Origin of the sequence: Thalassobius vesicularis (assembly GCF_004799325.1) — a bacterium.
Taxonomy (GTDB): domain Bacteria; phylum Pseudomonadota; class Alphaproteobacteria; order Rhodobacterales; family Rhodobacteraceae; genus Thalassobius; species Thalassobius vesicularis.
Map to the genome: position 1 here is coordinate 338,010 of NZ_SSMD01000003.1, position 57,671 is coordinate 395,680.

General features: G+C 63.6%; 50 protein-coding genes (1 of these 50 only partly in view). 19 read left to right on the plus strand and 31 right to left on the minus strand.

Going from position 1 to position 57,671, the window contains the following annotated elements; all coding sequences use genetic code 11:
- The 6 genes from E7681_RS08130 to E7681_RS08155 form a co-directional block, all read left to right on the plus strand.
- Positions 1 to 2,470, plus strand: the 3' portion of a protein-coding gene (locus tag E7681_RS08130) for a calcium-binding protein (protein ID WP_136338771.1). It extends 413 nt beyond the left edge of the window; the window shows 2,470 of its 2,883 coding nt (coding positions 414-2,883); the start codon falls outside the window, past its left edge; the stop codon is at positions 2,468 to 2,470.
- Positions 2,471 to 2,724: 254 nt separating this feature from the next.
- Complete coding sequence (locus tag E7681_RS08135) at positions 2,725 to 4,854, plus strand: calcium-binding protein (protein ID WP_136338772.1); 2,130 nt, start codon at positions 2,725 to 2,727, stop codon at positions 4,852 to 4,854.
- Positions 4,855 to 5,072: 218 nt separating this feature from the next.
- Positions 5,073 to 6,554 carry a calcium-binding protein gene (locus E7681_RS08140; RefSeq protein WP_168733177.1) on the plus strand — a complete coding sequence of 494 codons (1,482 nt, stop codon included), beginning with the start codon at positions 5,073 to 5,075 and terminating at the stop codon, positions 6,552 to 6,554.
- Positions 6,555 to 6,770: 216 nt separating this feature from the next.
- The gene (locus E7681_RS08145) at positions 6,771 to 9,515 is read left to right on the plus strand and encodes a calcium-binding protein (RefSeq protein ID WP_136338774.1); all 2,745 of its coding nucleotides are present in this window, start codon (positions 6,771 to 6,773) and stop codon (positions 9,513 to 9,515) included.
- A 195-nt stretch (positions 9,516 to 9,710) separates the two neighbouring features.
- Positions 9,711 to 12,443 carry a DNA gyrase subunit A gene (gene gyrA / locus E7681_RS08150; RefSeq protein ID WP_136338775.1) on the plus strand — a complete coding sequence of 911 codons (2,733 nt, stop codon included), beginning with the start codon at positions 9,711 to 9,713 and terminating at the stop codon, positions 12,441 to 12,443.
- Between the two features lie 80 nt (positions 12,444 to 12,523).
- Complete coding sequence (locus tag E7681_RS08155; protein ID WP_136338776.1) at positions 12,524 to 13,219, plus strand: hypothetical protein; 696 nt, start codon at positions 12,524 to 12,526, stop codon at positions 13,217 to 13,219.
- An 81-nt stretch (positions 13,220 to 13,300) separates the two neighbouring features.
- Here E7681_RS08155 and E7681_RS08160 read toward each other — a convergent pair whose 3' ends face one another.
- From E7681_RS08160 to E7681_RS08170, 3 genes are all read right to left on the minus strand, one after another.
- Positions 13,301 to 14,776 (minus strand): carboxypeptidase M32, encoded by a 1,476-nt coding sequence (locus E7681_RS08160; protein ID WP_136338777.1) that lies wholly within the window; start codon positions 14,774 to 14,776, stop codon positions 13,301 to 13,303.
- Between the two features lies 1 nt (position 14,777).
- On the minus strand, positions 14,778 to 15,923 hold the full coding sequence (ctaA, locus tag E7681_RS08165; RefSeq protein WP_136338778.1) for a heme A synthase: 1,146 nt from the start codon (positions 15,921 to 15,923) through the stop codon (positions 14,778 to 14,780).
- A 90-nt stretch (positions 15,924 to 16,013) separates the two neighbouring features.
- Positions 16,014 to 16,757 (minus strand): RNA methyltransferase, encoded by a 744-nt coding sequence (locus E7681_RS08170; protein WP_136338779.1) that lies wholly within the window; start codon positions 16,755 to 16,757, stop codon positions 16,014 to 16,016.
- A gap of 180 nt (positions 16,758 to 16,937) precedes the next feature.
- Here E7681_RS08170 and E7681_RS08175 point away from each other — a divergent pair, with 180 nt between their 5' ends.
- The gene (locus E7681_RS08175; RefSeq protein ID WP_136338780.1) at positions 16,938 to 17,555 is read left to right on the plus strand and encodes a thiamine phosphate synthase; all 618 of its coding nucleotides are present in this window, start codon (positions 16,938 to 16,940) and stop codon (positions 17,553 to 17,555) included.
- A 28-nt stretch (positions 17,556 to 17,583) separates the two neighbouring features.
- Here E7681_RS08175 and lpxB read toward each other — a convergent pair whose 3' ends face one another.
- From lpxB to pyrH, 13 genes are all read right to left on the minus strand, one after another.
- Positions 17,584 to 18,747: a lipid-A-disaccharide synthase gene (gene lpxB, locus E7681_RS08180; protein WP_136338935.1), complete on the minus strand. Its 1,164-nt coding sequence runs from the start codon at positions 18,745 to 18,747 to the stop codon at positions 17,584 to 17,586.
- Positions 18,747 to 19,553, minus strand: coding sequence for an LpxI family protein (locus E7681_RS08185; RefSeq protein WP_136338781.1), 807 nt, complete (start codon positions 19,551 to 19,553; stop codon positions 18,747 to 18,749). The genes lpxB and E7681_RS08185 overlap by 1 nt, the downstream gene beginning before the upstream one ends.
- Positions 19,550 to 20,332 carry an acyl-ACP--UDP-N-acetylglucosamine O-acyltransferase gene (gene lpxA, locus E7681_RS08190; protein WP_136338782.1) on the minus strand — a complete coding sequence of 261 codons (783 nt, stop codon included), beginning with the start codon at positions 20,330 to 20,332 and terminating at the stop codon, positions 19,550 to 19,552. Before lpxA ends, E7681_RS08185 begins: the two co-directional genes overlap by 4 nt.
- Before the next feature lie 5 nt (positions 20,333 to 20,337).
- Positions 20,338 to 20,802, minus strand: coding sequence for a 3-hydroxyacyl-ACP dehydratase FabZ (gene fabZ, locus E7681_RS08195; protein WP_136338783.1), 465 nt, complete (start codon positions 20,800 to 20,802; stop codon positions 20,338 to 20,340).
- A 68-nt stretch (positions 20,803 to 20,870) separates the two neighbouring features.
- Complete coding sequence (locus E7681_RS08200) at positions 20,871 to 21,461, minus strand: OmpH/Skp family outer membrane protein (protein WP_136338784.1); 591 nt, start codon at positions 21,459 to 21,461, stop codon at positions 20,871 to 20,873.
- Positions 21,461 to 23,821 carry an outer membrane protein assembly factor BamA gene (gene bamA / locus E7681_RS08205; protein WP_136338785.1) on the minus strand — a complete coding sequence of 787 codons (2,361 nt, stop codon included), beginning with the start codon at positions 23,819 to 23,821 and terminating at the stop codon, positions 21,461 to 21,463. Before bamA ends, E7681_RS08200 begins: the two co-directional genes overlap by 1 nt.
- 125 nt (positions 23,822 to 23,946) lie before the next feature.
- A complete protein-coding gene (locus E7681_RS19270; protein ID WP_281277653.1) occupies positions 23,947 to 24,072 on the minus strand; it encodes a hypothetical protein in 126 nt (41 codons plus the stop codon).
- Positions 24,073 to 24,173: 101 nt separating this feature from the next.
- A complete protein-coding gene (gene rseP, locus E7681_RS08210) occupies positions 24,174 to 25,514 on the minus strand; it encodes an RIP metalloprotease RseP (protein WP_136338786.1) in 1,341 nt (446 codons plus the stop codon).
- Positions 25,515 to 25,529: 15 nt separating this feature from the next.
- A complete protein-coding gene (dxr, locus tag E7681_RS08215; RefSeq protein ID WP_136338787.1) occupies positions 25,530 to 26,696 on the minus strand; it encodes a 1-deoxy-D-xylulose-5-phosphate reductoisomerase in 1,167 nt (388 codons plus the stop codon).
- Entirely contained in the window at positions 26,693 to 27,475 is a 783-nt protein-coding gene (locus E7681_RS08220) for a phosphatidate cytidylyltransferase (protein WP_211089777.1), read from the minus strand. The genes dxr and E7681_RS08220 overlap by 4 nt, the downstream gene beginning before the upstream one ends.
- Positions 27,476 to 27,477: 2 nt before the next feature.
- Positions 27,478 to 28,203 carry a polyprenyl diphosphate synthase gene (gene uppS / locus E7681_RS08225; protein WP_136338788.1) on the minus strand — a complete coding sequence of 242 codons (726 nt, stop codon included), beginning with the start codon at positions 28,201 to 28,203 and terminating at the stop codon, positions 27,478 to 27,480.
- Positions 28,204 to 28,223: 20 nt separating this feature from the next.
- The gene (gene frr, locus E7681_RS08230) at positions 28,224 to 28,787 is read right to left on the minus strand and encodes a ribosome recycling factor (protein WP_136338789.1); all 564 of its coding nucleotides are present in this window, start codon (positions 28,785 to 28,787) and stop codon (positions 28,224 to 28,226) included.
- Positions 28,788 to 28,847: 60 nt separating this feature from the next.
- Positions 28,848 to 29,582 (minus strand): UMP kinase, encoded by a 735-nt coding sequence (pyrH, locus tag E7681_RS08235; protein WP_136338790.1) that lies wholly within the window; start codon positions 29,580 to 29,582, stop codon positions 28,848 to 28,850.
- A gap of 138 nt (positions 29,583 to 29,720) precedes the next feature.
- Here pyrH and miaA point away from each other — a divergent pair, with 138 nt between their 5' ends.
- Both miaA and E7681_RS08245 read left to right on the plus strand, forming a co-directional pair.
- Entirely contained in the window at positions 29,721 to 30,596 is an 876-nt protein-coding gene (gene miaA / locus E7681_RS08240) for a tRNA (adenosine(37)-N6)-dimethylallyltransferase MiaA (RefSeq protein WP_136338791.1), read from the plus strand.
- Between the two features lie 86 nt (positions 30,597 to 30,682).
- Entirely contained in the window at positions 30,683 to 31,504 is an 822-nt protein-coding gene (locus E7681_RS08245) for a helix-turn-helix transcriptional regulator (protein WP_246032435.1), read from the plus strand.
- A gap of 54 nt (positions 31,505 to 31,558) precedes the next feature.
- Here E7681_RS08245 and E7681_RS08250 read toward each other — a convergent pair whose 3' ends face one another.
- The 7 genes from E7681_RS08250 to E7681_RS08275 form a co-directional block, all read right to left on the minus strand.
- Positions 31,559 to 31,852, minus strand: a complete 294-nt coding sequence (locus E7681_RS08250; RefSeq protein WP_136338793.1) for a hypothetical protein — start codon at positions 31,850 to 31,852, stop codon at positions 31,559 to 31,561.
- Between the two features lie 81 nt (positions 31,853 to 31,933).
- A complete protein-coding gene (locus tag E7681_RS19275) occupies positions 31,934 to 32,056 on the minus strand; it encodes a hypothetical protein (RefSeq protein ID WP_281277654.1) in 123 nt (40 codons plus the stop codon).
- 145 nt (positions 32,057 to 32,201) lie between these two features.
- Entirely contained in the window at positions 32,202 to 33,368 is a 1,167-nt protein-coding gene (locus tag E7681_RS08255; protein WP_136338794.1) for a cytochrome-c peroxidase, read from the minus strand.
- A 73-nt stretch (positions 33,369 to 33,441) separates the two neighbouring features.
- Complete coding sequence (locus E7681_RS08260; RefSeq protein ID WP_136338795.1) at positions 33,442 to 34,026, minus strand: lytic transglycosylase domain-containing protein; 585 nt, start codon at positions 34,024 to 34,026, stop codon at positions 33,442 to 33,444.
- A gap of 72 nt (positions 34,027 to 34,098) precedes the next feature.
- A complete protein-coding gene (locus tag E7681_RS08265) occupies positions 34,099 to 34,638 on the minus strand; it encodes a helix-turn-helix transcriptional regulator (RefSeq protein WP_246032436.1) in 540 nt (179 codons plus the stop codon).
- The gene (locus tag E7681_RS08270) at positions 34,635 to 35,174 is read right to left on the minus strand and encodes a cytochrome b/b6 domain-containing protein (RefSeq protein WP_136338797.1); all 540 of its coding nucleotides are present in this window, start codon (positions 35,172 to 35,174) and stop codon (positions 34,635 to 34,637) included. Before E7681_RS08270 ends, E7681_RS08265 begins: the two co-directional genes overlap by 4 nt.
- Positions 35,175 to 35,225: 51 nt before the next feature.
- Entirely contained in the window at positions 35,226 to 35,483 is a 258-nt protein-coding gene (locus E7681_RS08275) for a PepSY domain-containing protein (RefSeq protein WP_136338798.1), read from the minus strand.
- A gap of 200 nt (positions 35,484 to 35,683) precedes the next feature.
- Between E7681_RS08275 and ssb the strand changes: the two genes are divergently transcribed.
- Positions 35,684 to 36,214, plus strand: a complete 531-nt coding sequence (gene ssb, locus E7681_RS08280) for a single-stranded DNA-binding protein (protein WP_136338799.1) — start codon at positions 35,684 to 35,686, stop codon at positions 36,212 to 36,214.
- A gap of 46 nt (positions 36,215 to 36,260) precedes the next feature.
- Here the strand turns inward: ssb and E7681_RS18805 are convergent, their stop codons facing one another.
- Positions 36,261 to 36,398, minus strand: a complete 138-nt coding sequence (locus E7681_RS18805) for a hypothetical protein (protein WP_168733178.1) — start codon at positions 36,396 to 36,398, stop codon at positions 36,261 to 36,263.
- A gap of 48 nt (positions 36,399 to 36,446) precedes the next feature.
- On the opposite strand from E7681_RS18805, the gene E7681_RS08285 reads away from it, so the two are divergent.
- The 3 genes from E7681_RS08285 to E7681_RS08295 all read left to right on the plus strand — a co-directional run bounded on the left by E7681_RS08285 (position 36,447) and on the right by E7681_RS08295 (position 39,831).
- Positions 36,447 to 37,274: a GNAT family N-acetyltransferase gene (locus E7681_RS08285; RefSeq protein WP_136338800.1), complete on the plus strand. Its 828-nt coding sequence runs from the start codon at positions 36,447 to 36,449 to the stop codon at positions 37,272 to 37,274.
- A gap of 40 nt (positions 37,275 to 37,314) precedes the next feature.
- Positions 37,315 to 39,135, plus strand: a complete 1,821-nt coding sequence (gene typA / locus E7681_RS08290) for a translational GTPase TypA (protein WP_136338801.1) — start codon at positions 37,315 to 37,317, stop codon at positions 39,133 to 39,135.
- A gap of 114 nt (positions 39,136 to 39,249) precedes the next feature.
- Positions 39,250 to 39,831, plus strand: coding sequence for a VOC family protein (locus E7681_RS08295; RefSeq protein ID WP_136338802.1), 582 nt, complete (start codon positions 39,250 to 39,252; stop codon positions 39,829 to 39,831).
- A gap of 37 nt (positions 39,832 to 39,868) precedes the next feature.
- Here the strand turns inward: E7681_RS08295 and E7681_RS08300 are convergent, their stop codons facing one another.
- The 3 genes from E7681_RS08300 to recA all read right to left on the minus strand — a co-directional run bounded on the left by E7681_RS08300 (position 39,869) and on the right by recA (position 44,083).
- Positions 39,869 to 40,156 carry a DUF1330 domain-containing protein gene (locus E7681_RS08300; protein ID WP_136338803.1) on the minus strand — a complete coding sequence of 96 codons (288 nt, stop codon included), beginning with the start codon at positions 40,154 to 40,156 and terminating at the stop codon, positions 39,869 to 39,871.
- 75 nt (positions 40,157 to 40,231) lie between these two features.
- Positions 40,232 to 42,889, minus strand: coding sequence for an alanine--tRNA ligase (gene alaS / locus E7681_RS08305; RefSeq protein ID WP_136338804.1), 2,658 nt, complete (start codon positions 42,887 to 42,889; stop codon positions 40,232 to 40,234).
- Between the two features lie 135 nt (positions 42,890 to 43,024).
- Positions 43,025 to 44,083, minus strand: a complete 1,059-nt coding sequence (recA, locus tag E7681_RS08310; RefSeq protein ID WP_136338805.1) for a recombinase RecA — start codon at positions 44,081 to 44,083, stop codon at positions 43,025 to 43,027.
- Between the two features lie 199 nt (positions 44,084 to 44,282).
- On the opposite strand from recA, the gene E7681_RS08315 reads away from it, so the two are divergent.
- Entirely contained in the window at positions 44,283 to 44,879 is a 597-nt protein-coding gene (locus E7681_RS08315) for a sulfotransferase family protein (protein ID WP_136338806.1), read from the plus strand.
- Here E7681_RS08315 and E7681_RS08320 read toward each other — a convergent pair.
- The 4 genes from E7681_RS08320 to guaB form a co-directional block, all read right to left on the minus strand.
- Positions 44,876 to 47,188, minus strand: coding sequence for a hybrid sensor histidine kinase/response regulator (locus E7681_RS08320; protein ID WP_136338807.1), 2,313 nt, complete (start codon positions 47,186 to 47,188; stop codon positions 44,876 to 44,878). The two genes, E7681_RS08315 and E7681_RS08320, sit on opposite strands and share 4 nt — an antisense overlap.
- A 94-nt stretch (positions 47,189 to 47,282) precedes the next feature.
- On the minus strand, positions 47,283 to 48,452 hold the full coding sequence (locus E7681_RS08325; protein WP_136338808.1) for an RsmB/NOP family class I SAM-dependent RNA methyltransferase: 1,170 nt from the start codon (positions 48,450 to 48,452) through the stop codon (positions 47,283 to 47,285).
- Positions 48,449 to 49,231 carry an MBL fold metallo-hydrolase gene (locus E7681_RS08330; protein WP_136338809.1) on the minus strand — a complete coding sequence of 261 codons (783 nt, stop codon included), beginning with the start codon at positions 49,229 to 49,231 and terminating at the stop codon, positions 48,449 to 48,451. Before E7681_RS08330 ends, E7681_RS08325 begins: the two co-directional genes overlap by 4 nt.
- Positions 49,231 to 50,679 carry an IMP dehydrogenase gene (gene guaB, locus E7681_RS08335; protein ID WP_136338810.1) on the minus strand — a complete coding sequence of 483 codons (1,449 nt, stop codon included), beginning with the start codon at positions 50,677 to 50,679 and terminating at the stop codon, positions 49,231 to 49,233. Before guaB ends, E7681_RS08330 begins: the two co-directional genes overlap by 1 nt.
- Before the next feature lie 3 nt (positions 50,680 to 50,682).
- Between guaB and E7681_RS08340 the strand changes: the two genes are divergently transcribed.
- The 5 genes from E7681_RS08340 to E7681_RS08360 all read left to right on the plus strand — a co-directional run bounded on the left by E7681_RS08340 (position 50,683) and on the right by E7681_RS08360 (position 57,618).
- Positions 50,683 to 51,705: a crotonase/enoyl-CoA hydratase family protein gene (locus E7681_RS08340; RefSeq protein WP_281277655.1), complete on the plus strand. Its 1,023-nt coding sequence runs from the start codon at positions 50,683 to 50,685 to the stop codon at positions 51,703 to 51,705.
- A gap of 125 nt (positions 51,706 to 51,830) precedes the next feature.
- Positions 51,831 to 52,787: an agmatinase gene (speB, locus tag E7681_RS08345; RefSeq protein ID WP_136338812.1), complete on the plus strand. Its 957-nt coding sequence runs from the start codon at positions 51,831 to 51,833 to the stop codon at positions 52,785 to 52,787.
- Positions 52,788 to 52,955: 168 nt separating this feature from the next.
- On the plus strand, positions 52,956 to 54,983 hold the full coding sequence (locus E7681_RS08350; protein ID WP_136338813.1) for an ASKHA domain-containing protein: 2,028 nt from the start codon (positions 52,956 to 52,958) through the stop codon (positions 54,981 to 54,983).
- 96 nt (positions 54,984 to 55,079) lie between these two features.
- Entirely contained in the window at positions 55,080 to 56,288 is a 1,209-nt protein-coding gene (locus E7681_RS08355) for a multidrug effflux MFS transporter (RefSeq protein WP_136338814.1), read from the plus strand.
- Positions 56,289 to 56,403: 115 nt separating this feature from the next.
- Positions 56,404 to 57,618 (plus strand): NADP-dependent isocitrate dehydrogenase, encoded by a 1,215-nt coding sequence (locus E7681_RS08360; RefSeq protein WP_136338815.1) that lies wholly within the window; start codon positions 56,404 to 56,406, stop codon positions 57,616 to 57,618.
- The last annotated feature ends 53 nt before the right edge of the window (positions 57,619 to 57,671 follow it).

A 57,671-nucleotide genomic window follows, 5' to 3' on the forward strand; every position in this document is an offset into this window, starting at 1 on the left:
CATCACCGGCGGCGGCGGCGACGACGACCTTGCCGGGGACCTGGGCAACGACATCGTCTACGGCTATTTCGGTGCCGACCTGGTGCGTGGCGGCGACGGAGACGACTATCTGGCCGGCGACTATAACGGCAACGGCTCGGGGATCGAGGGCAACGACACCCTGATCGGCGGTCAGGGCATGGACACGCTGTGGGGCGACGGCGGCAACGACTCGCTGGATGGCGGGGCGATGGACGACGCGCTTTATGGCGGTTCCGGGGCCGATACGCTTGAGGGCAGCTTCGGCTTTGACCTGCTGAATGGCGGGGTCGGTGACGACGTGCTGGATGGCGGCGATCAGGCCGATACCCTGCTGGGCGGCGCGGGCACTGACACCCTGTTCGGCGGCGATGGCACCGACAGCCTGCTGGGCGGCGATGGCAATGACAGCCTGTTCGGTGACGATCACATGGACACGCTGAATGGCGGCGCGGGCAATGACACGCTGGACGGCGGCCTCAGCCACGACACCCTGATCGACGAGACCGGCGATGACTCCCACATCGGCGGCGAGGGCAACGACTCCATCCTCGACCTGTGGGGCACCGACACGATCGACGGCGGCGCTGACAATGACACGGTTGCGGCGGGCAGCGGCGCGGATCTCATCCTGGGCGGCACCGGCGACGACTACCTGATGGGCGAGGATGGCGGCCTGAACACCTGGGGCGCGATGGTCGCCGGGAACGACACCATCTATGGCGGCGAGGGCAACGACCGCGTCTTTGGCGACGGAGGGGACGACTCGCTGGATGGCGGCGCGGGGGCCGATTGGGTCGATGGCGGCGACGGCAATGATTTCATCCTGTCGCAGGCGGGCATGGACACGATCTTTGGCGGCGCGGGCGACGACACCATTCAGGCCAGCGGCGACGGCTGGATCAACGCCGCAGCACTCGAGGTCTACGCCGGGGATGGCAACGACCTGATCCAAGGCGGCGCTGCGGCGGATCGCCTGTCGGGCGGCGCGGGCAATGACACCGTGTTCGGCAATGGCGGCCGCGACACGCTGCTGGGCGGCGACGGCGATGACATCCTCTGGGGCAACGCGCTGGCCAATGCGCTGTGGGGTGGCTCTGAAAACGACACCCTGATGGCGGGCGGCGGGGCTGACCTGATCGGCGGCGGCGACGGTGACGACTCGATCATCGCCGACGATGGCGACGCCTCTGACGGCGCGGACACCGTTTACGCAGGTGCAGGCCACGACTGGATCCTGACCGGCGGCCAGTCGGACGAGATCTGGGGCGCGGACGGCAACGACACCGCCTATGCCGGCTGGGGCAACGACATGCTGGGCGGCGGGGACGGAGACGACTCGATGTTCGGTCAGGATGGGCTGGACACGCTCTATGGCGGGCTGGGCAACGACTATCTGGACGGCGGCGCGGATGACGATGTGATCTGGTCGGTCGGCGGCCGCGACACGCTAATCGGCGGGGCAGGAAACGACCTTCTGGGCTCGGGGGCCGAGGATGACGCGATCTCGGGCGGTGCGGGCAATGACACGATCTTTGCGGGCACCGGCAATGACGAGATCACAGGCGACGACGGCGACGACCAGCTTTGGACAGGCACGGGCGACGACACTGCCGATGGCGGCGACGGTAACGACCTGCTGGGCGGTTACGACGGCCATGACGTGCTGTCGGGCGGCGCAGGCATCGACACTCTGTTCGGTGGCTCGGGCAACGACACCCTGTTCGGCGGCGCCGACAATGACGAGATCTGGGCGGGCGACGGCCTCAACCTGGCCCATGGCGGCGACGGCAACGACCTGATCGGAGGCGGCACGAACGCCGACACCCTGAACGGCAATGACGGTGCTGACACCATCTACGGCGCAGGCGGCGGCGATCTGATCGACGGCGGCTCCGGCGCGGACGAGGTCTGGGCAGGCGACGGCAACGACACCGTTCAGGGCGGCGCGGGCGACGACCTGCTGGCCGGGATGGCGGGGGCGGATCTGCTCTATGGCGGTGACGGCAACGACCTGATGATGGGCGCGGACGGCAACGACACCCTCTACGGCGGGGCCGATCTGGACACGCTGCTGGGCGGCGACGGCAACGATCTGCTGGACGGCGGCCTTGGCGACGACACGCTGAACGGCGGCGCGGGCGCGGACACCCTGACCGGCGGCACCGGCAATGACATCCTGTGGGGCGAGTTGGGGGCCGACACCTTCGTATTCGGGGCCGACAGCGGCGTCGACATCATCCGCGATTTCAGCACGATCGAGGGCGACCGGCTGATCCTGGACGACGCGCTTTGGGCCGTGCATGGCAGCCTGACGCTGGCCCAGATGCTGGATCAATTCGGCAGCTGGAACGACCACGGCACCGTCCTGACCTTCGACAACGGCCACGTGATCGCGCTCGAAGGGTACTGGGATCTGGCCGGTCTGATCGACGACATCACCGTCATCTGACCCCTGCCCCAGCCACTGGCACATATGACGCAAGGGCACCCCAACGGGTGCCCTTTTCGCATGCCCATTTTTCAGGCAACGCACCCCCGCCCCATACCGGAGAACTACTGCAACCCCCTCTTGTCACTTGCGAAACCGGCGCGGCGCTGGCAGCTAGTCGACGTATTTGAGTGTCGGGCGTTGTTGTCCCGAACGGCGGACTTGCATGGGATTGGACCCCGCAATCCGCCCGGTAACCAGTGTCAGGAGGCATCATGACCAACGATTTGTCCAAATCCAATATTCTCAAAACCCTTGACGAACATCTGGCCGAACTGTCCCAGCTCACCGCCGTGTTCCGCGACATGGCCGTGATCGACGGCGACGACACCAGCGAGCTGCTGGACGGCACCTCTGACGCCGACTCGATCCACGGGAATGGTGGCGACGACACAATCAACGGTTTGGGCGGGAACGATACCCTCTTCGGTGGCGCCGGCAACGACTCCATCGATGGCGGCGCTGGCAATGACACTATCCTTACCGGGTCCGGTCTGGATACCGTCTCGGGCGGCGAAGGGGCCGACTTCATCGTCGGCTCGGCGGACGACCCCGAAAACTCGGGTCTGTTTGCGCATGGGGACGATGGCGCAGATACGGTCGCAGGCGGATTTGGCAATGACACGCTGTTCGGTGACCTGGGCAATGACCTGCTGGCAGGTATGTTCGGCAATGACATCCTGCGCGGCGGGGACGGCAACGATTACCTGGTCGGCGACGGCGGAGGCGAGGTGACCACCGGCGGCGTGGACGGCGATGACCGCCTTGAAGGCGGCGAAGGCAACGACACCCTGCTGGGCGAAGGCGGCAACGACACGCTGCTGGGCGGCAATGGTTCGGACTCGATCAACGGCGGCGACGGCGATGACCTGATCGAGGACACCAGCGGCACCGACACCCTGATCGGCGGCGCGGGCAACGACACCATCCACGCCTTCATCGACAACGAGGTCAACAGCGTCGGCCTTACCATCAACGGCGGCGCGGGCAACGACTCGATCATCGGCGGCAATGGCAGCGACTCGATGATTGGCGGCGATGGCGACGACATCATCCAGTCCTTCGGGTTCGGCGGTCAGGACACGCTGCTGGGCGGCGACGGCAATGACAGCCTGGTCGGCAACAACGAAGCCAACGAGCTGTGGGGCGGTCGCGGCAACGATGCCCTCTTCGCCACCGGCGGCGCGGACCTGATTGGCGCGGGTGAAGGCGATGACTTTATCAGCGCCGACAACAACGATGCCTTTGATGGCAACGACACGGTTTTCGCCGGGGCTGGGAACGACTCGATCTTCGGCTTTGGCGGCAATGACGAGATCTGGACCGATGCCGGCAGCGACTTTGCCTTGGGCGGTGACGGCGACGACATGCTCGGCGGCGCCGCGGGCGACGACTCCCTGTTTGGCGGCGCGGGCAACGACACGCTCTATGGCGGCGCGGGCAACGACTATTTGGCCGGTGACGACGGCAATGACGAGATCTGGTCGCTGACCGGTGCGGACACGTTGTATGGTGGCGACGGCAATGACCTGCTGGGCGCCGGGGCCGACAACGACTCGGTCGTCGGGGACGCAGGCAACGACACGCTCTATGGCGGCGACGGTGACGACACCCTCGAAGGCGGCGCCGACAATGACGAGATGTGGACCGGCGCGGGCAATGATAGCGGCCTGGGCGGCTCCGGCGACGACCTGCTGGGCGGTTATCTGGGCAACGACACCCTGTCGGGCGGCGATGGCGCCGACACCATCTATGGCGGTGAAGGCAACGACATCCTGAACGGCGACGCCGGCAATGACGAGATCTGGTCCGGCAACGGCCTGAACACCGTCAATGGCGGCGATGGCAACGACATCCTGGGGGGCGGTCTGAACGCCGACACGCTGATGGGCGATGCGGGCAGCGACACCATCTTTGGCGGGGCTGGCAACGACGTGGCCGATGGCGGCGCGGATAACGACGCGCTGTTCGGCGCGGCCGGGAACGACGCGCTCAGCGGCGGGCTGGGTGACGACACCCTGCGCGGCGGCGACGGCAACGACACGGTCGGCGGCGGTGCCGGCAGCGACATCCTGTGGGGCGAGACCGGGGCCGACACCTTTGTCTTCAACCTCGGCGATGGCGCTGATCTGGTGCGCGATTTCTCGGGCGCCCAGAACGACGTGCTGCAGCTGGACCAGTCCCTGTGGGAACCCGAAGGCACCCTGACCGCCGCGCAAGTGGTGACGCAGTACGCCAGCTGGGGCACCAACGGCATCGTGCTGACCTTCGATCTTGGCAACGTCATCACGCTCGAAGGGTACTGGGACATGGCCAACCTGCATACGCACATCACCATCGTCTGACCCCTGCCCTTAACGGTTTAAAACAACAGCAAGGCTCCCTTCGGGGGGCCTTGTTTTTTGCCGGAACACAGGCCGATCCCTTGCGCGAATACGGTCTTGAAATTCCCTCAAAACGAGACGATCCTAAACGAAAGCAATTTTTCACCTTTCCCTCTTTGAGCCGTGGGCCAAAAGCCCCGGATTCCGTTCAGAAAACACATCAGACGATGGTGACCGTGATGCTCCGGAAACCCGATTTTTCACTGCTCGACAGTATCTCTAAAAACCTGGCAGAGCTGGCGACAACCTCCCTGCGTATTCGTGAAGTAAACGTCATTAACGGCACCGCCGATGCCGACACACTTGATGGCACCACGTTGAACGATCAGATATTTGGCGCCGACGGCGACGACACGATTTACGGTCTGGAAGGCCAAGACATCCTTCTGGGCGAGGCAGGTAACGACAGTCTTGATGGCGGCGCTGGCACGGATCGCCTGTTTGGCCACATCGGCAACGACACGCTGTACGCAGGCGTCTCGGGCATGGATACACTCTATGGCGGCGCCGGCTCGGACCTGCTGATCGGGAACGAAGAAGCAAACGATTTCTGGGGCCATGACGACGACGACTTGATCGCCGGCGAAGGGGGTAACGACTTTCTGGACGGAGGCTGGGGCCACGACACTCTACTCGGAGGGGAAGGCGACGATCGACTTGTGACTTGGGGTACGCACAACTTGTTGGAGGGCGGTGCCGGAAATGACAATCTTTTGGCCGTGGATGGTCCTTATGACACTCTCATCGGTGGTAGCGGAGACGATGTGCTCAGAGGGAGAGGACAACATAGTTTCGCCGATGGTGGTGAAGGCAACGACACCTTTAATGGCGGTGACAACGACACGATGATGGGGGGCGCAGGCAACGACATCTTCTACTCTGGGTCCGGCGCGAATTTTGTCGACGGTGGCACCGATGCCGACACGATATATGGCGGCTATGGCGAGGATACTCTGCTTGGCAATGACGGCGCCGATGCCATCTGGGGCGGGCGGGAGGCCGATCATATCGAAGGCGGCGCTGGCAACGACTCGCTGTATGGCAATCAGGATAACGATACGATCTGGGGCGGCGATGGCGACGACCACATTGACGGCGGTCTCAACGACGACCTGATCGGCGGCGGCGTGGGGGCCGATGTCCTGATGGGCGGACGCGGTAACGACACGATCAATGGCGGAGCCGACAACGACACGCTGCTGGGACATGCCGACAACGATCAACTCTGGGGTGATGCGGGCAATGATGACCTCTCTGGCGGTTTGGGCAATGATACCCTGGGCGGCGGCGACGGCATTGACACCGTGAACGGTGACGCAGGTGACGACCTGATCTACGGCGGGTCCGGTAACGATCTGCTCAGCGGCGGCGCGGGCAACGATACCGTCTGGGGCGGCTCGGGGGCTGACACGTTCATGTTTGCGCTTGGCGACGGAACCTTCACGCTGTGCGATCTGACGGCGGGCGATGGGGATATTTTGCAACTGGATGCCAACCTGTGGGCCAGCCTTGGCACCCTGACCGCGGCCGAGGTGCTGTCCACCTTCGCCTCGGTCGGCACCACCGGGATCGAGCTGCACTTCACCGACAATGGCGAAGCCCTCATCCTGGACGGGGTCTGGGACATGGGCGTGCTCGAGGCGATGTTGTCCATTTACTGACCCAACACCGTTCCCGGACCACCGCAAAAGGGCGCCGTTTCTGGCGCCCTTTTCGTTAATTTTCGGTTAATTCGCGCCCATTTTCAGGTGCAATTCCACTCGGCTTGCCTAAAATTTGCTGCATTCTTGGGTCAATTTACCCCCTGAACCGCCATTTTCATTCGGTCGACCGGTCTTGAAAGCCCGTCCAACCAGCCAAAATCGATAAGGTAACCGATGCTTCTGTACTCCCCTGACCTCGCCTTCCTGAACCTTCTGTCGCAGCACATGGTCGATCTGGACATGATCCGGGCCACCTTCCGCGAACTCATCAACGTGCAAGGCACCAGCAAATCCGAGCTGATCGACGGATCCTCGGCGTCGGACGCGATCAACGGGGCCGGAGGGGACGACACGATCAACGGGTTTGCCGGAAACGACACCATCTGGGGTGACGACGGAAACGACCTGATCGACGGCGGCGAGGACGCGGATTTCCTGTCGGGCGGCGATGGCAACGACACGATCTATGCCCTGCACGGCGCGGACGAGGTGCACGGTGACTGGGGCGCCGACCAGATCTTTGGCTGGGACAGCGTCAGCGGCACCGCCAATGGCAGCATCCTGCTGATCCACGGCTCGATCGGCAATGACACCATCTATGGCGGCTCGGGCGATGACGACTTGTGGGGCGACGAGGATAACGATCGCCTCTACGGCCATTTCGGTAACGACATGATGCGCGGAGGCGATGGCGACGATGCGCTTTATGGCGACAACGACGCCGGCGGCGCCGGGGTCGAGGGCAACGACACCCTGCTGGGCGGCCAGGGGCTGGACTCGCTCTATGGCAACGGCGGCAACGACAGCCTGGACGGCGGCGCACAGGATGACCTGCTGGAAGGCGGCGACGGGCTCGACACGCTGATGGGCGGCTTCGGGGCGGATATCCTGAACGGCGGCGCTGGCAATGACAGCCTGGACGGCGGCGATCAGGCCGACTCGATGGACGGCGGCGACGGCGACGACGTTATCATTGGCGGCGCGGGCATGGACAGCATCCAGGGCGGCGCAGGCGATGACGGGATCTCGGGCGGCGATCACGATGACGTAATCGTGGACAGCGCGGGCTTTGACCACATCTCGGGCGGGTTGGGCCATGACGTCATCATCGACCTGTCTGGCGATGACATCATCTGGGGCGAGGAGGGCAACGATTCGATCCTCGATGTCGAAGGAAGCGACGTCATCTATGGCAACGAAGGCAACGACACCATCGCGGCAGGCGGCGGCGCCGATCTTGTTGAAGGCGGCGATGGCGACGACTACCTGCTGGGCGAGGATAACGGCCTGCTGACCGGCCTCTACACCTTCGTGGCGGGCAACGACACCATCCTCGGTGGCGCGGGCAACGACCGTATCTTTGGCGATGGCGGCGACGACTTGCTGGTTGGCGAAGCGGGCGACGATCTGGTCAACGGCGGCGACGGCAATGACACGATCACAGCCTTCCTCGGCGCGGACACGATTTTTGGCGGGGCTGGCAACGACTCCATCATGGGGCATATCGGATCGACTGTGAACCTGACGGCCGTGGCCATCTACGGGGGCGACGGCGACGACATCATCACGGACGGTGCCGGCGCGGACACGCTCTCGGGCGAGGCTGGCAATGACAGCATCACCGCCACTGCGGGCGGTCGCGACACGCTGCTGGGTGGTGACGGCAACGACACGCTGGTGGGCAACGCTGCCGTGAACCAGATCTGGGGCGGCAACGACAATGACGTGATGACCGGCGGCGGCGCGGCCGACCTGTTGGGCGGCGGCTCGGGCAACGACCTGATCTATGCCGATGCCAATGGCGCTGAGGCCGCAACCGACGGCAATGACACCGTATATGCCGGGGCGGGCCATGACACCGTCTACGGCAATGGCGGGGCTGACCAGCTGTGGGGCGATCTGGGCAACGACTCGATGCATGGCGGCACCGGCAACGACATGCTGGGCGGCGGCGACGGCGATGACTCGCTCTACGGCGAGGCAGGCAACGACACGCTGTACGGCGGCGCGGGCCTTGATGTCCTTTTCGGCGGCGACGGCCACGACGAGATCTGGGGCGGCGCCGACTTCGATTACGTCGACGGCGGCGCGGGCAATGACGTGATCGGCGTTGGCGCGGATGACGACCAGGTCTTCGCGGGTCTGGGCGACGACACCGTTTATGCTGGCGATGGCAACGATGTGATCTACGGCGACTCCGGCAATGACGAGATCTGGGGCGGCGAAGGCAATGACACGCTGGACGGACAGGACGGCAACGACCTGATCGGCGCCTATCTGGGCACCGACATCGTCTATGGCGGTGCGGGCAACGACACCATCTATGGCGGCGCTGGCAATGACTCGCTCTACGGTGGCAACGACGCTGACGAGATCTGGGGCGGCACCGGTCTGAACCAGATCAACGGCGGCTTCGGCAATGACATTCTGGGCGGTGGCCTGGACGCCGACGCGATCAGCGGCGACGCGGGCAACGACACCATCTTTGGCGGCTTTGGCAACGACACCCTGTCAGGCGACGGTGACGATGACGTGCTGTTTGGCGCGGCGGGCAATGACAGCCTGAACGGCGGCACCGGCAACGACACCCTGCGCGGCGGTGACGGCGATGACACGCTGGGCGGCGGCAGCGGCACCGACATCCTGTGGGGCGAAGGCGGCGCTGATACGTTCGAGTTCTTCCACGGCGACGGCTCCAACACGGTGCGCGATTTCAGCGCGGCAGACGGCGATATCCTGGCGCTCGACTCCACCCTGTGGACCACGTTCGGCACCCTGACCGCGGCCCAGGTCGTCGGCAATTTCGCCAGCTGGGGCACCACCGGGATCGAGCTGCAATTCACCGATAACGGCGAGGTCATCATTCTGGACGGCTTCTGGAACATGGCCGCGCTCGAGACCATGATCCTGGTCATGTGACCCGTTTGGCCCCGGCGCGATCCGGGGCCGACACCCCCAACCATCCGTCTCCGCCTGGTCCTTCGCGGTGCCAGTCCCCCTGCCCGCGCGCCCCAAGGCGCGCTGCGGGAAGGTCAACCATTGCACCCCATATCATGGCTCTGTTATAACCTGTGCAACAACATATAGAAGTACAAAGCAGAGCGGTAAGACCACGTGAGCGATACGCCTCAAACCCCTGAAAACGAAGAAGAAAACGCACCTGCGCGGCCCAAGTATCACGGGCCTTCGGTCTCGATCACGGACGAGATGAAGTCGTCCTATCTGGACTATGCGATGAGCGTGATCGTCTCTCGGGCCATTCCCGATCTGCGTGACGGTCTGAAACCGGTGCACCGACGCATCCTTTACGCGATGCACGAGACCGGCAACAGCCACGACAAGGCCTATCGCAAATCGGCCCGTCCGGTCGGCGACGTCATGGGTAAATACCACCCCCACGGCGACTCTGCGATCTATGACGCGCTGGTGCGGATGGCGCAGGATTTTTCCATGTCGCTGCCGCTGCTGGATGGTCAGGGCAACTTCGGCTCGATGGACGGGGATAACCCCGCAGCCATGCGCTACACCGAGGTGCGCATGGACAAACCGGCGGCCTTCCTGCTGGCGGACATCGACAAGGAAACCGTCGATTTCCAGGACAACTACGACGGCAAGGACCGCGAACCTACCGTCCTGCCCGCGCGGTTCCCGAACATGCTGGTCAACGGGGCTGGCGGTATCGCCGTCGGCATGGCAACCAACATCCCGCCGCATAACCTGGGCGAAGTCGTCGACGCCACGCTGGCCCTGATCGAAGACCCGGACCTGACCTCCGAGGATCTGATCCACTACGTGCCCGGCCCCGACTTCCCCACCGGCGGTCTGCTGCTGGGCCGTTCGGGCGCGCGCAAGGCGTATCTTGAGGGGCGCGGCAGCGTCATCATCCGCGCCAAAACCCATGTCGAGGAAATCCGCAAGGATCGCTACGCCATCATCGTGGACGAGATCCCGTACCAAGTGAACAAGGCCAGCATGATCGAGAAGATCGCCGAAGCGGTGCGCGACAAGCGCCTCGAAGGCATCAGCCACGTGCAGGACGAATCCGACCGCAACGGCGTCCGCGTGGTGGTCGAGCTGAAGCGCGACTCCACCCCCGAAGTGGTGCTGAACCAGCTCTACCGCTTCACCCCGATGCAGACGTCCTTCGGCTGTAACATGCTGGCGCTGAACGGCGGCCGTCCCGAACAGCTGACCCTGCGCGGCTTCCTGACCGCCTTCGTGGACTTCCGCGAGGATGTCGTTGCCCGCCGCACCGCCTATCTGCTGCGCAAGGCCCGCGAACGCGCGCATATCCTGTGTGGTCTGGCCGTGGCCGTCACCAACGTGGACGAGGTCGTCGCCACCATCCGCGCCTCTGCCGACGCCGCCGAAGCGCGCGAAAAGCTGATGACGCGTCGCTGGCCCGCCGGCTCGATCGCGGAATACATCCGCCTGATCGACGACCCGACCCACACGATGAACGACGACGGCACCTATAACCTGTCGGAAACCCAGGCCCGCGCGATCCTCGAACTGCGCCTGCAACGCCTGACCCAGATCGGCGTGCAGGAAGTCACGGACGAGCTGCAACAACTGGCCGCCAACATCCGCGAGTACCTGGAAATCCTCGGCTCGCGCGACCGGATCATGGCCATCATCGCCGATGAACTGCGCGAAGTGCGCGAGCAATTCGCCGTCCCCCGCCGCACCGAGATCGTGGACTGGTCCGGCGACATGGAAGACGAAGACCTGATCGAGCGCGAGGACATGGTCGTCACCATCACCTCGGCCGGCTGGATCAAGCGCACGCCGCTGGCCGATTTCCGCAGCCAGAAACGCGGCGGCAAGGGCCTGTCGGGCATGCAAACCAAGGAAGAGGACGTCGTCACGACCCTCTTCGTGGCCAACACCCACACGCAGCTGCTGTTCTTCACCACCGACGGCATGGTCTACAAGCTGAAGACATGGCGCCTGCCGCTGGGTGGCCGCACCGCCAAGGGCAAGGCCATCGTCAACATCCTGCCCATCCCCACCGGGGTTTCGATCGCCGCCATCATGCCGGTCGACCGCCCGGACGAGGAATGGGACGACCTGCAGATCGTCTTCGCCACCTCGGCGGGCGACGTGCGCCGCAACGCGCTGTCGGATTTCACCAACGTCAAGTCGAACGGCAAGATCGCGATGAAACTGCCCGAGGGCGTGGAACTGGTGAACGCCAACATCTGCTCTGAAGATGACGACGTCATGCTGGTCACCGACTCCGGCCGCGCGATCCGCTTCCCCACCACCGAGGTGCGCGTGTTCAAGGGCCGCGATTCCACCGGTGTGCGGGGCATTCGCCTGCTGGGCGAGGATCACGTCGTCTCGATGTCCGTGATCCGTCACACCGACTACACCCCCGAAGAACGCGCCACCTACCTCAAGATGCGCCGCGCCATGGCCGGCCTGACCGAGGACGAGGCCAGCGATGACGAGGGCGTCGCCGAAGACGCCGCCGTCTCGACCGAGCTTTACGCCGAGATGTCCGCCGCCGAGAACCAGATCCTGACCATCACCAGTTCCGGTCTGGGCAAGATCAGCTCGTCGCACGACTACCCGGTGCGCGGCCGCGGCGGCCAAGGCGTCACCGCATGGGAAAAATCCATGCGCGGCGGCCCGATCGTCGCCTCTTTCCCGATCGAGATGGACAACCAGATCATGCTGGTCACCTCCACCGGCCAGTCGATCCGCGTCCCGGTCGAGGGCATCTCCTTCCGCTCGCGCAGCGCCGGCGGCGTCAAGGTGTTCAACACCGGCGCAGGCGAAGTGGTCGTCTCGGTGGCCCGTATCGCCGAACAAGGCGACGACGAGGACACCGCGACCGAGTGATCCGGGCCAAGGCCCCTGTCAATTTAACTCCGGGACGGGCTATAATGGCCCGTCCCCATTTTTATGCCGGAGTGATTTCCATGACCCGTACGATTCGCCTTCTGGCGCTGTGCACGGCGCTTTCTCCCGTTCCCGCCCTCGCCCAGGACATGCTGTCCGCCGAACTCGAACTGGGCCTGTCGACCAACCTTGACAGCTCGGTCAACTTCAAGCGGGTCGAAGGCTCCTTCATGACCCATTTCAGCGGCCGCACCAACCTGCAGCTGGACTTCGGCATGAGCAAATACGAGGCCGACGGCTCCACCTCGCCCTTCATGGCGCTGCACGTGTTCTACGCCGTCACCCCCAGCACCGATATCGGCATGTTCCTGTCGGGCGAGGATCGCCTCGGCACCTCCTACACGCTCTGGGGCGCCGAATTTGCCCACACCGCCGGCGCACTCGAGATCCAGGGCTACGCGGGCTTTCAGGATCCGGTCAGCGCCGGCGGCCTGAACGGCAACATCTACGGGCTGGACCTGGCCTACGCCCTCGGCGCCTCCCAAACCTGGAGCCTCCTGTTCGGCGCCCACATGGCCGATCTGGACGGCGGCACCAGCCGCGACACCGCCTATCTGGGTGTTGCGCGCAAATTCGCCAACGGCATGACGCTCGAAGCCCGCGCCGCCCAGCACGACACCGGCGACGCGGTACTCTCCATCGCCGCCCATTTCCAGCTTGGCGACGGCGTGCGCTTCAACCGCCGCGACTTCTTCCAGAATTTCCCCGACTACTAAGGGCTTCTTTCTGATGAAAATACTCACGGCGCGCCGGGTTCCCCCAGCGCGCCGTGCGTCATTTCAAAACCGGCTTTGCGCTCAAATCCCGTAAAGCGCGCCGAACTTGTCTTCCAGGTAGGCCAGCAAGGGCGCCTCGCTCGGGGCCGCGCCACAGGCCTGCGTGATCACCTCGCGCGGGGTCATCAGCCCGCCGTGGCGTTGCAGGTTCTCGCGCAGCCAACCCGTCGCCGCCCCGGTCTGCCCCTGCGCCAGTTGCGCGTCCAGATCCGGCACCGCCTTGCGCAGCGCCTCGTTCAGGCAACCGGCATAGACATTGCCCAGGCTATAGGTCGGGAAATAGCCGAACAGCCCCACCGACCAATGCACATCCTGCAAACACCCGTTCGAGGCGCGATCCACAGCAAACCCGAAATCCGCCGCGAACCGCTCGTTCCAGGCGCTTTCCAGATCACTCACCGCCAGATCGCCCGCGATCAGCGCGCGCTCCAGATCAAAGCGCAGCATGACATGCAGGTTGTACTGCACCTCGTCGGCCTCGGTGCGGATGAACCCGTTCTGCAGCCGGTTCACGGCGGCATAGAACGCGTCCTCGTCCGCAATCCCGAAATCCCCGAACGCATCGCGCATCTGCCCGTACAGCCAGCCGGTGAACGCGCGACTGCGCCCCAGCTGGTTCTCATAGATCCGCGACTGGCTTTCGTGCACCCCCATCGAAACACCCTGCCCCAGCGGCGTCAGCAGATAGGCGCGATCGATATTCTGCTCATAGCAGGCATGCCCGACCTCGTGGATGGTCGAGTAAAAACAGTTGAACGGGTCCGCCGGATTGGTCCGCGTGGTGATCCGCACATCCAACCCCGAGCCCGAGCTGAACGGATGCACCGCCTTGTCCACCCGCCCCAAATTCAGATCATAGCCAAACGCCAGCGCCAGCTTGCGCGACAGCGCCATCTGCGCGGCCTCGTCGAACGTGCCCGTCACCCCCTTGGGCGCGGGTTTGTCCAGCGCCGCCGCGCGCAACGCCACCAGACGCGGACGCAGCGCATCGAACATCGCCTGCAGATCGGCGGCCTTGGCCTCGGGCTCGTAATCGTCCAGCAGCGCGTCGTACAGATCACCGCCCGCGGCCAATGCGCTGGCCTCCTCGCGCTTCAGGCGCACGATCTCGGCCAGAACCGGCGCGAAGGCTGCGAAATCATCCGCCGCCCGCGCCTCGGCCCATTGGCCCTGCGCCCGGCTGGTCAGCCGCGCCAGCGCCGTCGCCAGATCGGCGGGAACCTTCTGATTACGGGCATAGCTGCGCCGGATGTGCCGCATCTGCGCCCGCCCGACATCATCCAGCGCGGCCTCGTCCACGGCCGCCAGCCACTCGCCAACCCGAGGATCGACACGGCGGGCATGCAGCACCGCCTCCATAGCGGCCATCTCCTCGGCGCGCTGATCGGCGGCGCCGCGCGGCATCACGGTTTCCTGATCCCAGCCCAGCCGCCCCGCGACCTGCGCCAGCGCCATCGTCTCGCGGGTGAACCCCATCAAAGCGTCAAAAGCGGACATCTCATTTCCCCCGGATCGTATCGACAATCGGATACCCGCTCAGGAAGCGCGCGCGCAGGATCAGCACCCAGACCATCACCGCGATGATCTGGTGCGTCAGCGCCACATGTGCCTGCACCCCCGAGAACAGCACGTACACGCCCAGCGACACCTGCCCGATCACCGCGATGAACGCCGCGGTAAAGGCCGCCCGCGTGCCCGCATGGGCCGACTTGCGCCCCTTCAGCAGCATCACGACCGAGTAGGCCAACAGCAGATACGCCACGCAGCGGTGGATGAATTGCACCAGGCCGGGGTTCTCAAAGAAATTGCGCCAGACCGGGGTCAGATCGAACGCCTCGGGCGGCACCACCTGCCCGCCCATCAGCGGCCAGTCGGTAAAGCTTTGCCCGGCGTCGATCCCGGCCACCAGCGCGCCCAGCAGGATCTGCACAAAGGTCAGGTGCAGCCAGCCCGTGGACATGCCCCACAGCTTGCGCTCTGCCTGGCGACGCGCCTGCATCAGAACGCGCTCTTCGCGGCCCAGCAGGAACACGTACCACGCGATGAAACCCAAGATGACAAAGGCCAGCCCCAGATGCGTCGCCAGACGATAGCTGGCCACGTCCAGCATCGTCCCCTTCAGGCCCGAGCTGACCATCCACCAGCCCACGGCCCCCTGTAGCCCGCCAAGCGCACCGATGCCCAGCAACCGGCCCGTCCAGCCCGCCGGGATCGCCCGCGCCAGCGCAAAACCGGCAAAGCCAAGTGCCCAGACCAGCCCGATGGTGCGGCCCAGCTGGCGATGGCCCCATTCCCACCAGTAGATCTCCTTGAAGCCCTCCAGCGTCATGCCCTTGTTCTGCAACTGGAACTCGGGGATCTGCTGGTACTTGGCGAACTCTTCCTGCCAATGCGCCTCACTCAGCGGAGGGATCGCCCCGGTGACGGGTTTCCACTCGGTGATCGACAGCCCGCTATCGGTCAGGCGCGTCAACCCGCCCACCGCGATCATGGTCACGACCAGCACGAACAGCACCAGCAACCACGCCCGGATCCCCCGACGCGCACCGCGCCGGCCCTTGTCGATCATGCCGCCCGCCGGGGCGCTGCGCGTGGTCTGGGCGTCCTGGCCCACCTCTTCGAAAAGCTTGCGTTTTCCGCTCATGTCCTGCCCATCGCTTTTCGCTCCTGCACGGGAGCGTCTCGTTTGTCCTCGCGCCCAAACCTAGGGCGCACGGCCGTGCGCGTCCAGCGCTCAGCCGCGATCCTTCCAGCGCACCATTTGCCGCATGATCCCGTGCAGCATCTGCACGTCCGAGCGCGTCAGCCGCATCCGGCTCCACAGGTTGCGCAGCACGATCTTCATGCCCTCGGCCTTTTCGGGCGGGAAAAAGAACCCCGCCTCGTCCAGCCGTCCCTCGTAATGCTCGGCCAGCTTCTCGACCTCGATCGCACTGGCCCATTCGCTGCCAGCCAGCTCCACCACCTCATCCTCGGCCTCGATGCTCTGACGGCCCCATTCATAGGACATCAGCAGCACGCATTGCGCCAGGTTCAGCGACGCAAACTCCGGATTCACCGGCACCGAGACGATCGCATTCGCCCGCGCGATATCCTCGTTCTCCAGCCCGGCCCGCTCCGGCCCGAACATCACGGCCACCTTCTCGCCCCGCGCAATCATCTCGCGTGCCATCGCCATCGCCCGCTCCGGCGTCACCACCGGCTTGGTCAGCCCCCGCGGTCGCGCCGTCGTGGCAAAGACATACTGGCAATCCCCCAGCGCCCCCGCCAGATCGTCACACAGCACCGCCTCGTCCAGCAGCCGCCCCGCCCCGCTCGCCAGCGCCACCGCCCGTTCATTCGGCCAGCCGTCGCGCGGTGCCACCACCCGCATCCGGTCCAGCCCGAAATTCCACATCGCGCGCGCCGCACCTCCGATATTCTCGCCCATCTGCGGGCGCACCAGAACAAAGGCAGGCTGAGGGGTTCCGCTCGGCATCTCTCTCTCCATCCAATTCACCGCAGGCAAATACGCCACCGCCCCCCCTTATCCAACCCCATTAGCTTCTTTCTGACCGAAAATACTCACGGCCCACCCCCCGCCACAGGCCGCACGCCCCCATTTCCAAACCCGATTTTCCACGCTATAGACCCCCAAACCCAGACAGGAGCCGCGACCATGGCCGAGACCGAGCAGCCGCAGATCTACCTCATCACTCCCCCCACGTTCGAGCTGTCGCACTTCCCCGCGACCCTGGCCAGCGTGCTGGACGCGCATGATATCGCCTGTGTCCGCCTGGCGCTTGCCACCCGCGACGAAGAGCGCCTCCTGCGCGCCGGCGACGCCCTGCGCGAGGTTTGCCATGCCCGCGACGTCGCCATCGTCATCGACACCCACCTGCTGATGGTCGAACGCCTCGGCCTCGACGGTGTGCACCTGCTCGACGGCTCGCGCTCCGTGCGCAAGGCCCGCAAGGCGCTGGGGGATGACGCCATCGTCGGCGCCTTCTGCGGTGCCTCGCGCCACGACGGCATGAGCGCCGGCGAAGCGGGCGCCGAATACGTCTCCTTCGGTCCGGTCGGCACCACGCCGCTGGGCGACGGCACCGTGGCCGAGCGTGAGCTCTTTGAATGGTGGTCCCAGATGATCGAGGTGCCCTGCGTCGCCGAGGGCGCGCTTTCCGAGGCGCTGATCGGTCAGCTGTCCCCGGTCACCGATTTCTTCGGCATCGGCGACGAGATCTGGAAATCCGAGGACCCGGCCAAGGCCCTTGCGACCCTGAAATCGGCGTTCTGAGCGGAACGTACGGTTTTCCCCGAAAACCTTACGATTCTCGGCCGTTAAGACCTCTTAAAACCGCGCGCGCAGCCCTAAGACCCGGGGCTTCGCCACCCTTGCCCAGCCGCTCCATCGTCAGCGCCATCGCATCGTGCTGCTGCCCCGGATCGGTCATCACCTGCAGCATCGCTTTGGAAATATCCTCGGGAATACAGTGCTTTCCGATGAATTCCGGGATCGCGCGGGTTTCGGACACCAAGTTGACCAGCGTCACCGTGTCGATCTTCAGCATCCGCCCGATGATCAGCCGCGACAGCCAGTTCATGTCATAGGCGATGACCATCGGCGTATCCGCGGCCGCCAATTCCAGCGACACCGTGCCCGACGCCGCCAGTGCGGCATCCGCAGCGGCAAAACACGCTGCCTTTTCAGCCAGATAGGCGTCTTTACTTTGGTTAATCGGGTTCAAAATAATCGGCTGCACCGGCCAATCCTTGACCTGCTCGCGCACCAGTTCCGTAACATTCGCGGTGGTCGGGATCACCACGTTAAGATTTGGCTCCGCCGCCACGATCCCGCGCAAAGCCTGCCCGAAAATCGGCGCCAACCGTGAAACCTCACCCCGGCGCGACCCGGGCAAAACCATCAAAAGAGGTTTGTTTTCAATGCCATAAGAGGTACGGAACGCAGCCGCTTCCTCCGCGCTTGCGACCCGTTCCGCCACAACCGGATGGCCCACGAAATCGCACTCCATCCCCGCGGCTTCCATATAGGGCGGCTCAAACGGGAACAGCGCCAGCACCTGATCAATGACTTTCGCCATCTTTTCAGCCCGCCCACTGCGCCAGGCCCACACGGTCGGCGCGACGTAATGCACTGTTCTGATTGAGCTTTTCGCCTTAACCAGTTTGGCGACACGCAGGCAGAAATCCGGACTGTCGATGGTAATCAGCACGTCCGGCTGCTGCTCCAGAACCGCCTCGGCGGTCTCGGCGATGCGGCGTTTGAGGTGGCGATACTTGGGCAGCACCTCAGCGATTCCCATGACCGACAGCTCGTCCATCGGGAAGCGGCTGACCATGCCTTCCGCCTCCATCAGCGGCCCGCCGATGCCAGAAAACTCTACGTCTACCAATGCCTTAAGGCCAGACATTAAAGCCGCGCCCAGCTTGTCGCCCGAGGCTTCACCGGCCACCAGGAAGACCCGGATCACAGCGCCCGCCCCATGATGAAGATCCCCGCCTGCTCCGCCGCGTGCTTCGTCGCGTGACGATCAAGGATCAGCACGCCGCCTGCTTGCAGAACGATCCCCTCAACACCGGCAGTCGCTGCGTTCTTGACCGTTTCGGGGCCGATCGCGGGCATGTCGATCCGCAAATCCTGCCCTCTTTTCAATGCCTTGACGAACACGCCTTTGGCATTGCGCCGCAGGTGTTTCGGTGTTCCGGCGACAAAGCCCAGCAGCGCGTCCGTGCCCTGAATGGTCTCGATCCCAAGGCACAGCCCACCAGCAACAACACAGCCCTGACCGACATCCACCGGCGCCAGCGCATTCAGGATATCCGCCGCGCGATCGGCGTCTTGCAACGCCTGTTCCGACGGGCCTGAACCGCAGAAAATCCCTTCGGAAACAGTGAGTTGCGGTGCGATCTCATGTGCGCCCCGCACGGTGAATCCCTGTTCCTCGAAGATCGTGATCACGAGACGCAGCAGAGCATCGTCGCCCCCTTGCATCGCCGTCATCAGCCGAGGCGCCAGCCCCAGCATCACCAGATCAAAGGCCGCAGGGTCCAGCGGAGGGCGCGACATCGAGCCTGCGAACACGACTTCAGTGACGCCTTCGGCTTTCAGTGCGCCGAACAACTCACCGAGTTTTTCAAAATGAAATTGGTGAGTTACGCAGCGAAGCTCATGTGGAACTCCGGCAAACGTAACGCAATACGCGCCGGGGGCGGTATCGGCCAGCAAGACAGGCAGTGCGCCGCTGCCTGCCAATATCGCCAATCGCCGGGTCATCCCTTGGGCGTCAGGAAGGAACGGTCGCTGGCACCGGTCACGAAGTCGACGATTTGTCGGACATATTCGCTCTCGGTGTCCAAGGCGCGTGCGCGTTCCTGGAACGCCCCTTCACCTGAAGAAAGCCGCTTAAGTGCTTCTCGCAGCGCGGAAATATCCGAGCGCGCGACGCCGCGACGCTTCAAGCCGACCAGGTTCAACCCGTCCAATTCACCGCGAGGCGCCTGTACCAGACCAAAGGGAATGACGTCGGCTGTCACCATCGTGACCGCGCCGATGATGGCCCCCTGACCGATGCGCACCCATTGATGGACGCCGGACAGGCCGCCGATGATGACGTCATCTCCGATCACGCAATGCCCGGCCAGAGCGGCACTGTTCACCACGATCACACGGTCGCCCAGGATAACATCGTGGGCCACGTGACAGCCCGCCATGAACAGGCCATCGTCGCCGACCTTGGTCAGCCCGCCGCCACCTTCGGTGCCCGCATTCATCGTCACGTGTTCACGGATTCTGTTGCGTTTACCAATGGTTAGACGGGTTTTTTCACCTTTGAACTTCAGGTCCTGCGGGATTTCACCGATGCAGGCGAAGGGGAAGATCACCGTGTCCTCGCCCACTTCGGTCTGGCCGGTGACGACGACGTGGCTTTTCAGCTCGACCCGGTCATGCAGGGTGACGTCCGCGCCGACCAAGCAGAACGGGCCGATCTTGACGTCCGCGCCCAGTTTCGCGCCGGGTTCGATAATGGCCGATGGGTGAATGTCTACGCCCATGCGGGTTACTCCTGCCCCAGGTCCATCATCGCGGTGAACTCGGCCTCGGCGGCCATCTCACCGTCTACGGTTGCTACACCGCTGAATTTCCAGACTTTTCCGCCTGGTTTACCGCGGGTAGTGGTGACGTTCATTTCCAGCACGTCGCCGGGCACGACCATGCGGCGGAACTTGGCTTTGTCGATGGCCATGAAGTAGACCAGCATGTTCTTGTCGGCCATGTCCAGCGCGGTACCGACCATGATGGCGGCGGTTTGGGCCATTGCCTCGATGATGGTGACGCCGGGCATGATCGGCTTGCCGGGGAAATGGCCCTGGAAGTGCGGCTCGTTCATGGTGACATTCTTGATGCCGCGGCCAGACTTGATGCCGTCGATATCGACGACCTTGTCCACCAGAAGGAACGGGTAACGGTGCGGAATGATCCGTTGGATCAGGGCGATATCCGCGCTCAACAGCTGCTCTGACATTCTGATGGTCCTTTCTTTTCCTTGCCCTTTCCAGTAGCAACTGGGGCCGCGCTGAGCAAGCTTGTCCGCTAGTTCTGCCCGTTTTGCGGGGCGGGTGTCGGCTCCAGCGGTGGCAGAGAACTGCCGTCGCCGATCACGGAATTGATACGTTCGATCGCAAGGTCGGTGATGTCGATAGTGCGCATGCTCAGAAAGACCGAGCGCCGCTCGACGATGATCCCGGCATTTGCGTCCTGCATGATCTGTTCCAGCACCGGGCGCGCGGCCACCAGGAATTGTCGGCGGGCGGTGTCGGTGGATTGGGTCAGCGTACGCGACTTGGCATTCTGCTGGGCGCGGATTTTCTCGACCTTGGCATCGAAGGCATCCGCAAGGGTGCGAAACGCCTCGGGCGTCAGGGACGGGCGCCGTTCGGTCAGTTTCTTTTCCTCGGCGATCAGCTCGGCTTCGATCCGGCGGTTTTCGGCTTCCAGCGCTTTGCCGTTCGCTTCGAATTCCGCCGCAATGCGCTGGCCGAAACCGGATCCGACGAAAAGCCGTTCAGAATCGACGGTCAGGACCGGGCTTTGCACCACCTGTGCATCCTGCGCCGGGGCCGCCGTTGCCACCAGAAGAAGAAGGGCCAGCAGTGCCAGCCCTTTTTCAATCCAGCCCCTCATCAGAAGGTCGTCGCGATGGTCAGGTTAAAGGTCTGTTCCTGATCCTGATCCTCTTTGCGCAGCGCCTTCGAGAAGTTGAAGCGCAGCGGACCGATGGGGGTGTTCCAGAACATCGACATGCCAATCACGTGACGGGCCGAGAAATCCTCGTACAGGACCGAGCCAGTGGCCGCCGCGGTATCAGACACGCCCCAGACCGAACCGACATCGTAGAACACACCGCCGGTGATGCCGTATTCCTCGGGCAGGCCAAGGGGGAATTCAGCCTCGATCCGCGCGACGGCGAACATGTCACCGCCAAGTGCGTCGTTCACACCAGCGACCGAGTCAAATTCACGCGGGCCGATGCCGTCGGGTTCGAACCCGCGCATGATCCCCGAGCCAATGTTGAAACGGTCGATCGAACGGCCCTGATAGGAGCCGTTATAGGTCAGCACCCCTGCTTCGAGCGAGGCCCGCAGCGTGACCTCTTCGTGCATGATCTTGGTCTGCGCGACCGCCTTGCCGGTGGTCTTGATGAAGTCGGCGTCACCGCCCAGACCGCCCAGCTCCTGACCGAATTCCAGCAGCCAGCCGGCCTCGGTGTTCAGGCCGGTGCGGCGGCTGTCAAACGTGTACTTATAGCCAAGCGCGCTGTTCCAGACGTCGCCTTGCGCGATTTCCGCGGTCACGATGCCGCCGATCGTCGCGCCGGTGGTGGCGGTCATCTCGGACGCCTGACCCAGGTAGTACAGGCCCAGACGGCCGTTTTCGCTGAGCGGGAACGAGAAGCCGGGGCGGAAGTTCGCGATGGTTGAGTCGTAGTTGGCGTAGTTGCTTTCGGTTTCGCGATAGCCAATGTCGAAATCGAAGGCCACGTTGCGGCCCAGGAATGCCGGCTCGGTAAAGCTGAGCGAGTAGACCTTGTTTTCCGACGCGCCCGAGATCGACAGCGCCAGTTTCTGACCACGGCCAAGGAAGTTGTCTTCCTTGATGCCGATCACCAGACCCAGGCCGCCATTGGTCGAATAGGCGCCGCCCAGCGACAGCGAGCCGGTCGGCTTTTCGACCACTTCGACGTCCACGATCACCTGGTCGGGGGCCGAGCCTTCGCGGGCCTGCACGTCGGCCTTCTCGAAGAAGCCCAGAGCGCGGATGCGTTCTGCGGCCTGACGGACTTCGCGCGGGTTGAACGGGTCGCCCTCGACGGTGCGGAACTGGCGACGGATCACGCGATCCAGCGTCGTGGTGTTGCCTTCGATGTCGATACGCTCGACGAAAATGCGTTCGCCACGGGTGATCTGGAATTCGACATCCAGCGTCAGATCACGCTCGTTGCGGGTGATGCGCGGCTCGATGCGAACAAAATCCAGCCCCTTCTGGGTGGCCAGACGCTCCATCCGGGTGATCGAGTTTTCGACCAGCGCGGGCGAGTAGACCTGACCGGGCTTGATCTTCAGCGCGGCCTGGAATTCCTCGGCGATCGCGCCGTCCAGTTCGGACGTGGTGTTGATCGCACCGAAGTGGAATTGCTGGCCTTCCTGGATGTTGATGACCAGGAAATAGCCGTCACGCTCTTCGGTCAGTTCGGCATTGGCACCGGTGACGCGCACATCGACATAGCCGCGCGACTGGTAGAAATCGCGCAGGACCTGCTTGTCGAATTCAACCCGGTCCGAAATGTAGCTATCCGCGCGGATCAGGCCGCGCAGCAGGCCAGCCTGCTTGGTGGTCATGACGCGGCGCAGACGACGGTCCGAGAACGCCTCGTTCCCGACGAAGCTGACGCGCTCGACTTCGGTCACACCGCCTTCGAAGATCTCGAACACCAGATCGACGCGGTTGTCGCTGCGGCGGATGATGCGCGGGGTCACGCGTGCGGACAGGCGGCCCTCTTGGTTGTAGGCGTCGGCGATGATGGCAGCGTCGGCCTCAGCCACCGAGGGGCTGAAAACGCGGCGCGACTGCGACTTGATCAGCTTTTCAAGATCTTCGTCTTTCAGGCGTTTGTTGCCCTCGATCGAGACCTTGTTGATCGTCGGGTATTCCCGCACCTTGATGACCAGCGTGTTTCCGCTGGGCACCAGCTCGACCTTTTCGAACAGGCCGCTGGCGACAACGCGCTGATACGCGTCGTTCAGATCCGCCGCGCTGACAGTTTTACCCCGAGCGATTCCCGCAAAGGTCAGGATGGCGTCGCCGCCGATCCGCTGGTTCCCGTCGATCCGGACGTTGGTGAACCGGTAATCCTGCGCGCTGGCAACATGCGGCAGAGAGGCCAAAGCCATTGCTGTAGAAAGAAAAAACGCGACGCCAGCGCGACGCAGTTCAAATGATTTTCCGGCGCGGCGCAGCCGCGACCCGCCCGTTGAAGTGGTCATTCGGTTAACCCAGTCAGACATCCCATTGGCATTCTGAGTAAAGCGAAACCCCCCGCTTGTCAAAACGGCAAAACGCCCGCCGGGGGAACCGGCGGGCGTTCGTAATCAAGAAAGGCTGATGCTGCTTAGAAAGAGCGCCAATATGCCCCAAGGGCCATCGCCAGCAACAGCGTTCCGACAACCAGGAAGCGGTCCCAGTTCAGCAACAGCAGCAGGCTCAGTCCGCGCGTTCCGTTCTGAATCGTGTGCATCTTTCCGTACCTTCAGAGCAGTTTCGTAAATCTGTCTGAAGGGTTAACGCGCGAAGATGGCGGAAATGGGGCGCAACGGCGGCATTCCGCCGACCTGAGCCTTACGGGCAGAACAGGTCGTTGGACAGGGCGAACAACATCGTCGTCAGGATCAGCGCCAGCCCCAGCCCCATCAGGATGCGCAGCGCGCGCTCGCTGGGGGCGCGTTTTGCCACGGCCTCGTAGGCGTAAAACACCAGGTGGCCGCCATCCAGCACCGGGATCGGGAACAGGTTCAGCAGGCCCACGGCGGCCGACAGCACACCGATAAAGTAGATGTAGCTTTGCGTACCCTGGCTGGCCATCGCGCCCGAGACCTCGGCAATGCCAAGCGGGCCGGACATGTTGCAGCTGCTGATCGCGCCGGTGATCATGTGATACAGGCCAGAGACCGAGCCTTGCATGATCTCCCACGTGATCAGGATTCCGTTCAGGAAGGCGGTGCCAAGGCCGGGCCATTCTGTGGCGGGTTCAAAAAACATGCCGCCGACGATGCCGATGCGCCATTGGGTCTTGAAACCGCCCTCGGGCTGCGGTTCGTCCACGCGGCGCGGGGCCAAGGTGAACTGCAGCGTCTCGCCGTCGCGCCAAACGTCGACAACCAGCGGCTTGCCCTCGGCGGCCAGCACTTTGTCCTTCAGCTGTTCAAAGATCTGGATCGGTTCGCCATCAACGGCCAGGAACACGTCCCCCACCTTCATGTCGATGTCATAGGCCGCCGATTGCGGTGCCAGTTGCGAGATCACGGGCGTCATCGGATGCGGACCGGTGACGTCGATTTCCCGGCCGTCACGCAGAACCGTATAGGTCAGCGTCTGGTGCGGCGGCAGGCTATCCATGAACGTGTCATAAGGCCCGTTGAACGAGGACGGCAGGCGGCGCCCGTCAATGGCGACCAGCTCGTCCCCGGATTGCAGGCTGACCTCGTACGGGACGGGCAGGATCTTGCCCACGGTCAGCGGGTCCTTGATGACGCCGGTGGTCAGGCCGATGCCGGTGAAGATCAGGATGGACAGAACGAAGTTGAACACCGGCCCCGCCGCAACGGTGGCCGCACGTGCCCACAAAGGTGCGCCCAGCATGGTGTGGCGCTGCATCTCGGCGGGCATGGCGTGGACTTTTTCCTCGTCCGGGCCACTGGCCGCGTTGGCGTCGCCCAGAAATTTCACATAGCCGCCGAATGGCAGCGCCGCCAATTGCCAGCGGGTGCCGCGCTTGTCGACGCGCGAAAACAGCACCGGCCCAAAGCCCAGCGAGAACACCTCGGCATGGATGCCGGACCAGCGCCCGACGATGTAATGCCCGTATTCATGGATCGCCACGATCACCGACAGCGCGATGACAAAGGCCAGCGCCGTGGTCAGGAAGCCGCCAAACGCGGGAATTGCACCGATAATATCCAAAGACCTGTCCGTTTCTTATGTGCCCGACATGAGTTCATCGGCCGTTACTCTGGCCAGATGGTCTGCCTTGGACACGTTATCAAGGGTAAACCCGGCGCGAATAAGGCCAGTATCGGATGACATTTTGGTCATCACGGCCTCGACCACGCGGGCCATATCCAGAAATCCGATGCGTCCGGCGATGAACGCGTCCAGCGCGCGTTCCTTGGCCCCGTTGAAGATCGCGCCCATCATGCCACCGGTCTGCATCACCTCTTGCGCCAGACGCAGCGCCGGGTAGCGCTCGGGGTCCGGCGCGCGGAAGGTGAACTGCCCGACCTTCGTCAGGTCCAACCGCTCGACCGGCAGGGGGCGACGTTCGGGCCAGTGCAGGGCATAGCCGATCGCGTGGCGCATATCCGGCGCGCCGACATGGGCCATCAGGGCCCCATCGTTGAAACCCACCAGCGCGTGGATCATCGATTCCGGGTGAACGACGACCTCGATCTGGTTGGGTCTAACGCCAAAGAACTCTTTGGTTTCTATGACTTCCAAGGCCTTATTAAACATCGAGGCGCTGTCGATCGTGATCCGCTGCCCCATGTCCCAATTGGGATGAGAGGACGCCTGTTCCAGCGTGGCGCTGGCCAGTTTCTCCATCGGCCAGTCGCGGAAGGCCCCGCCGCTGGCGGTGATGATGATACGCTCGACCGCAGCCATATCCTCGCCTACAAGGCCCTGGAAAATGGCGGAATGCTCGCTGTCCACCGGCAGCACGGTCGCATCATGCGCCTTGGCCGTGCCCATCAGCAGCGGCCCGGCAGTGACCAGCGATTCCTTGTTGGCCAAGGCCAGTGTCGCACCCTGTTCCAGCGCGGTCAGTCCGGGGGCCAACCCCGCAGCGCCCACGATGGCGGACATGACCCAATCGGCGGGACGTGCGGCAGCCTCGGTTAGGGCACCCTGCCCGGCCGCGGCCTCAACCCCGGTGCCGGCCAGTGCGGCGCGTAGATCGTCCAGCAGGTCCTCATGCGCGGTCACGGCCAGATCGGCCTTCAGCGCGACGGCATCCTTGGCCAGTTGCGCAATGTTGCGCCCACCGGTCAGGGCCACCACGTCATAGTCATCCGGTGCACGCGCGATCAGGTCCAGCGTGTTCTGCCCGATCGAGCCCGTCGCCCCGAAAACGGAAACTTTCCTCATTCCACCCCCGGCGGAAAGCCCGCGAGTTGCCCCGCGATCAGGAACAGCATCAGCGCGCCCAGCATCCCGTCGAACCGGTCCAGCAGCCCGCCGTGCCCCGGGATCAGATGCGAGCTGTCCTTGACGCCCATCTTCCGCTTGATCGCGCTTTCAGCGATGTCCCCCATCTGAGAGGCCATCGACAGTGCGACGCTGATCCCGATCAGCCCGGGCCCGGCGCCCAGGTCCAGCATGAACCACACGGCGACCACGGCTGCGCCCACCCAGCCTGCAATGGTTCCAGACCAGGTTTTCTTGGGGCTGACACGCGGCCAGAATTTCGGCCCGCCGATCATGCGACCTGCGAAATAGCCCGCCACATCGGTGACAACGACCACGGCAACCAGCCACAGGGTCCAGGCCACGCCATGTTCCAGCCGCAGCAGGATGCCGCCCAGACCGGCCAGCATGATCATCGGCATATACGCGATAAAGACGCCGCGGTTCTGTTTCAGCAGGCTCAGCCCGACCAACGCAGGCGCCAGAACGACGGGCAGCGAGAAAGCGGGCGGCAAATAGGCGGCGGCCAGCACCGCCCCTGCCCCCAAGGCGCCCAGTTGCAGCGCGGCGGCCTTGCCCTCGGGTTGCAGCATCCGCGCCAGTTCCCACGCCATCAGCCCGCAGATCGCGGCCAGCAACACGATGAACACCGTCCCACCCTGCATGATCGCGAACGCGCCCACCGCCAGCATCCCGATCGCCGAGAAAACACGCGGCGCCAAATCATCCCATTGTGCCATGGTCAGGCCTTTACTCCGCCATAGCGGCGGTCCCGGTTCGAGTAGTTGCCCACGATCCCCGCGAAAATCTCGGCGGTGAAATCGGGCCACAGGGTGTCGATGAATTCGTATTCGGCATAGGCTGATTGCCACAGCAGAAAGTTGGAAATCCGCGCCTCGCCGCTGGTGCGGATCACCAGATCCGGGTCGGGCAGCACGCAGGTGTCCAGGTATTTCGGCAGGGTTTCCTCGTCCACGCTGGCCGGGTCCAGGCGGCCTGCGGCGACGTCCTCGGCCAGACGCTTGGTGGCGCGGGCGACTTCGTCCCGGCCGCCGTAGTTCAGCGCGATGGTCAGGTGAACGCGGTCGTTTTCCGCCGTCATCTGCTCCAACTCGTCCATCAGGGCGATCAGTTTCTTATCCAGCTTCACCCGGTCCCCGATAAAGCGTACGCGCACGCCTTCGTTCAGCAGCGCGCGGGCTTCCTTGGTGATGTAGCGGCGGAACAGGCTCATCAGCCCGGCGACCTCGACCTGGGTCCGTTTCCAGTTCTCAGTCGAAAAAGCAAAGATCGTCAGGTACTTGACACCCAGATCCGGGCAGGCCTCGACGATTTCACGCACACGTCGCGCCCCGGCATGGTGACCGAACAGGCGCGGACGACCACGTTGGGTGGCCCAGCGACCGTTGCCATCCATGATGATGGCAACGTGGCGCGGACCCCGGGCAGGTGCTGATGCGGTGGCCATATCAGCCCCCTTCCCGGTCCTCAGACCTGCATGATTTCGGCTTGTTTGGTTTCCAGCGCCTTGTCGACCAGCGCGATGTGCTTGTCGGTCAGGTCCTGCACCTCGGATTCCCAGAATTTCTGGTCGTCCTCGGACATGCCGGCGGCCTTGGCCTTCTTGATCTGGTCCATGCCGTCGCGGCGCACGTTGCGGATCGCGACGCGAGCACGCTCGGCGTAGTCGCCTGCGACCTTGGTCAGCTCGCGGCGGCGTTCTTCGTTCAGCTCGGGGATCGGCAGCATGATGATGGTGCCGTTCAGCTGCGGGTTGATGCCCAGACCGCTGATACGGATCGCTTTTTCCACCTTGCCGACCATCGACTTGTCCCAGACGTTGATGGTGACCATGCGCGGCTCGGGGACGTTGACGGTGCCCAGCTGGTTGATCGGAGTCATCTGGCCGTAGGCTTCGACATGGATCGGGTCCAGCATCTGGCTGGAGGCGCGGCCCGTCCGCAGCGAGGCGAATTCGTTGCGCAGCGCGCCGAGGGCGCCATCCATGCGGCGGGACAGGTCGTCGGTGTTAATCTCGATCTCATCAGACATGGTGTTGGTCTTCCTTGCTTGCCCGTTGCCCGGGCCTTTCTGGCTGGTGTCAGGATATGCTTATCCGGTCACGGTTGTATAGGTGCCTTCCCCGGCCAGGATGCCCCGGAACCCGCCCGGCTCGTCCAGCGAGAAGACGATGATCGGCAGGTTGTTGTCGCGGGCCAGTGCAATCGCGCTGGCATCCATCACGCCCAGATGACCGGCCAGAACCTCGTCATAGGTGACGGTGTCATAGCGTTTGGCATCGGCGTGTTTCACCGGGTCCTTGTCGTAGACGCCATCCACCTTGGTGCCCTTGAAGATCGCCTGACAGGCCATCTCGTTGGCGCGCAGGGTCGCGGCGGTGTCGGTGGTGAAATAGGGGTTGCCGGTGCCCGCCGCGAAGATGCAGACGCGCTTCTTCTCAAGGTGGCGGACGGCGCGGCGGCGGATGTAGGGCTCGCACACCTGATCCATCGGGATGGCGCTGATGACGCGGGTGAAGACCCCCAGCTGTTCCAGTGCGGCCTGCATTCCCAGCGCGTTCATCACGGTGGCCAGCATGCCCATGTAGTCGGCGGTGGTGCGTTCCATTCCCTGCGCGCTGCCTTGCAGACCGCGGAAGATGTTACCCCCGCCGATCACCATGCAGATCTCGACGCCCAGATCGTGGACCGATTTGACCTCACGCGCGATGCGTTCGACGGTTGGCGGGTGCAGGCCGAATCCCTGAGGCCCCATCAGCGCCTCCCCCGAGATCTTCAGCATTACGCGTTTGAACTTGGTGCCAGAGGCTTGGGAGGTGTCGGCCATGGGGTGCTCCGTTTCGGCAACGTCTTGTTGCGGCGCAAAATGTCGGAAAATGGCGGCAGGTTCAATCCGAGAGTCCCAACATATACGAATTCCCCGTCTCCCTCTTACAAGAGATGCGAAAACAAGGTAACCCGAGGCATGATCCAGCTCAGCGATATCCCTGCAAACCGGCCCGTTCTGATCGCCGGTCCGACCGCCTCGGGCAAATCCGCCCTGGCGTTGCAGATCGCGCGGGACTCTGGCGGCGTCATCGTGAATGCCGACGCGATTCAGGTGTTCGCCAACTGGCGCATCCTGACCGCCCGCCCTTCGGCCGAGGATGAGGCCGAGGCACCGCATCGCCTGTACGGCCACATCCCCGGAGACGCCGAATATTCGGTTGGCCACTGGCTGCGCGACCTGACCCCGATCCTGACGGGCCCCGAGCGGCCGATCATCGTCGGTGGCACCGGCCTCTATTTCACCGCGCTGACCGAAGGGCTGGCCGACATCCCCGCCACACCGCCCGAGATCCGCGCCCAGGCCGATGCCCGCATCGCCGAACACGGACACTCCCCCCTGCTGGACGAGATCGACCCCGAAACCCGCGCCCGTCTGGACGTGCTGAACCCGGTCCGCGTCCAGCGCGCATGGGAGGTGCAGCAAGCCACCGGTCGCGGTCTGGCCGCCTGGCAGGACGACACGCCGCCACCGCTGTTGCCGTTGTCCTCGACCGTGCCGATCGTGTTCGACGTCGACAAAACATGGCTGAACGAACGCATCGCCCGCCGGTTCGACGCCATGCTGGACCACGGCGCGCTGGACGAGGCCCGCGCCAACTTGCCGACATGGAACCCGGCCAGCCTGTCGGCCAAGGCCATCGGCGCACCCGAACTGATCGCGCATCTGCAAGGCGACATGACCCTGGAACAAGCCCGCGACGCGGCGACGATTGCCACGAGGCAGTTTGCAAAACGCCAGCGCACCTGGTTTCGTTCGAAAATGAAAGAATGGGTCAAATTCAGCCCGATTTGATCAACTTAGTACTTTACATTTTCTGATGCTGTAGCGCAATTTTCACGGGAACCGCAGCAAATTGATAGTCGAAACCCCGCATACCCGTGTCAGATCCCGCCTCGCCCACCAGTGACATCCGCATCACCTCGATTGCGCAACTGACGCGCAACGGCAGCTGGCGGCTGACCGGCCTTCACGACCGGAACGAGGACCTGCTGCTTTGGGTCACCAAGGGGCAAGGTTTGGCCACGCTCCAAGGCATCCGGCGCGGGGTTGGCGCGCATAATGCGTTCTACATTCCGGCGGGGACGCTGTTCTCGATGGATCTGGGGCGCACCGGGTTCGGCATCGCAGTCCGTATCCCTCATGATCCGTCTCTGGCCCTGGTGGACACGCCGCTGCTGTTGCGGGTCCGCGACGTGCATGCCCAATCCGAATTGACCGGCCTTCTGGACAACCTGCAACGCGAACTGGACCACGCCGCCCCCTATCTGGAGGAAGCCGCCCGCGCCCATGTCGCCCTTCTATCAGTCTGGATGCGGCGGCAGGCCCTGGCGATCTACGGCACCGAAGAACCGGCCACCACCGCCGGCCAACGTCTGGTCGAGGCGTTCTGCGCCCTTGTCGCCCGTGAATTTCGCACCGGCAAAACCATGGCCGATTTCGCCGCCATGCTGGGCGTGACCCCGACGCACCTGTCCCGCGCCTGCCGTGAGCACACTGGAATGACCGCCGCCGATGTGCTGACCAAACGCAGCCTCTACGAGGCCCGCCTGCTGATCGAGACCACGGAATTGCCTCTGAAAGAGATCAGCGAGACGCTGGGCTTCGGCAGCCCCGCCTATTTCTCGCGCTTCGTGCTGCAACACACGGGCACCAGCCCGACCGACCTGCGAAAGGCCGCCGCCAAACTTCGTAAGGGCTAGGCGGCACAGAACAAAACCCCCGCCAATAGGGCGGGGGTTTCTGGATCAACTCTATCAGTCGGCCGCGTCAGCGTGGTTCATCGGCAGCTTCAGCCCTTCGAGACGGTCCACCGTCTCGTCCGCGAAGGCGGCGATCATCGCCCGCTCCAGAGCCTCGGTCGGCACGTTTTCCGCGCTGACGGCATGCATCAGGATCGGGCAGGTATAGTCCGACTCGGTCCCTTTGGATTTGTCGATGTAGACGAACCCGCCCAGACGGTCGAAACGGCCGTCACCCGGCAGATCCTGATCGTCATTCATCAAGACTTCCCAGATATCGACGTCGATCGAATGGCCGTTTTCGGGCATGCGATTGTCCTGATCGGCCTTGATCTCGGCGCTCAGTTCGGCCGGCAGCAGCGGGTGCTGGGCAGCGGCATCGCTGTCTTCCTAGGGCGCAGTTTGCAGGGTTTCGTCCACTTCAACCGCCTCCACCGGCAGCTGGGTCGAGGCATAGGCCGTGCCAGTCAGGCCAAGGATCACGGTCATAGCGGTCAACGATTTCTTGAACATTTCGGTTTCTTTCTGTTGTTTCGCTTGCCGCGGGGCTGGCAGTGCCGATGCCCCGTGTATCGCATGCAAGCTCAACAGAAAGAGCGGCAACCAAGTTCCGAAATATTTTTGATCACATTTGAGGATCGCCACGGAACCCGTTGGTTTAATTTTGCTTTTCCGCGTCCAAATCCGCCAGCAACGGCTCATACCGGGCGTCCGTCAGCGTCCGAAGAAAGGCAACCAGCGCGTCGATCCGGTCAGCTTTCAGCGCCGGTCCGATCTCCAACTCGGTCAGCGAGAGGTTGCGCGCCTCCTCGGGCTCGCCCCAAGGCTGGCCGGTCTCGGGATTGATCTGCGCCGCTGCCGCGCGCGAGTTGTACTTGTTGTAGAACAGCACCACGGTTTTCAGATCCTGAAACACCCCATTGTGCATGTAGGGGCCCGTCACAGCGACGTTGCGCAGCGTGGGCACCTTGAATTGCCCGGCATGATCCGATGCGCCGGTGTGCGCGTGCAGGCCGGAGTCCCCGACACGCCGCCCCAGCTTGGCCTGCAGATCGACGTTTTCTGGCACGCCGATATTGTGGAACTCGTAATTGCTGAAGGTCTCGCGGGGGTCCGTGGCGCTGGTCCGCAACTGGTGGCAGACGTTGCAATTGCTGAACTGCTGCGAGAAAAACAGCACCCGCCCCAGCTCTTCCTCATTGGTCAACTCAACCTCGCCGCGCAGGTAGCGGTCGTATTTCGAGTCGAAAGGCGCAAAGGTATCCGTCTGTTCAAAACGCGCGATGGCGTCGGTCATCGCGGCATAGCCCTGCTCGGCGTCGTCCAACGCGGCCTGACCATAAAGCACCGCGAAGGCGCGCACATAGTCGGGGTTTTCGCGCAAACGCGCGACGACGCTGGCCTTGTCTGGCATGCCCATCTCGATCGGGTTCAACGGCGGCCCACCGGCCTGCCCTTTCAGACCGGCCTCACGCCCGTCCCAGAATTGACCGCCGACATGACGCCCGTCGGACCGTTGGTGAAACTCGGGGGAAAACGCGGCATAGGCTGCCGTCGGGGCGTTGCGGTCGCCCAGCGACTCTCCGTCATCACCGAGAGAGGTCGCCATGCCCAGACGGACCCCGCGCGGATCGGAGAAGCCTGTTTCGGGGTCATGGCAGCTTGCGCAGGCCTGGGTCCGGTTCTTGGACAGGTTGACGTCGAAAAACAGCGCGCGTCCCAGATCTTCGTGGGTTTTCAGTGCGGTATCACCGGCAGAAACTGCGATTGCACCGGCCATTGCCACTGCGCCAAACGCGGAAATCGTTAACCAAGCCCGTGCCATCTGAGTCTCCTGACTGTGTTCGTCAGGGGTTTAGACCCATTCAGCAGATAATGTCGAGTATTTTTGTAGGTTATTAACTACCCCAGATCGCAACCACGTAATCCCGGGTTTCCGCAAAGGGCGGAACACCACCATGTTTACGCACAGCTTCGGGGCCGGCGTTATAGGCGGCCAACGCCAGACGCCACGAGCCAAAGGCGCGGTACTGCTGCGCCAGGTAGCGTGCTCCGCCATCCAGGTTTTCGTAGGGATCCAGCGGATCGACGCCCAGCCGTTCTGCGGTGTCGGGCATCAACTGAGCCAGTCCCAACGCGCCCTTCACTGACTTTGCATCCTTGTTGAAGCGGCTTTCCTGATGCACCAGTTTCAGGAACAGATCCTCGGGCACGCCATGACGCTGCGCGGCCGAGCGCGCCATCTCCAGATACGGGCCGCGATACCCGCCCTCGTACGCGCCATTACCCCATTTGGTGGGCGTATTGACGCTGGGCGGCTGCAGACGGATGCTGGAATTATACTGCTTGGCGGCGCGGTTATCCAAAACCTTGGTCTGGTAGGAAAACAGCTTGTTGCGGGACTTCGTCGACAGCACATCCGCATCGGCGGCCCCGGCCAGCGTCAGTGCCAGAAGCCCGGCCACAGTTACCAGTTTTCGCATTCCTACAGTCCCGCACCATCAAAACTGTGCGCATGTTAGCCATTCTGGCCGGGATTGCCAGCGCAGGCTGTCTTACTCGGCGGGGCTTTGCGCATTCTCGGACGCAGGCTCGGACACGAGCGGCTGGCTCATCAGGTCCTCGATCAGCAGGCTGACCAGTTCACCCCGACCCGCCGCGCCGGATTTGCGGTAGATCGCGTTCAGATGCGCCTTGACGGTGCCCTCGGCACAGCCCCGCAACGCGGCGATCTCGGCAATCGAAGCGCCCTTGATGGCGAATGTGGCCACGTCCTGCTCGGACGGGGTCAGCCCCCATTGCCGGAAATACGAGTCCATCAGGTCATGCAGCGCGCCCGAGGCGATGGACAGCCCGCGCTCCATGCTTTCCTGGCGCCGTAGCATCACCAGCAGGAACCGGATTTCCACTGCGACCGACAAAGCCAGCGACAAGGCCGCCGCCAACTCGATGCCCGAGTGAAAATTCAGGTGCAGCGCGCGCGTTTCCCAGATGTCCGCAAACGTGTCGGACAGAAAGAACACGGCGGCGAAGGCCTGAACCAAGATCAGCAGGATCAGGCCCAGGCTCTTGCGTTTGAGTGACTTTGTGGTCACGGCTTCGATTGACTCCATTCCGGCAGAATCTTCCGCCCGGTTACCATGGCGCGGGGCAGATTGACACCTGTCCGGCGGGATTCAAACAGTACGGCGGCCACGTGCAGGACGACGGACACCCACAGCCAGTTCACGAAAACCTCGTGCACTTCCTCGACCCATTCCATACCCCAGAAGGTGATGGTCGTCATCATATAGCCGCTGGCAGCGATCAGCAGCACGGTCGCAAGGATGTTGTAGATCATCAGCGCGCCCAGCGGCGTATGCCCCAGATGCACCCGGCGACGGCCAAGCGAAACGTCCCGCGCCTGTTCCAACGAGGCCCCCAGATCGGGCGGGAAATCGCTGAACCGCGCGTGCTTGGTGCCGATCAGGCCCCAGACGATCCGGATCGCAACCAGACCCAGAACGACATAGCCCACCTGAATGTGCAGTTTGCTTTCTTCGTCCAGCAGCAGGCCATTGGCGACGATCCCTGCGACCAGAGACCAGTGGAACAGCCGCACCAGCGGGTCCCAGACCTTGACGGTTTTCATGGTGATATCCTCCGTTCGGATGGCGGGGGGCCTGCGCCCCCCAATCCGCGATCAATCGTTGTCTTTGGTGCGCACGATGTTCAGGTCGGCGTCCAGGTAGACTTCCATCATCTTGCCGTCCTTGACGACATAGGCTTCGAACATGCCGTCCTCGGACTTCACCTTGCGGACTTCATAGCCCTGCTCGGTCAGCGTGGTGCGGATCTTGGCCTGCATCTCTTCGCTCACTTGCTGCGAGGCAAAGGCAGGTGCGGTGGCGCCCAGCATCAGGGCGGTGGTCAGGGCGGCGGCGGTCATCTTGAAGATCATGGTGTGTCCTTTCGGGTTTGCCGGCTCCGTTGCCGGTTGCCCTCAGAAAACAGCCCGGAGCGCGAAAAACCATTGAACCCCGGTCCTAGAGGGTGCATTTGGCGCGGTCTGTACCTTGGGTTTAGGCGACAAAGCGAATGTTTTGCCTTTCCCTGCGCCCCTGGTGTAAGCAGAACCAAACGAGTCAACGGGAGACGAACATGGCCGGATCGGTGAACAAGGTAATTCTGGTGGGCAACCTGGGCCGCGACCCCGAGGTGCGCTCGTTCCAGAACGGCGGCAAGGTGTGCAACCTGCGCATCGCGACCTCGGAAAACTGGAAAGACCGCAACACTGGCGAACGTCGTGAACGCACTGAATGGCATTCGGTCGCGATCTTCTCGGAACCGCTGGCGCGCATCGCCGAGCAGTACCTGCGCAAGGGCTCCAAGGTGTATATCGAGGGCCAGCTGGAAACCCGCAAATGGCAGGACCAGCAAGGCCAGGACCGCTATACCACCGAGATCGTTCTGCGCCCCTATCGCGGAGAACTGACCCTGCTGGACGGCCGTGGCGACGGCGGCGGTCAGGGTGGCGGCGGTGGCGGCTATGGCGGCGGCTACGATCAGGGTGGCGGCTATGACCAGGGCGGCGGATACGACTCGGGTCCGTCCTATGGTGGCGGCAGCGGTGGTGGTCGCAGCGGCGGCGGCGGTTCGCGCGGGGATATCGACGACGAAATCCCGTTCTGATCCCGCACAGGATTATTCAAAAGGCCGTCCATCCGGGCGGCCTTTTTCATTGCAGCGCTTCCAGCGTCCAAAGAATAACCGCCACAGGCAGCGCAAGCGCCCCGGCAATCAGGCCAAGCGCCCAAGGCGTCAGGCGCGGGGGTGGGGCATCGACCCCCAGAACGGTCTTTTTCTCGGCTCTCATAGGCTGATCTTAACCACGGTTTAGGTTTTCAACCCGTTAACTCGGGGCATGAGTCTGTCGCTGTGCCAATCCCTGCCCTACGAATCCGCCCTGCGCCGGATGGATGTGCCCGTTCTGCGCCTTGGCACGACCTTGGCGATCCGCAGACGCATTCCCTTGCTTGGCCCGCTGACCTACATTCCCCGTGGAGCGTTTCACGACCCCGACGGGATGACACTCTATAATGCCGCTGATGCAGACGCCGACAGGCAGCACCACGCGGCGGGCCATCTGCCGCTGATGACGCCGCAAACACTGGCCCTGCTGGAAATCCATCCGGACGAGGCGACGCAATTGGCGGCCCAACACGGCAAATGGCGCAACCGCCTGCGCCGCGCGCAAGAGGCGGGACTGACCCTCAGCGCCGCGCGGTTCGACCCGTCCCGCCATAACTGGCTGCTGGACCAAGAAACCACCCAACGCCGCGCCCAACGCTATACCGGCCTGTCGCACCGCTTTACCTGCGCCTACCCGCGTGCGCAGACCCTGCTTATCCAGGCCAGTCGCCGCGGACAGACCCTCGCCGCAATGCTGTTCCTGCTGCACGCCCCCGGCGCGAGCTATCATATCGGCTGGTCCAACCCCGAAGGCCGCCGCCTGAATGCCCACGCGCTGACCCTGTGGAACGCCACCATCCTGCTGCGCGCGCAGGGCATCACCCAGATCGATCTGGGCACGCTCGACACCGCCAACGCCCCCGGCCTGGCCCGGTTCAAGCTGGGCAGCGGTGCGCGCGCCCATCGGCTGGGCCATACCTGGCTGCATCTTCCGGCGCTTTCGCCACGGCTGGGCATGATCCGGCAAAGGGGCGGCTTTCCCTCTGGCCTTTTGGGCTAAGGCAGTATAGGCGGACCCCGAACAAAGCAGGACACGCCTCATGGATATGCGCAATATCGCCATCATCGCCCACGTTGACCACGGCAAGACCACCCTGGTGGACGAGCTGCTGAAGCAATCGGGCGCCTTCCGCGAAAACCAGGCCGTCGCCGAGCGCGCGATGGACAGCAACGATCTGGAACGCGAACGCGGGATCACCATCTTCGCAAAGCCCACCAGCGTCGAATGGCACGGCACGCGTATCAACATCGTGGACACCCCCGGCCACGCCGATTTCGGTGGCGAGGTTGAGCGGATCCTGTCGATGGTGGACGGCGTGGTGCTGCTGGTGGACGCGGCCGAAGGCCCGATGCCCCAGACCAAATTCGTGACCTCCAAGGCGCTGGCCCTGGGTCTGCGCCCGATCGTCGTGCTGAACAAGGTCGACAAACCGGATGCCGAGCCCGACCGCGCGCTGGACGAATGCTTTGACCTGTTCGCCAACCTGGGCGCGGACGAGGATCAGCTGGACTTCCCGCATCTCTACGCCTCGGGCCGCAACGGCTGGGCCGACGCAGAGCTGGACGGCCCCCGCAAAGACCTGCACGCCCTGTTCGAGCTGGTCATCAACCACGTTCCCAAACCGCGCCAGCTGAAGGCCCTGAACGACGACTTCCGCATGCTGGGCACCATCCTGGGCAGCGATCCATTCATCGGCCGCACCCTGACCGGCATCGTCGAATCCGGCAAGGTCAAGACCGGTGCCTCGGTTCAGGCGATCAGCCGCATCGGCCAGAAGATCGAACAGTTCCGCGTCACCAAGATCCAGGCCTTCCGCGGTCTGGGCATGCAGGAAATCGAAGAAGCCACCGCAGGCGACATCGTCACCATCGCGGGCATGTCCAAGGCCACCGTGGCCGACACGATCTGTGCCCTGGCCGTTGACGAACCGCTGGACGCCCAGCCGATCGACCCGCCGACCATCACCGTGACCTTCGGCATCAACGACAGCCCGCTGGCTGGCCGTGACGGCAAGAAAGTGCAGTCGCGCGTCATCCGTGACCGCCTGCTGAAAGAGGCGGAATCGAACGTCGCCATCAAGGTCAAGGACACCCCCGGCGGCGAAGCCTTCGAAGTGTCGGGCCGTGGCGAACTCCAGATGGGCGTTCTGATCGAGAACATGCGCCGCGAAGGGTTCGAGCTGTCGATCTCGCGTCCGCAGGTCATCATGAAAGAAGACGAAGACGGCAACCGGATCGAACCGGTCGAGGAAGTCACCATCGACGTGGATGACGAATACTCGGGCGCCGTCATCGAAAAGATCACCGGCGCACGCAAGGGCGATCTGGCCGAGATGAAACCCGCAGGTGCTGGCAAGACCCGCATCATCGCGCATGTGCCCTCGCGCGGTCTGATCGGCTATCACGGTGAATTCCTGACCGACACCCGCGGCACCGGCGTGCTGAACCGCGTGTTCCACGGCTGGACCAAGCACAAGGGCCCGATCCCGGGCCGTCGCGCGGGCGTTCTGATCTCGATGGAAGACGGCGAGGCAGTTGCCTACGCGCTGTGGAACCTCGAAGAGCGTGGCCGCATGTTCCTGGGCCCGCAGGCCAAGGTCTATCAGGGCATGATCATCGGCGAACACTCGCGCGATAACGATCTGGAAGTGAACCCGCTGAAGGGCAAGAAGCTGACCAACGTCCGCGCCTCGGGCACCGACGATGCCGTCCGCCTGACCCCGCACATCAACTTCACCCTCGAAGAGGCCATCGCCTACATCAACGACGACGAACTCGTCGAGGTGACGCCGAACTCGATTCGCCTGCGCAAACGCTACCTCGACCCGCACGAGCGTAAGCGTATGGCCAAGCAAGCCTGATGACAGGGCCGTCCTTCGGGGCGGCCTTTTCACATCCCCTGCGCGGGAATGCGCAGAACGCATGTTTGGAAAAATCCGCGCGCGGGCCTATCCTTTGTTCAAACGGAGGACCCCATGCGCAAAATCCAATCCCAGGGCGTACATCACATCACGCTGACCGGCGCCGACCGGCAAACCTCGATTGATTTCTGGGAGGGGGTGCTGGGCATGCCCTTCGTCTTTGATCAGCCCAATCTGGACAACCCGGACGAGGGCCACCTGTATTTCGATCCCGGCGACGGGCGCCTGATCACCGTCTTCACCAACGAAACCCGAAAACCCAACCGCCGCCGCACCCCGACCGAGCCGGGCTGCGTGCATCACCTGGCCTTCAACGTCAGCCGCGCCAGCTTCACCCAGGCCGCTCAACGGCTCGAGGAACGCGGGATCGGCCATTCCGGGGTCAAGGATCGCGGTTTCATGGACTCGATCTATTTCAAGGATCCGTTGGGCCTGCTGATCGAGCTGGCGACCTACAAGTTCTTCCCGCCCGAGGGCTGCACCCATGCTGACGTGATGATCCTGGCGCACAAGTTGCGGGTCGAACGGGGCGATTACAACATTCAGGAAATCCATCTGGCCGACGCGATCGAACAATTGGTCGAGGCGCGGCAGCAATCGCTATCCACGGATCGCAACGCGAAGAACCCGTTCTAATCCATTGAAAAACCCGCGCTTTTGGCGCGGGCCTTGCTTATTCCGAGGTCTCGACTACCAACAATTCGCGCTCGGACGCACCCCGCGCGTGGCTGAGCGCCTCTTGGTATTCCGGGCTGTTGTAGCAGGCGACCGCCGTTTCCACGTCCGGGAATTTGGCCACCACATTGCGCGGGCGTTCCTTGCCTTCCAGCTGCACGAACCGCGCGGCACGGGCGATGAAATGGCCGCCATGCTTGGCAATCGCGGGGCCGGCCAGCGCCGCGTATTTGCCATAAGCCTCTTCGTCCGTCACGGTGACGTGGGCGATCCAGAGTGCGGGCATGTCTCTCTCCTTGTTGTTCTGCCCGGCAGTCTAGTGAAACCACCGGGCAGGAAAAGGAGTTTTTTGACCGATTGGTCAGCCTGCGATCACGGCCTTGGCTGCGGCAATCGCGGCGTCAGCATTGGTGGCGTCCTTGCCGCCACCTTGCGCCATGTCCGGACGGCCACCGCCGCCCTTGCCGCCCAATTCCGGCACCGCCGCCTTGACCAGATCAACGGCCGAGACGCGGCCCGTCAGGTCCGCCGTCACGCCAGCCGCCACAGCCGCCTTGCCATCTGCATCCGCGATCAGCAGCACCGCGCCCGAGCCGATGCGCGACTTATGCTCGTCGATCAGCGCGGGCAGGTCCTTGCCCGACACTCCCGACAGCACTTGTGCCACGAACTTGACGCCGTTCACCTCTTCGGCCTCGGCACCACCACCCTGCCCTGCGCCACCGGCCATGGCCAGTTCACGACGCAGTTGCGCGACTTCGTTGGACAGCGATTTGCGTTCGGTCAGCAGCGCCTCGACCCGATCCACCACTTCCGAGGACTGCGCCTTCAGCGCCCCCATCACGGCGGCCAGGGTGTTAGCCTGATCGTGCAGATAATCCAGCGCGGCCTGACCGGTCAGCGCCTCGATCCGGCGGACCCCCGCACTGCTTGCGCTGTCGCCCAGGATCACGCACATCCCGATGTCACCGGTCTGTTTCACATGGGTGCCGCCGCACAGTTCCAGCGAGTAGGTGTTGCCATCCTGCCCTTTTCCAGTCGCTGCACGGCCCATCGAGACCACGCGCACTTCGTCGCCGTATTTCTCGCCGAACAGCGCCTGAGCGCCAAGCGCGCGGGCGTCGTCGGGGGTCATGATGCGGGTTTCCACCGGGGTGTTCTGGCGGATGAAGGTGTTCACATCGGCGGCCACTTTGCTCAGTTCGGCATCCGACAGCGCCTTGGCGTGGCTGAAGTCGAACCGCAGACGATCCGGCGCGTTCAGCGATCCGCGCTGTGCCACGTGATCGCCCAGCGTTTCGCGCAGCGCCTCGTGCAGCAGGTGCGTGGCAGAGTGGTTGGCCCGGATCGCGCCGCGACGGGCGTGATCGACCTCAAGCATGGCGCCGGCGTTACGGGCAATCTCGCCCTCGGTCACTTCGGCGAAGTGGATGAACACACCGGCGGCCTTCTTGGTGTCAATGATCTTGGCCACGCCGGTTTCGGTTTTCAGCGTGCCGGTGTCGCCCACCTGACCCCCGCTTTCGCCGTAGAACGGGGTCTGGTTGACGGCGATCTGGATGCTGTCGCCCTTGACCGCCTTGTCCACCTGCGCGCCGTCCTTGACGATGGCCACAACCTGGCCTTCGGCGATCTCGGTGTCATAGCCCAGGAACTCGGTCACGCCCTTGTTCTCGGCGATGTCGTACCAGATGGTCGCATCCGCCGCCTCGCCCGAGCCGGACCACGCCGCGCGGGCCTTGGCCTTCTGCTCGGCCATCGCGGTCTCGAAACCCTCGGTCTCGACGGTCAGGCCCTTTTCGCGCAGCGCGTCCTGCGTCAGGTCCAGCGGGAAGCCGTAGGTGTCGTACAGCTTGAACGCGGTTGCACCAGGCAGCGCCGTGGTGTCGCCCAGGTTCGAGACCTCCTCGTCCAGCAGTTTCAGCCCGCGATCCAGCGTCTGCTTGAACCGGGTTTCCTCCAGCAGCAGGGTCTCTTCGATCATCGGCTGGGCGCGGCGCAGTTCGGGATAAGCCTCGCCCATCTGCGCGACCAGCGTTTTCACCATCTGGTGCATGACCGGGTCTTTGGCGCCCAGCAGATGCGCGTGACGCATCGCGCGGCGCATGATCCGGCGCAGCACATAGCCGCGGCCATCATTCGACGGCATCACCCCATCCGCAATCAGGAACGAGGTCGAGCGCAGGTGATCCGCGATAACCCGGTGGTGCACGTTCTGATCGCCATACGGGTCCACATGGGTCGCATGGGCCGACGCCTCGATCAGCGCCTTGAACAGGTCGGTCTGATAGTTGTCATGGCTGCCCTGCAGCAGCGCACCGATCCGTTCCAGCCCCATGCCGGTGTCGATCGACTGCATCTCAAGATCGATCATCGAGCCGTCTTCGAACTTCTCGTTCTGCATGAAAACGACGTTCCAGATTTCGATGAAACGGTCGCCATCTTCATCGGCCGAGCCCGGAGGGCCGCCCCAGATGTGATCGCCGTGGTCATAGAAAATCTCGGTGCACGGGCCGCAGGGACCGGTCGGCCCCATCTGCCAGAAGTTATCCGAAGTCGCGATGCGGATGATCCGGTCCTCGGGCACGCCGACCTTTTTCCAGATCTCGAAGGCCTCGTCATCGGTATGGTAAACGGTGGTCAGCAGGCGGCTTTTGTCGATGCCGAATTCCTTGGTCACCAATTCCCATGCGAACGGGATCGCGTCGGTCTTGAAATAATCGCCAAAGCTGAAATTGCCCAGCATTTCAAAGAACGTATGGTGCCGCGCGGTATAGCCGACATTGTCCAGATCGTTGTGCTTGCCACCGGCGCGCACGCATTTCTGCGCGGTCGTCGCACGGACATAGTCACGCTTCTCCACGCCCGTGAAACAGTTCTTGAACTGCACCATGCCCGAGTTGGTGAACATCAGCGTCGGGTCGTTGCGCGGCACAAGCGGGCTGGAGGGGACAATCGTGTGCCCCTGTTTCTGGAAATAGTTCAGGAAGGTCGAGCGGATCTCGTTCAGGCTGGGCATGTGGTGCGGGTCTTTCCGGACAAGGCCAAATTCCCCGATGATTTATCGCCGTGCGCCCCCCGTGTCCACAGCTAGCTTGACGCAAAAAGGCCGGCCCATCGAAGGGGCCGGCCTTTTGTTTGCGGGCTGTGGGGCTCAGGCCTCCAGCACGTCGTCGTTTTCCGTCATGTGGAAATCCAGGCCATGCGCGGCGCGGATTTTGTCCTCGATTTCCAAGGCAACCTCGGGATTGTCGCGCAGGAATTGCTTGGAGTTCTCGCGCCCTTGCCCGAGCCGTTCGTCATTGTAGCTGAACCAGGCGCCGGATTTATCCACCACACCTGCCTTCACGCCCAGATCCAGCAGCTCGCCGGTCTTCGAAATCCCCTCGCCATACATGATGTCGAATTCGACCTGCTTGAACGGCGGCGCAACCTTGTTCTTCACCACCTTCACGCGCGTGGCGTTGCCGACCACTTCGTCACGATCCTTGACCGCGCCAATGCGGCGGATATCCAAACGGACCGAGCTATAGAACTTCAGCGCGTTACCACCGGACGTGGTTTCCGGGCTGCCGAACATCACGCCGATCTTCATGCGGATCTGGTTGATGAAGATCACCATGCAGTTGCTGCGCGCGATCGAGCCGGTCAGCTTGCGCATGGCCTGGCTCATCAGGCGGGCCTGCACGCCGACGCTGCTGTCGCCCATGTCGCCTTCGAGTTCGGATTTCGGGGTCAGCGCCGCAACCGAGTCGACCACGACCATACTGACCGCGCCCGAGCGCACCAGCGTATCCACGATCTCCAGCGCCTGTTCGCCGGTGTCGGGCTGGCTGATCAGCAGCTCGTCAAGGTTAACGCCCAGCTTCTTGGCATACAGCGGATCCAGCGCGTGTTCGGCGTCGACAAAGGCGCAAATCCCGCCCTTCTTCTGCTCTTCGGCCACGCAATGCAGGGTCAGCGTCGTCTTCCCCGAGCTTTCGGGGCCGTAAATCTCGATGATCCGGCCTTTCGGCAGCCCGCCGATCCCCAGCGCGATATCCAGACCCAAAGACCCGGTCGAGGTCGCCTCGATCTCCATCACGGCATTCTCGCCGCCCAGCTTCATGATCGAGCCCTTGCCGAACTGCCGCTCGATCTGCGCCAGCGCGCTGTCCAGGGCCTTCTGCTTGTCCACGTTACGTTTGTTGTCCATCGAAAGAAGATCTGCCATTGCCGTTATCCGTTTCCTTATCCCACACCCGCCGCTTCGCGGCAATCGTCACCTGTGTTCACGGGATGTTCTGTTTTCTGTATGCGTACAAAATAAGAACATTTCAACAAGAATTTTCCCGGTTTCATTTTGCGACCGGAGGGTTAATGATCAGTTTACGCCGGTGGCAGAGCAGTAAAGAAAATGAGGAATTGGGAGCATGTTGGTGTTTTGGAAGGAAAAACTGGCCTTTTTGTCGGTTCCGAAAACGGGTACGACCGCCTACCACACGGCACTTGCACCTCATGCCAGTCTTGTGGTCAATGATCCGCCGGAACTGAAACATGCCCCGCTTTATCGCTACAACCGCTTCTTCCGCCCCATGTTCGAGAAAACCGGCGGTGGCGACATTGAAACCATCGCTGTCGTCCGAGAACCCATCAGTTGGCTTGGCAGCTGGTATCGGTACCGCCGCCGCCCCTTTATGGTGGGTCAGCGCAATTCCACTCACGAGGTGACGTTCGACGAATTCGTCGAGGCATACATGCTCGGGAAATCTCCAAGCTTTGCAAATGTCGGCAGTCAGGCCCGGTTTTTGGAGCCGCGTCCCAACGGCCTAACCGTAACCCATCTTTTCCGATATGAGGAGCAAGCAAAGCTGGATCAGTTCCTCAAGCAACGCCTGTCCGTCTCATTTTCTCTTGAGAAAGAAAACGTATCTCCAGAAATTCCACTTTCCTTGTCACCCTCCGTCGAACGTAAACTCCGCAACAAATGTGCAGACGAATTTACCCTGTGGGAAGGTGCAACCAGCTAAAGCAGCGCCAACTGCTTGTTAACGGTCGACAATAGGTCGTTCAACGAGAATGGCTTAGGCAGAAAGATCGACCCCTCGACAGGATCCGCGCTGTCATCAAGCGCATCTTCAGCATAGCCGGAAACGAACACGACGCGTGTATTTGGCCGGGCTTTTCTGGCTTCACGCACCCATGTTGGGCCATCCATCCCTGGCATGATGACATCTGTGACGAACAGATCCACCTCCATCTGCGGATCTTTGAGCAACTCGATTGCTTCTTCGCCCGTACCGGCCTCGATCACGGTGTAGCCGCGCATTTTCAGGGCACGGCTGGCAAAAGCGCGCACCGGTGCTTCGTCTTCGACCAAAAGCACGATGCCCTGTTCATTCACAAAGCTCGTCGTCTGGATATCTGGAGAGGGTTGCATCTCCAATCCTTCGTGGTCCGTTGCCGACATATAGGCCGGGAACATCAACGTGAAAACGGTCCCAACCCCGAGATCGCTGTCGACGAAGATATAGCCACCACTTTGTTTGACGATTCCATAAGCCGTGGACAGACCGAGACCAGTTCCTTCTCCGACACGTTTGGTAGTGTAAAACGGCTCAAAGATCTTTTGCAGCAAATCCTGTTCAATTCCCACGCCCTGATCTACGACGCGAACCGTGACGTATTCTCCGGGCGGAACGATCGCCCGGTCACGCTCCAAGGCATTTTCCAGATTCTGTACACCGGTATCGATGCGTATCTCGCCACCGTTCGGCATGGCGTCGCGCGCGTTGACGACGAGGTTCATCAAGACCTGCTCCAATTGACGTTTGTCGGCGCGAATGGATTTTAGCATCGGGTCGTGACGCAGATTCAAAGACACCTTTTCGCCAACCAACCGATTCAGCAGGTGCGTCAGGTCCGACAAGGTTTCCCGCAGGTCCAGTACTTCGGGCCGAAGCGTCTGCTTTCGTGAAAACGCAAGGAGTTGGCCAACCAGTGCTGCAGCCCTATTGGCGTTCTGTGCGATCTGCACCAGGTCCGGGAAATCAGAGTCGGCTTGGTCGTGCCGCAGCATCAGCAAATCGCAATGCCCCGAGATCGCCGTCAGCAAGTTGTTGAAATCATGTGCAACTCCGCCAGCAAGCTCACCAATCGCCTGCATCTTCTGGCTCTGCACGAACTGAGCTTCGAGGTTCTTCAACTCCGTCGCATCATGCAGAACCGCGACGATCGAGGCACTGGCCCCTTCCTCGTAGCGGCTGAGGGTGATTTGCAGGAAAACCTCGGCTTTGGCCGATTTCAGGCGCAGAAACTCGGATTTGTTCAGGCCCCGCCCCTGCCGTGCGTCCGCCAACCAATCGCTGACGGGCCGACCAAGGCCCTCGACAATCTTGGGCAGCTGGACACCTTGCGTTGTAGTCAGGCCCAACAGGTCGCGCGCCAGCCGGTTCGACTGAACGATTTCGCCCTCGCATCCGATCCGCAGCAGGGCGACCGGCAAATTGTCGAAAACCGCCCAATCGGTATCCTTGCCCTCTTCTTCACTACCAGCCGGCAGGAAAAAAATGTCCCGTTTTCCGCCGGTTCGCGCGGTTTCGGACACGAAACAGGGATGCGTGACCTCGCCCCGGTTGACGCGGGTCATCGAACCAGAGTTGATCGGACCGTCCGGAAAAACATCGTCCAGACTGCGGGCGCGACTGCCGACAAAGGACCGGGCCGCATCGTTCATCGACAAGATCGCACCGCTGCGCCCCACGGTCAGCATTGGCACCTGCGTGGCCGTTGTGGGGCGTGTGCGGGCTTCGGGCAGCTCCTCGACCCGCCAGGCGAACGACTCCCGTCCCAACGCCGTCACAACGAGGCGTACAAGCCCGCGGCGGGTCACGACCTCTTCCATCGCGCCACCGACGGCTTCGGCGCGAATTTGGAGCCGGGCCAGAGAGGTGCCGGGATTCGCCAAGATATCGCGTAGCGCGGCCGCCATGGTCGCCCCGTCGTCGGGATGCAGCCGCGCCTGAGCAGGCTCATTGGCGAACTGGATCTGCCCCAGATCATCCGTCACGAAACACAGTGCCGGATCATTGGCCAGAAAGGTCGAGGCCGTCCGGCGCAGCATCCGCTGACGCCGCTTGTTCATCGCCTGCGCCAGAAACACGACGACAGAGGCTGTCAACAACCCCATACCGGCCGCGATCAGAAGCAGCCCCAACACGCCCGCATCGACGAGCGCGCCGGACACGATCGACGCAACGCCCAGCGACACCATCATTGCGACGCTCAGCCATTGAGGAGTGTGCCGGGGGGATGTCGTGACCGATTGGGTCAGGCTCATGTCGTGGTGTCCGCTGCCGATTCCATATTCCCGCCAGTCTCCGCGCGGAACGTTAATCACAGCTTAACCGGAAGAAATTCGTTCTGAGGTTGCGTCACCCCGCCGCGCGGGTCAAGCACGCAGCGAAAAATCCGTCGCCCTCAGGGCCCGGGGTCCAGCTTTTCTGCCACAGCACGCGCCAGTCCGGAAGGCGCGAAATAAAGGCAGCTACCCGATCCTGATTTTCGCGCTGAAACACCGAGCAGGTCGCATAAGCCAGAACGCCGCCCGCCGATACAAGTGACTGCGCGTTATCAAGAATTTCGTCCTGAACACGGTTCAGCTGCGTCAAGCTTGCGTCGGTCAGCGCCCATTTCCCCTCGGGGCTGCGGCGCCAGGCACCGCTGCCGGAACAAGGCGCGTCGCACAGGACCAGATCGAACGGGCCACGTGCGGACAGCATCCCGGTCTCAAGCAGTTTGACAGGCACCCCGGCCCGTTCAGCGCGATCGGGCAGGTCTTTCAGACGGCGCGGATTCGCGTCATGGGCGTAAAAATCGGCCCGCACCCGGCCCGCCATCGCCAAAGTCTTGCCGCCACCGCCCGCGCAATAGTCCAGCACGCGCTGTCCCTCGGCCAGCGGCAACCGGTCCACCACGGCCTGCGAAGCACCGTCCTGCAGCTCCACCAGCCCGTTCAGATAGGCCGCGGCACCGCCGATCCGGCGGGCACCCTCGACAACCACCAGCGCGGTTGGCGACACCTCGACGGGTTGGGCGATCACGCCGTCCGCCGCCAGCAGCGGCAGTACATCCTCGCGCGTGGTTTTGCGCGCATTGACCCTCAGCATCACCGGCGCGCGGGTGCGCAGCGTGTCGGCGACCTGCTGCCAGCCCTCGCCCAAAGAGACGGTGAAATCGGGCAGCATCCAGTCGGGCAGATCGGCGGCTTCGGCCTCCGACGGCGCATGCCCAGCGGCACGCTCGTCTTCGCTCAGCGCGGCTGGCGCGTGGCCTTGGCCAGTGAACACCTCGTCCGGATTACGCCCTTCGGCGCGCAGCAGGCCGATCATCAGCCCCCGCCCCGTCATCGCCCCGCCAATCGCCGCAAACGAGCGTTTGCAGCGCAGCGCATCGAACACGTGATCCCGGATCGCCGCGCGGTCCTTGGAACCAGCAAAACGCGAGCGCCGCGCCCAGCCGGTCAGCGCCTTTTCAGCGGGTTCACCCGCCAGCACCTCGTCCAGAATCTCGGCGGCGGTGGCAATGCGGGCCTCGGGGGTCATGCGGCAACCTTTACGAATGACTTGCCCTGACGCTTCAGCCGCCCGAATTTCGACGGCCCCAGCTGGTGCCCACCGGCATAGACCAGCCCGCGATCCGCGATCTCGGCCAATGCAGCCAGTCGGCTGGCGCGCCCGATCTCGGGATCGTCATCATACATCGAAGCGATCTGAGGGTCCGGCAATTGCAGCACTTCGGCATGCATGATGTCGCCTACGATCACCAGCTCATCCGCCAGACGCAGCCCCATATGCCCCGGCGTGTGCCCCGGCAGATGCCAGGTGACAATACCCGGCGAGAGTTCTTGCGCATCGCAGACCGGCTGAATCCGCCCCGCATAAACCGACTGGAACAGATCGCCCGGACGGCCCGTGCCCCACCAGCGCGTCAGCTCGTCCTTGTGGACCAGCATCTCGGCATTCGGGAAGACCTGCGTGTCGCCATCCAGCGCGCCGCCCACGTGGTCGCCGTGCAGATGGGTGAAGATCACCCGCTCCACATCCGACGCAGCAATGCCCTGCGCGGCCAGAAGGCCCGCCAGTTTGCCTGCATCGGGGCCGAACAGCTGGCCACAGCCGACATCGACCAGCGTCAGCGGCTGGCCCGGCAGCTCCAGAAGGAAGGCGTTGAACTCGGTCCGGATCTCGGTCACGCCTGCGGCCCCCAGCAGGGCAAGCCGGTAATCCGGCTCGACCGAGGGGAACACCTCGGCGCCAAAGACCTTTGCACCGTCCACCAGACAGGTGACCCGGCCCAGGGCGCAGTCGTAGACCTGATTCATCAGCCGACCCGGTAGTTGGGGCTTTCGCGAGTGATCTGCACGTCATGGACGTGGCTTTCGGTCAGGCCCGCATTGGTGATTTTCACGAACTGGCAGTTCTTGCGCATCTGCTCGACCGTGGCGTTACCGGTATAGCCCATCGCCGCGCGCAGACCGCCCACCAGCTGGTGAATGACCGCCGCCGCCGGCCCCTTGTAGGGCACCTGGCCTTCGATCCCTTCGGGCACCAGCTTGTCGCTGGCCGCGTCCTTCTGGAAATACCGGTCGGCCGAGCCGCGCGCCATTGCGCCCAGCGAGCCCATACCACGGTAGGATTTGAACGAACGGCCCTGATACAGGATCACCTCGCCCGGCGATTCATCCGTGCCCGCGATCATCGAGCCGACCATCGCGCAGGACGCGCCCGCCGCGATCGCCTTGGCGAAATCGCCCGAGAACTTGATACCACCATCCGCGATCACCGGGGTATCCCCGGCCGCCTTGGAGCAATCGCTGATCGCGGTCAGCTGCGGCACGCCGACGCCCGCCACCATCCGCGTCGTGCAGATCGAGCCCGGCCCGATCCCCACCTTCACCGCATCAGCCCCGGCGTCGATCAGCGCCTTGGTCGCCTCGGCGGTGGCCACGTTGCCCGCGATCACCTGCACTTCGTTCGACAGCGCCTTGGCGCGCTTGACCGCCTCCAGCACACCGGACGAGTGGCCATGCGCCGTGTCCACGACCAGAATATCGACACCCGCATCCACCAGCGCCTCGGACCGCTCAAAGCCCGCATCGCCCACGCCGGTCGCCGCAGCCACCCGCAGACGGCCCAGCTGGTCCTTGCAGGCGGTGGGGTTCAGCACGGCCATTTCCGTGTCTTTCAGCGTCAGCAGGCCGGTCAGCTTGCCCTTGCCATCATGCACCAGCAGCTTCTCGATCCGGCGCGCCTTCATCAGGCTTTTCGCCTCGTCCAGGTCCGCAGGCTCGGCCAGCATCGCCAGGTTGTTCGAGGTCATCATCGCCGACACCGGCATGTCATCCGAGCTGGCAAAACGCATGTCGCGGTTGGTCAGGATGCCCACGACCAACCCGTTTTCATCCACCACCGGGAAGCCGGTGAAGTTGTAGCGCGCCACCAGTTCCTTGGCGTCGGCCAGCGTCTGGTTCACCCGCAGCGTGACCGGGTTGTACACGATGCCCGATTCAAACCGCTTCACCCGGCGCACTTCCTGCGCCTGCTGTTCGACGTTCAGGTTCTTGTGGATCACGCCCATGCCACCGGCCTGCGCCATGGCGATCGCCATACGCGCCTCGGTCACGGTATCCATCGCGGAACTGAGCAGCGGAATGTTCAGCGCAATCGACTTGGTCACGCGGGTCCGGGTGTCCGCCGTCGAGGGCAGAACGCTGGACGCAGCAGGAACCAGAAGAACGTCATCGAATGTGAGGGCCTCACGAATTTCCATTGGATGGTCTCCGGCAGAAAGGGATCGGTGTTGGCACGTCCCTATCTCACGCATCAGACCGAAAGGAAACCCCTAAACACCTACGCTGCGTCACGAAGCATCACGCTCTTGGCAAAGCCCCGCCCGCAGGACACGCTACCCCCGTCACCCGCGAAAGAGGAGGAGCGCATGACAAAGGTCCTGTACGAACGCGACGGGCGCATCGCCCGCATCACCCTGAACCGCCCCGAGGTGATGAACGCCATCGACGATGAACTGCCCCACCTGCTGGCCGCCGCCGTGGCCCGCGCCGATGCCGACCCGGCCGTGCATGTGATGGTGCTGTCGGGCAACGGCCCCGCCTTTTGCGCAGGCTACGACCTGACCTATTATGCCGAGGGCAACGGCAACGGCCAGGCCACCCAGGACATGCCATGGGACCCGATCCAGGACTACGCCTTCATGTGGAAGAACACGCAGGCGTTCATGTCGCTCTTTCGCGCCCTGAAACCGGTGATCTGCAAGGTCCACGGCTTCGCGGTCGCCGGCGGCTCCGACATCGCGCTCTGCTGCGACCTGGTGTTCATGGAGGACACCGCCCAGATCGGCTACATGCCCGCCCGCGTCTGGGGCTGCCCCACCACCGCCATGTGGGTCTACCGCCTCGGCCCGGAAAAGGCGAAACGCATGCTTTTTACCGGCGACAAGATCACCGGCGCCGAGGCCGAGCAGATGGGCCTCATCCTCAAATCCACCCCCGCCGACCAGCTCGACAAAGCGGTCGAGGACATGGCCCACCGCATGGCCTCCGTCCCCGTCAACCAGCTCGCCATGCAGAAACTCGTCATCAACCAGGCGATCGAGCAAACCGGCCTGATGAACACCCAGCGTCTCGCCACCATCTTCGACGGCATCACCCGCCACTCTCCCGAAGGGCTCAATTTCAAAACCCGCGCCGAGGCGGTCGGCTGGAAACAAGCCGTCCACGAACGCGACAGCGGCACCTACGACTGGACCCTCGACCGCCCGATCAACCCCCGTGGCTGAACCCCTGGCTTCTTTCTGACCCAAATACTCAATCCGTCGCTTCCCACGGCAAACCGTCGCTCCCGGCTCTTGCGCCACGCGACCACAACACCAAAGATAACTCTCAGGCAACACAGGACACAGACATGGCACACGGGTATGAAAGCGGCAGGCTGGACCTGCCCTTCGTCGGCATCTCCACCTTCGGCAAACGCCCCTACCAGCCGGATTGGAGCGCGCTTGACGCCGATGTCGCCGTGATCGGCGCCCCCTTCGACTTCGGCACACAATGGCGCTCGGGCGCCCGCTTCGGCCCCCGCGCTGTACGCGAAGCCTCCACCCTGTTCAGCTTCGGCCATGCCGGCGCCTACGACCACGAGGACGACGCCACCTACCTGCCCGGCTCGGTGAAAATCGTCGACATGGGCGATGCCGATATCGTCCATACCGACACCGAGAAATCCCACGCCAATATCGAAACCGCCGTGCGCGCCGCGCTGGCCGCCAAGGCCCTGCCCGTTGTGATCGGCGGCGACCATTCGATCAACATCCCCTGCATCCGCGCCTTCGACGACCAAGGCGATTTCCACATCCTGCAAATCGACGCCCATCTCGATTTCGTCGACGAGCGCCACGGCGTCCGCCACGGCCACGGCAACCCGATGCGCCGCGCCGCTGAACAGCCCTATGTCACCGGCCTGACACAAGTCGGCATCCGCAACGTCTCCTCCACCGCCCGCGAAGGCTACGAAGACGCCCGCCGCATGGGCTCCGATATCCTCTCGGTCCGCCAGGCCCGCAAACTCGGCGCCCAAGCCCTGTCCGAGCGTATCCCCGCAGGCGCCCGCGTCTACGTCACCCTCGACATCGACGCCTTCTGCCCCTCCATTGCGCCGGGCACCGGCACCCCCTCCCACGGCGGCTTCCTCTACTACGAGGTACTCGAACTCCTCCAACACGTCGCCCAAACCCATGACATCATCGGCATCGATCTGGTCGAGGTCGCCCCCGACTACGACCCCACCGGCTCCACCTCGATCCTCGCCGCCCAGGTCCTGCTGAACACGCTCGGCTTCATCTTCCACGCGCGGGGCCACCGCTGACCCGTCTGGCTTCTTTCTGAGCCAAATACTCGCCCGCCGCAGGCGTCCCGCACCGGCCACCCTCGCACCCCACCCGATGCCGCGCCCTGCGCGACAAATGCCGCATCCGCGCTTTCCTTCGCCGCCCCATCGCTTATGTTGCGGCCAAACGCGCACAGGACTGACCCCATGACCGACCCTCTCGTGATTTTCACCCCCTCCGGCAAACGCGGCCGTTTTCCTGTTGGCACCCCGGTGCTGACCGCCGCCCGCCAGCTGGGCGTCGATCTGGATTCCGTCTGCGGCGGGCGCGGCATCTGCTCGAAATGCCAGATCACGCCCTCCTACGGTGAATTCCCCAAGCACGGCGTCACCGTCGCCGACACCGCCCTGTCCGACTGGAACAGCGTCGAGCAACGCTACCAAGACAAGCGCGGCCTGAAATCCGGCCGCCGTCTGGGCTGTCAGGCCACCATTCAGGGCGATGTTGTCATCGACGTCCCGCCCGAGTCGCAGGTCCACAAGCAGGTGATCCGCAAGGCCGCGACCGCCCGCGCCATCACGATGGACCCCGCCACGCGCCTCTACTTTATCGAGGTCGCCCAGCCCGACATGCACACCCCCACCGGCGATTTCGAGCGTCTGAAACGCGCCCTCCGCGACCAATGGCAGATCGAAGATTTGCGCGCCGACCTGACCATCCTCTCGAAACTCCAGCCGACCCTGCGCAAGGGCAACTGGCAGGTCACCGTCGCGCTGCACCACGACCACCACAAAGGCCCCGCACGGATCACCGAAATCTGGCCCGGCCTGCACGAAAACGGCCTTTACGGTCTGGCGATTGATCTCGGCTCCACCACCATCGCCGCCCACCTGTGCGACCTGCAAACCGGCGAGGTCATCGCCTCCTCCGGCCTGATGAACCCGCAGATCCGCTTTGGCGAAGACCTGATGAGCCGCGTCTCCTACGCCATGATGAACCCCGGCGGCGACCGCGAGATGACGGCCGCCGTGCGCAGCGCGCTGAACGATCTGGCCACCTCGCTGGCGCAAGAGGCGCAGATCGACCCCGCGCTGCTGGTCGAGGCGACCTTCGTCTGCAACCCCGTCATGCACCACCTGCTGCTGGGCATCGACCCGGTGGAACTCGGCCAGGCGCCCTTTGCGCTGGCCACCTCCGACAGCCTGTCGCTGCCCGCGTCGCAGCTGGACCTGACCGCCCTGAACCCGCGCGCGCAGATCTACGTTCTGCCCTGTATCGCGGGCCATGTGGGGGCTGACGCCGCCGCCGTCGCCCTATCCGAAGAACCCAACAAATCCAAAGACCTGGCGCTCATTGTTGATGTTGGTACCAACGCCGAGATCCTGCTGGGCAACGAAACCCGCGTGCTGGCTTGCTCCTCTCCCACCGGCCCGGCCTTCGAGGGCGCGCAGATCAGCTCCGGCCAGCGCGCCGCCCCCGGCGCGATCGAGCGGATCGAGATCGACCCCATCACCAAAGACCCCCGCTTCCGCATCATCGGTGTGGACATGTGGTCCGACGACCCCGCCTTTGCCGCCGCTGCTGCCGCCACCGGCATCACCGGCATCTGCGGCTCGGGCATCATCGAAGCCGTGGCCGAACTGCGCATGGCGGGCCTGCTGGACCCCTCGGGCCTGATCGGCTCGGCCGAGCAAACCGGCACCCCGCGTTGCATCCCGCAGGGCCGCACCCATGCCTACGTGATCTGGGACGGCACCGCCGAGGGCGGCCCCCTGATCACCGTCACCCAAGGCGACATCCGCGCCATCCAGCTGGCCAAGTCCGCGCTGTATGCGGGCGCGCGCCTGCTGATGGATGAAATGGGCGTCGACAAGGTGGATCGCGTCGTTCTGGCAGGTGCATTCGGCGCCCATATCAGCGCCAAGCACGCGCTGGTGCTGGGCATGATCCCCGACGTCCCGCTGGACCGCGTCCAAAGCGCGGGCAACGCCGCCGGCACCGGCGCGCGCATCGCCCTGTGCAACATCGCCGCCCGCGCCGAGATCGAGCAGACCGTGCACCAGATCACCAAGATCGAAACCGCGATCGAGCCGCGCTTTCAGGAACATTTCGTCGCCGCCAACGCGATCCCGCACGCGACCGACCCGTTCCCCGAGCTCAGCCAGATCGTCACCCTGCCGCAGGTCAGTTTCAACACCAAGGGCCAAGAGCCGGGCCGCCGCCGCCGTCGCTAGCGCGTCCATTCACAAGTTAAACACCGTAGGTTTCCTGTCTGGCCTTTGCGTGCGCAGCATGATAGCGCCAACAGGTAACCACACAGGACGTTTTCCATGACTTCGCCCCGCGCGCTGTCCCGTGTCGAGTTCATCGCCCTTCTGGCCATGCTCTTCGCCACGGTCGCCTTTTCGATCGACTCGATGCTGCCCGCCCTGCCGACCATCGCGCAGGAAATCAGCCCCGACGACATCAACCGCGCGCAGCTGATCCTGACCAGTTTTGTCCTTGGCATGGGGGTCGGCACCTTCTTTACCGGCCCGCTGTCCGACACGTTCGGACGCAAGCCGATCATTCTGGGCGGGGCCGCGCTCTACATCACCGGGGCCGCCGCCGCCTATTTCGCCCAAGGGCTGGAGCTGCTTCTGGTTGCCCGCTTCCTGCAGGGCCTGGGTGCCGCCGGTCCGCGCATTGTCGGCCTCGCCATCGTGCGCGACCTCTACTCGGGGCGCGAAATGGCCCGCATCATGTCCTTCGTGATGATGGTCTTCACGCTGATCCCCGCCGTCGCCCCGCTGATCGGATCGGGCATCATCGCGCTGGCGGGATGGCGCGGCATTTTCCTGGCCTTCATCCTGTTCGCGCTGTTCTCGGCCTCGTGGCTGGCCCTGCGCCAACCTGAATCCCTGCCCATCGACAAACGCCGCCCGCTGCGCCTCAGCACCATGTGGGCCGCAGTCCGCGAAATGTTCGCCCACCCCACCGTCCGCCTGTCGATCCTGGCGCAGACGCTGTGCTTTTCGCTGCTGTTCATGTCGATCACGCTGATCCAGCCGATTTTTGACATCACCTTTGGCCGGGCCGAGGGCTTTCCCTACTGGTTCGCCGGCATGGCACTGGTCTCGGGCTCGGCCAGCCTGCTGAACGCCGCGCTGGTGATGCGTTTCGGGATGCGCCGTCTGGCCACCACCGCCCTTGGCGCGCAGGCCGTGCTGTCGACGCTGATGACGCTGGCATGGCTCTCCGGGGCGTTCGAGGGCGCGATGTTCTACGTCTTCCTCGTCTGGATGACCTCGGTCTTCTTCCAGACAGGCCTGACGCTGGGCAACCTCAACGCCATCACGATGGAGCCGATGGGCCATATCGCCGGCATGGCCGCCAGCGTCTCGGGCGCCGTCGCCACCGTGTTCGCCGCCGCCCTGGCCATCCCCGTGGGCCTCAGCTTCACCTCGACTCCGCTGCCGCTGTCGATCGGGATCGGCTGCGCCTCGTTCTGCGCTTTCCTGGTTTTGCTGCACATGCGGCGGGTCGAACAAAGGCTCTGAGCGGAAATTCAGCACCCTTCCGCCGATCCGGTATGCAATTGCATACAATATCTTGATCTCCTCCCCGAATCCCTCCAATAGGGCGCTGTAACGCGCTTTCGGAGGGACCCCGCCCATGTCGAAGATCAAAGTTGCCAACCCCATCGTCGAAATGGACGGCGATGAAATGACCCGCATCATCTGGCAGTTCATCAAGGATAAACTGATCCTGCCCTACCTGGACCTGGACCTGCTCTATTACGATCTCGGCATCGAAGAGCGTGACCGCACCAACGACCAGATCACCATTGACGCGGCCGAGAAAACCAAAGAGGTCGGCGTCGCCGTCAAATGCGCCACCATCACCCCCGATGAACAACGGGTCGAGGAATTCGGCCTGAAACAGATGTGGAAATCGCCCAACGGCACCATCCGCAACATCCTGGGCGGCGTGGTGTTTCGCAAACCCATCATCTGCCGCAACGTGCCCCGCCTCGTGCCCGGCTGGACCCGCCCCATCGTGATCGGCCGACACGCCTTTGGTGACCAGTACAAGGCGACCGACTTCACCTTCCCCGGCCCCGGCAAACTGACGATGAAATTCGTGGGCGAAGACGGCACCGTGATCGAGCGTGACGTCTACGACGCCCCCTCGGCCGGCGTGTTCCAGTCGATGTACAACCTAGATGCGTCGATCATCGACTTCGCCCGCGCCTCGCTGAACTACGGCCTGACACTGGGCTGGCCGGTCTACCTGTCAACCAAGAACACCATCCTCAAAGCCTATGACGGCCGCTTCAAGGACCTGTTCCAAAAGGTCTACGAGGAAGAGTTTGCCGAGAAATTCAAGGAAAAGGGCATCTGGTACGAACACCGCCTGATCGACGACATGGTCGCCTGCTGCCTGAAATGGAACGGCGGCTTCGTCTGGGCGTGCAAGAACTACGACGGCGACGTGCAATCCGACACCGTGGCACAGGGCTTTGGCAGCCTCGGCCTGATGACCTCGCAACTGATGACGCCGGACGGCCGCATCGTCGAGGCCGAAGCCGCCCACGGCACCGTCACCCGCCACTACCGCCAGCACCAGAAGGGCGAGCAAACCTCGACCAACTCGATCGCTTCGATCTTCGCCTGGACCGGCGGGCTGAAACACCGCGCCAAACTGGATGACAACGCCCAGCTGATGAAATTCGCCACCACCCTGGAACAGGTCGTCGTGGACACGGTCGAGTCCGGCTACATGACCAAGGACCTGGCCTTGCTGGTCGGCCCCAACCAGGGCTGGCTCAGCACGATGGGCTTCCTCGAAAAGGTCGATCAGAACCTGAACAAGGCGCTGGCAGCCTAACCCCGCCGCCCGCGCTTTCCCGGCCCCGCCATCCCCCTTTGGCGGGGCCGTTC

What these genes read in the sequence shown, in the direction of transcription:
- alaS (WP_136338804.1), bottom strand. Translation starts at nt 42,889, where the DNA reads ATGCCCAGCCTGAACGAGATCCGCTCGACCTTCCTGAACTATTTCCAG.
- E7681_RS08355 (WP_136338814.1), top strand. Translation starts at nt 55,080, where the DNA reads ATGACTTCGCCCCGCGCGCTGTCCCGTGTCGAGTTCATCGCCCTTCTG.
- frr (WP_136338789.1), bottom strand. Translation starts at nt 28,787, where the DNA reads ATGTCTGATGAGATCGAGATTAACACCGACGACCTGTCCCGCCGCATG.
- E7681_RS08250 (WP_136338793.1), bottom strand. Translation starts at nt 31,852, where the DNA reads ATGCCCGAAAACGGCCATTCGATCGACGTCGATATCTGGGAAGTCTTG.
- E7681_RS08275 (WP_136338798.1), bottom strand. Translation starts at nt 35,483, where the DNA reads ATGATCTTCAAGATGACCGCCGCCGCCCTGACCACCGCCCTGATGCTG.
- E7681_RS08160 (WP_136338777.1), bottom strand. Translation starts at nt 14,776, where the DNA reads ATGTCCGCTTTTGACGCTTTGATGGGGTTCACCCGCGAGACGATGGCG.
- E7681_RS08315 (WP_136338806.1), top strand. Translation starts at nt 44,283, where the DNA reads ATGTTGGTGTTTTGGAAGGAAAAACTGGCCTTTTTGTCGGTTCCGAAA.
- E7681_RS08175 (WP_136338780.1), top strand. Translation starts at nt 16,938, where the DNA reads ATGGCCGAGACCGAGCAGCCGCAGATCTACCTCATCACTCCCCCCACG.
- E7681_RS08200 (WP_136338784.1), bottom strand. Translation starts at nt 21,461, where the DNA reads ATGAGGGGCTGGATTGAAAAAGGGCTGGCACTGCTGGCCCTTCTTCTT.
- ctaA (WP_136338778.1), bottom strand. Translation starts at nt 15,923, where the DNA reads ATGAGCGGAAAACGCAAGCTTTTCGAAGAGGTGGGCCAGGACGCCCAG.
- typA (WP_136338801.1), top strand. Translation starts at nt 37,315, where the DNA reads ATGGATATGCGCAATATCGCCATCATCGCCCACGTTGACCACGGCAAG.
- E7681_RS08145 (WP_136338774.1), top strand. Translation starts at nt 6,771, where the DNA reads ATGCTTCTGTACTCCCCTGACCTCGCCTTCCTGAACCTTCTGTCGCAG.
- E7681_RS08285 (WP_136338800.1), top strand. Translation starts at nt 36,447, where the DNA reads ATGAGTCTGTCGCTGTGCCAATCCCTGCCCTACGAATCCGCCCTGCGC.
- E7681_RS08260 (WP_136338795.1), bottom strand. Translation starts at nt 34,026, where the DNA reads ATGCGAAAACTGGTAACTGTGGCCGGGCTTCTGGCACTGACGCTGGCC.
- E7681_RS08360 (WP_136338815.1), top strand. Translation starts at nt 56,404, where the DNA reads ATGTCGAAGATCAAAGTTGCCAACCCCATCGTCGAAATGGACGGCGAT.
- E7681_RS08350 (WP_136338813.1), top strand. Translation starts at nt 52,956, where the DNA reads ATGACCGACCCTCTCGTGATTTTCACCCCCTCCGGCAAACGCGGCCGT.
- E7681_RS08295 (WP_136338802.1), top strand. Translation starts at nt 39,250, where the DNA reads ATGCGCAAAATCCAATCCCAGGGCGTACATCACATCACGCTGACCGGC.
- E7681_RS08185 (WP_136338781.1), bottom strand. Translation starts at nt 19,553, where the DNA reads ATGACCCGGCGATTGGCGATATTGGCAGGCAGCGGCGCACTGCCTGTC.
- speB (WP_136338812.1), top strand. Translation starts at nt 51,831, where the DNA reads ATGGCACACGGGTATGAAAGCGGCAGGCTGGACCTGCCCTTCGTCGGC.
- uppS (WP_136338788.1), bottom strand. Translation starts at nt 28,203, where the DNA reads ATGGCCACCGCATCAGCACCTGCCCGGGGTCCGCGCCACGTTGCCATC.
- E7681_RS19270 (WP_281277653.1), bottom strand. Translation starts at nt 24,072, where the DNA reads ATGCACACGATTCAGAACGGAACGCGCGGACTGAGCCTGCTGCTGTTG.
- guaB (WP_136338810.1), bottom strand. Translation starts at nt 50,679, where the DNA reads ATGGAAATTCGTGAGGCCCTCACATTCGATGACGTTCTTCTGGTTCCT.
- E7681_RS08340 (WP_281277655.1), top strand. Translation starts at nt 50,683, where the DNA reads ATGGTCTCCGGCAGAAAGGGATCGGTGTTGGCACGTCCCTATCTCACG.
- E7681_RS08140 (WP_168733177.1), top strand. Translation starts at nt 5,073, where the DNA reads ATGCTCCGGAAACCCGATTTTTCACTGCTCGACAGTATCTCTAAAAAC.
- E7681_RS08270 (WP_136338797.1), bottom strand. Translation starts at nt 35,174, where the DNA reads ATGAAAACCGTCAAGGTCTGGGACCCGCTGGTGCGGCTGTTCCACTGG.
- lpxA (WP_136338782.1), bottom strand. Translation starts at nt 20,332, where the DNA reads ATGGGCGTAGACATTCACCCATCGGCCATTATCGAACCCGGCGCGAAA.
- E7681_RS08135 (WP_136338772.1), top strand. Translation starts at nt 2,725, where the DNA reads ATGACCAACGATTTGTCCAAATCCAATATTCTCAAAACCCTTGACGAA.
- dxr (WP_136338787.1), bottom strand. Translation starts at nt 26,696, where the DNA reads ATGAGGAAAGTTTCCGTTTTCGGGGCGACGGGCTCGATCGGGCAGAAC.
- E7681_RS08330 (WP_136338809.1), bottom strand. Translation starts at nt 49,231, where the DNA reads ATGAATCAGGTCTACGACTGCGCCCTGGGCCGGGTCACCTGTCTGGTG.
- recA (WP_136338805.1), bottom strand. Translation starts at nt 44,083, where the DNA reads ATGGCAGATCTTCTTTCGATGGACAACAAACGTAACGTGGACAAGCAG.
- ssb (WP_136338799.1), top strand. Translation starts at nt 35,684, where the DNA reads ATGGCCGGATCGGTGAACAAGGTAATTCTGGTGGGCAACCTGGGCCGC.
- miaA (WP_136338791.1), top strand. Translation starts at nt 29,721, where the DNA reads ATGATCCAGCTCAGCGATATCCCTGCAAACCGGCCCGTTCTGATCGCC.
- E7681_RS08300 (WP_136338803.1), bottom strand. Translation starts at nt 40,156, where the DNA reads ATGCCCGCACTCTGGATCGCCCACGTCACCGTGACGGACGAAGAGGCT.
- pyrH (WP_136338790.1), bottom strand. Translation starts at nt 29,582, where the DNA reads ATGGCCGACACCTCCCAAGCCTCTGGCACCAAGTTCAAACGCGTAATG.
- E7681_RS08325 (WP_136338808.1), bottom strand. Translation starts at nt 48,452, where the DNA reads ATGACCCCCGAGGCCCGCATTGCCACCGCCGCCGAGATTCTGGACGAG.
- bamA (WP_136338785.1), bottom strand. Translation starts at nt 23,821, where the DNA reads ATGACCACTTCAACGGGCGGGTCGCGGCTGCGCCGCGCCGGAAAATCA.
- E7681_RS08220 (WP_211089777.1), bottom strand. Translation starts at nt 27,475, where the DNA reads ATGGCACAATGGGATGATTTGGCGCCGCGTGTTTTCTCGGCGATCGGG.
- E7681_RS18805 (WP_168733178.1), bottom strand. Translation starts at nt 36,398, where the DNA reads ATGAGAGCCGAGAAAAAGACCGTTCTGGGGGTCGATGCCCCACCCCCG.
- E7681_RS08170 (WP_136338779.1), bottom strand. Translation starts at nt 16,757, where the DNA reads ATGCCGAGCGGAACCCCTCAGCCTGCCTTTGTTCTGGTGCGCCCGCAG.
- E7681_RS08155 (WP_136338776.1), top strand. Translation starts at nt 12,524, where the DNA reads ATGACCCGTACGATTCGCCTTCTGGCGCTGTGCACGGCGCTTTCTCCC.
- fabZ (WP_136338783.1), bottom strand. Translation starts at nt 20,802, where the DNA reads ATGTCAGAGCAGCTGTTGAGCGCGGATATCGCCCTGATCCAACGGATC.
- E7681_RS19275 (WP_281277654.1), bottom strand. Translation starts at nt 32,056, where the DNA reads ATGTTCAAGAAATCGTTGACCGCTATGACCGTGATCCTTGGCCTGACT.
- E7681_RS08320 (WP_136338807.1), bottom strand. Translation starts at nt 47,188, where the DNA reads ATGAGCCTGACCCAATCGGTCACGACATCCCCCCGGCACACTCCTCAA.
- E7681_RS08255 (WP_136338794.1), bottom strand. Translation starts at nt 33,368, where the DNA reads ATGGCACGGGCTTGGTTAACGATTTCCGCGTTTGGCGCAGTGGCAATG.